The organism is Blautia sp. HCP3S3_D9 (assembly GCF_052063845.1).
Taxonomy (GTDB): Bacteria; Bacillota; Clostridia; order Lachnospirales; family Lachnospiraceae; genus Blautia_A.
Genome location: NZ_JBQHWS010000002.1, coordinates 56,890 through 105,179, shown reverse-complemented (window position 1 = coordinate 105,179; position 48,290 = coordinate 56,890). Strand labels below are relative to the sequence as shown.

Genomic DNA, 48,290 nt, shown 5'->3' with positions numbered 1-48,290 from the left:
ACATTATGAGTTTCAGACGCTTGCTTATCTGGCACAACATCCGGGATGGGTATTCTCCAAAGAACAAATTTACGAAGCAGTTTGGAAGGAGAATCCAAAGCACTGTGGCAGTGCAGTAGTAAATGTGATCAGCCAGCTTAGACGTAAGATTGGAGAGGGCTATATAGAAACTGTAATAAATAGTGGGTATAAGTTCGTAGGATAAAATTAAAATGCCAATCCCAGAGGACAATCTTCTGGGATATTTCTTTTCCAGCAAGTTGCGTTTTGCTTATCTTCTGCATACAGAGTAAGTAGAGCATATTTCAAAAAGTGTACAATTTGGAATATGGAAAAAGAGACGTGAATTATGTACCGAAATGTATGGATAAATCCTTTTGGAATATTCCAGAAGAAATGCCTACATTTTGGAACATTCGCAGAAGGGAGAGCGCAAAATGGCTATATATGGTTATCACAGGACCAGCACCAGGGAGCAGCATCTTGACAGGGGAATTCAGGAGATACGGCAATACTGCAAGGAACACAAAATGGAGTTGAAAAATATCTATACGGATCAGCAGACAGGGAAGAATTTCAACAGACCAAGATACACTGTTCTGGTAGAAGATGTTCTGCGTTCAGGAGATATTTTGATTATTACGGAATTGGATCGATTGGGCAGGAATAAGAAAGATACCATGGAGCAGATCCGACGACTGCAGGGAATGGGCGTGCGGCTGATGGTTCTGGAACTGCCGACTACATTGATGGACATATCAAAAATGGATAACACCATGGCTTGTCTTATGATGGAAACCATCAATAATATGATGCTGGAACTTTATGCTTCTATGGCACAGGCAGAAATTGAGAAAAAAGAAAAGCGCCAGAGAGAAGGCATAGAAATGAAGAAGCTCCGTGGGGAATGGGATGATTATGGAAGACCTGCAGCAATCGGGGAAGATGCGTTTGATGCAGCATTTTCAAAAGTAATTGCCGGAGAGATTACACCGACAGAGCTTCGGAAAGAATTGGGATTATCCCACACGACGTTTTATCGCTACCGAAAAAAATATTTAGAAAAACATCCTGAGATTTTGCAATCACCAGATTAACGTCACTATTACTAAGTATAAAAGATAATTTTTCAGGAGGAATAATAGAATGAGCGAAAAACGAGAAGGTAATCTTTTTTATGACAAGGAAAGTGGACGTTATGATATCCGATTTGGAATGGAATCATATTATGGCGGTCTGCATTGTGGAGAGTGTTTTGAAGTGAAAATTAATGATGTCTGGGTGCCGGTCCGGATTGAAATGGATGAAGACTGGTATCTGGTGGGACTGCCGCTGAAAAGGCTTGATGGATTAACCGTCCGGATGTGAAAGGAGTTTCAGATGGCAGCCGTGCAGAAAAGGAAGTATGAAAAACCAATGATAAAGTTTGTGACAGATATGAATATTATATTGGAATGTCTATATGAGGTGTACGAACAGGAAGAACATCATGTACTTGAAGGGAAGGATATTCAAAAAACGATGATTTTTCCATTCCTGAAGATGTTAGAGAATCAGTGCAATGGAATTACTGTAAGAGAGATACATAAACAATTATGGGAAATCTATATAACGGAACGAACAAAGGAACCGTTTATCAGTAATGCAGAGTCTCTTTTAAAACCGTTGAAACGACCAGAGGAAAATGTGAATGTACTACAATAATAACAGAAAATCATGTGGAAACAGGCCAATGAATAAGCGAATACCGCTAGCGGTTCAAGAGGTCCAGGAACTGGCTGCCCTGTAATGGGTGGCCTTTTTGAATGTGTGGTATGAGAGCAGACGATTTATTGTGATGGTTTATGGCGTTAAAATAAGATTGATAATGAAATATAAATCGGATAAAATAGAGGATATAATAATATGAAGGTGATAAGAAAAATGAGTCTGGTAAATATCGGTCCGGAAACTGAGACAATAGAATACAAGAAAAGTACTGGCGAGATGAAAGAAGCAATGATATCTATAGCTGCAATTCTCAACAAGCATAAAAAAGGTGTTCTGTACTTTGGCGTGAAAAATGATGGTACTGTAATTGGACAGGTAATAACGGATGAGTCGCTGAGAAAGGTAAGCCAGGCAATTGGAAATCACATTACGCCTGCTATTTATCCGGAGATTAAGGCTGTTCGCATCGGAGAAAGGGAATGTATTCAAGTTGATTTTGAGGGAAATCGTCAGCCATATCTTGCGTATAGTATTCCACGTATCCGAGTTGCAGATGAAGATCTGATTATGGAACAGGATATTTATGATGAAATGATACGCAAACGGGATAATGTAAAATATTCGTGGGAAAGACAGGTTTCTGAATATACTCTTCAGGATATAGATAAAAATGCTTTTGATACTTATCTGCAAAAAGCAAAAGATGCAGGAAGAATCAGTTTTGAGGAGACAGATGTAAAAACAGTATTGAATAAATTAGAACTGATTCAGGGTGATCACTTATTAAATGCAGGAGCAGCATTATTTTGTAATTGTGGTATTAATGAACTTCAGATGGCAAAATTTGCAACAAATGAGAGGTTGACATTTACGGATATCCGCAGGTTTACAGGTTCCATTATGGAACTTTCAAAAAAGGCAGAGCAGTATATCATTGATGCAATGGATTGGCGTGTTGAAATCGGAAGTGGATTGTCAAGAAAGGAAATTCCTGAAATACCATTGGATGCGATTCGTGAGGCAATTATTAATTCTTTTGGACATAAAATATTTGATTCTGGGCAGAGTAATGAGGTGGCAATATTTAAAGATCGAATTGAGATTTATAATCCAGGTGCATTTCCGACTGGAGTTTCACCAGAGAAATTTATTGAAGGAAATGAAAGACCAGTCAGAAGAAATCCACTGATTACAAGAACGTTATATTACTCAAAAGATATGGAAAGTTTTGCAACAGGATTGAAGCGTATTTATACTGCTTGCAAAGCGGCAGGATGTAGAGTGGAATTTGGACAGCAGGCATATGGATTTGCGGTGATTTTCTATAGAAGAAATACAAGCACTCAAGATAGCCCCCAGGATAGCACCCAGGATAAACACCAGGATAACACCCAAGATAGTCTGCAGAACAGGATTTTAGAATATTGTAAAGTACCGAGAAGTAAAAAAGAAATTACAGTATACATGGGATATAAGGATGTCAAAAGCTTTGCGAAAAGATACTTGAAGCCGTTATGTGAAGCAGGAGAACTTCAAATGACAATTCCGGATCGTCCATCAAGTAGAAATCAAAAATATGTAACAGTTGAAAAAAAGGAAGAAAAGTAATGTGTGGACGATATTATGTGGATGATGATACAGCCAGAGAAATAGAAAAAGTGGTCCGGGAGGTGGATGAGAAACTGAGAAGAGAGCGCAGGGGTGATATTTATCCCTCTCAGTCTGCAACTGTGATTACCGGAAGGAAACCACATCTTTTGGCAGAAGAAATGTCATGGGGCTTTCCGCAATATCAGAAAAAAGGGCTGCTGATCAATGCAAGAGCAGAAACTGCTCTGGAAAGAAAGTCGTTCCGGGATAGTGTGATGCACAGACGCTGTATCATTCCAGCAAAGCAGTTTTATGAATGGGATCCGGATAAGAATAAAGTTACTTTCCTGAGAGAAAATCAGCCGGTCTTATTCATGGCAGGATTTTACAATCGTTTTCAAGATGAAGATCATTTCATTATCTTAACTACCCAGGCAAATGAATCGGTCAGTCCCGTACATCATCGGATGCCGTTGATTCTGGAAAGATCCGAATTGGAAGATTGGGTATATGAAGATACGTTTTTGGAATTTGCACTGCATAAGACGCCACCACAGCTGGTACGAAGGCAGGACTATGAACAACAGAGTTTATTTTTAACGTAAAAGGAGCCGTCTGAATTTAATCAGGCGGCTCGGTGTTATTTTATGGCATTTTTGGTTAAGCACACAGGAGTTCCTTACGATCCCGAGAATAAAAGTATGCATGATCTGAAAGAATTTCTTCTGGGATGACCGTTGTTTCATTGACTTCCCGAATGATTTCGTTTAATTCCATGCAGTCAGTATCAGAAGCTTTTAATAACAGAACTTCATGTACGCTGCTGGGAATGACAAAAAAATCATCCTGTAATGTTTTCCCGATTTGATTCATGATATCATCATACAATGTACAGATAGCACCGTGTTGTCTTATAGTATTAGAGAGTATGAACAATTCTGATTTCATGACACAATCTCTGTCTGGATCTATAAACTCATTTGAGTTAGGAAAAGCATTTTGCAAAAAATCAGACATAGGTGTGAGTTCAGCCGGAAAGACACGAGGAGTGTTTTTTCTTGCATCTGAGAAGATGGTATTTAGATCTTTTCCCCAGGTCTTCAGATGTTCATTTCGAATCAGAACCGTTGCCATTCTACTATCCTTACAGTCCAAAAGTACATAGAAGACAATTGCCAGATCCAAATATGGAATATGCGGTATGTCTTTTAGCAGGGATTGATTTGCCTTGAAATTGACTAATTTGTAGAGAATCTTTTCCTGAAGTTTTTCATAATCGAGCAGCATTTCTGTGTTCGTAAAGGAAACATCTGCAGCCTGGTGATACAGCTCAACAATATCTTCTGCAATATGAGAAATAGATTTTCCGGCTAGGTAGAATTCATACCATTCGTCCAGATACAAAACAGGGCTTATATTGGATGTATCATTGGAAAATTCAATTCCATGCTTCAAGGTGTTATTGTTCTTAGTCGTTGTGATAGGATTCAGGCTGATATGGGAATCAAGCCTGCTTTCCAGTTCTTTGAGTAATGTTTCTTGAAATTCGTTGTAATTCATAAAAATCTCCCTTCTGGTAAATTATTGGGCAATCATTTTTGTGAATAATTCGTTTGTCCTTCCCTCCTTCCTGCATTTAGGCAAAAAAAGAGAATGGACACAAATGCGTTCATTCTCTAACATGCTGCAGATTCCTGCAAAATAAAAAAGCCAGAAGGCTCTGCACTGTGATGGCAGAGTAATCCTCCTGACTTATATACAAACCTAAACTGCGTGTGAATATCCATTACGGATGACACAAATAATGATTACAGTATTATTTTAACACTATATATAGAAGATGTCAAATAATCAAAAACTATATATTGTGTATACAGGACTTTTATTATATCAATGATAGTAGAAAATATCAGATGATGTGTAGATTCCATATTTTCACTCTTGTAAAAAGAACACCAGTTCGATATAATAATCTAAAAGGAGGCGAACATAAGTTTGAATAAAGTGATTTTTCATATTGATGTGAATTCAGCCTTCCTTTCCTGGGAGGCTGTTTACCGCCTCTACCATTTAGGCGGAAAAGTAGATCTGCGGGATGAAGTAGCAGCTGTCGGTGGAGATATGGCCATGAGGCATGGAATTATCCTGGCGAAATCAATCCCGGCAAAGAAATATAATATCAAAACCGGCGAGAGTATTGTGGAGGCACTTCAAAAGTGTCCGCAGCTTAAATTGGTTCCTCCGAATTATTGTTTGTATGAAAGATGTTCCGCTGCTTTTATGGAGATCCTTCGGCGGTACTCTCCGGATGTTGAGCAATACAGCGTGGATGAGGCATTTGTTGATATGACCGGTACCGAAAGTTTATGGGGAGAACCGGTCACTGCAGCCAACCGCATTTGGAATCAAATCAGGGAAGAATTAGGGTTTACGGTGAATGTAGGGGTATCGGAGAATAAATTGCTGGCGAAAATGGCAAGTGATTTTCAAAAGCCTGATCGGATTCATACCTTATGGAAACATGAGATTGAGATGAAAATGTGGCCACTTCCGGTAACGGACTTGTTCTTTGTCGGGCGAGCTACTGCAAAGAAATTGTTTCATATGGGAATCCATACGATTGGTGAGTTGGCGCAGTCTGATCCGATTATGCTGAAAAGCCATTTGAAAAAGCATGGGGAGGTGATCTGGGCATTTGCGAACGGGATGGATGTTTCTGTGGTTCAGTCAGAAGCTCCGGCAAATAAAGGATATGGGAACAGTACAACGATAGCTTTTGATGTTACAGACGCATCTACAGCAAAGCTGGTTCTCCTTGCTTTGGCAGAGACAGTTGGAACCAGATTGCGGGCGGCAGGCGTCCGTGCAGAGGTAATCGCCGTCGGAATCAAAACATTTGATCTTCAGTATGCAAGCCATCAGATGACCTTGAATAATGCGACCAATATAACGATAGAAATTCATCGTTGTGCATGTCAGCTTTTCGATTCTCTTTGGAATGGGAAAGCGATCCGGCATCTGGGCATTCATACCAGCAGGATTAAGGATCATATGGATATGCGGCAGCTTGATATGTTTGATACAACGGATTATGAAAAGCTGGAGCATATGGATGCAACTGTAGATAAGATTCGGATGCGTTATGGCAGGGATTCCTTAAAACGGGCAGTCTTTGTAGGAAGCAGGATCGATCACATGTCAGGTGGTATCAGTCGGGAAAAACGTACAGTAGATTATAAGAAAGTAAAGGTAGAATAGGAGGTGTCCTTTGATGGGATTTGCAATCGGTATGGAAGAGGAAAAACTTCAGGAGCAAGCAATTCGGGGAGTGCCACATAAGGTTGCGGCAGACTGCTGGTTTACCAGCACCGGTAAAATGATCCCCAGAATGATAAAATATGAGGATACTGAGGGAGCCAGGCATTTACTGAAAGATATTGAAGTGCTAAAATCTGATAAGAAGCATTATGCTGGTATTCTGATGTATCGATATGACTGCAGAGCAGTTGTGAATAATCGGATGCAGAACTTTATCCTGTGTTACCATCCGGACAATAATACGTGGGATATGATATTCCCGGAATAGAAAGAAGGTACAAAAGATGAATCCATTTTTAGATTGCCCTGTGTATGAAACAGAGCATTTTATTATAAGAAAACTGAAGCGAGAAGATGCAGAGGCGTTGTTTTCCTGCTATTCGGATCCGGATGCAGCAAGATTTTTCAATGGAGATTGCTGTGAGGATGATTTTTATTATACAGATTTGGAAAAATTCAAAGAATGTGTAGAATTCTGGCTGGAGCGGTATGAAGTACAGGACTTTGTACGCTGGAGCATTTTTGAAAAGGCAACTGATTATTTGATTGGAACAATAGAAATCTGTCCTTCTTTAAAATATGCAGCAGATGGAAAACGTATGGGGATTTTGAGAATCGATTTAAAATCTGAGTACGAAAGACAGGAAGTGTTAAATGAACTTATGAGTGTCCTAATTGAATATGCTTACGATGTTTTTCAGGTCTCATCGTTGCTCATGAAAATTCAAAAGGATGCCGTAGAAAGGCAGAAATTGATTAAAAGATATCAGTTTGTTACAGCGAAAGATGAATGTAATATTTCTTTTGAGGATTACTATATCAGGTACAAATAGAAAGAGCCGTCCAGATAGGGCGGCTCGTAGTAATTTGATACAAAATATTACAATTCTAAGTTTGCTTTATTTTTCGGATATCATATTGGGGTGGCAGTGTAAGTTCAAGCTCGGTAATGGACCACTCCAACCAGTCACCGTGAATAACAGCACGGGCACTGTATCCTGATATATAAGTATACTCTTTTTCTTCCTCGGTTTGATAAACGTCTTCAAGAACCATCTTATAACTTTTTTCCATTTTCTCATATATTTCCTGATAGTCAGTGGATATGGATGGATCATTGAGCGAATCCCCATAACTGCATAATACATAAACTTTCATAAGGCTTTCCTTTCTTCTGTTTTGGTGTAAATCAGGAGCTTCCCGTCAAGGTCCAACTCCCGGTCTATCCAGTGGTCATTTTCATATACTTGTTTCGTGAGTGTATTGTAGATAATTGGTTCCTTTTCGATATCGTCAAGATCTGCCACCAGACAGTTTTTCCTGGCAATATAGGGATATAAGGCTGCCTCTACTTTTTTCCGTAGTTCTAAAGCCATCAGATGTATAAGAGTGACATCATAGGTCTGTGACATACAGTGGTTAATCTGTTTGATCATTCCCGAATCCTGAATTGTCTGGTTAACTACATCTGCTTGCTCGTCCATTGACACGTCAGGATTGATCAGTAACTGACCGGCTACAATTGATTTGACAAAGGCAGTGGCTGTCTGATTCACCTGTGCAATTAATTCTTCGTAAGGAGCTTTATAATAGGTCTTCAGGATATCCAAAGGGACACTCTCACGGTTCTGCTTTAGTTTGGAAAGCAGCTTTTCCAGGCTGCTTCCCAGTTCATAAGTAGTCAAGCACACATCACCTCAGTTTCATTCGGTACGATTTCATATTTTAGGGTGTACCGGGTGTTACGGGTTTCGAAAACAATGCAGTTTCCGGATACTTCCAGAATACGTTCCACAGCAGTCGTCATGAAAGTATGTGTGTGAGTAGAAATCCATGCACGTTCCCCGATTCGAAGAGGCAGGAATAGGGTTCCAGTTACGGTAATTGCCTTTTTTTCAATGTTGCTTATTGGTCTGATATTCGTTCTTTTCATGGTGATCACACTCCTTTTTAACAAAATTCTTTCTCTAATGTTTTTGCCACTAACCTTGCACATCCCATTTCCATCTCAGTAAGAGGAGTTTTGGATAAAACTGCCAGAGTAAGAGGCATTTCCTTGTCATTGCGGATTGGAAACAGAGCTGCTACGGGTTCCCGATGATGGGAAAGCATATAAAGAGGCTGACTGATATCCAAAACTGACTCATTTCCGGAGGCGATATAAGGCTCCAGTTTTTCCGGAAGGGAAGTGCCTTCTGGGAGATATATCCCTGTTGCTGCAATGACATACTGGTCTGTGCAGATAAAGGCTCCGTGCTTGATTGAGCTGTATAGAATGGAAAGAATGCTCTGGAGTTGTATAGTATCCTGCTGAGGCTCCCGACATTTCCGAATCCGGATTTCCTGATTGGATAATTCAACTTCAAGGGGATTTCCATTCTCTAATTTTAAAAGTCTGCGCAGTTTCGCAGGAATAACGATGCGTCCCTGCGAATCTATGGTGCAGATGTCTGAGTATTTCATAAAATCACCTTTCTTTCTAAAAGAAAAGAAGCAGCAAATGCCGCTTCCATTCCATAAACTTTATGCGGCATAAGGCGATGCCTGTGCCGGGCTTTGATATTGTCCGTTTTGTTGGATTCTTTGAGACTGTTGTTCTGCATAAGCACGCTTTCCATTTGAAATAAGGGAAGGTGCCATACAGGATTCCCAGTTGGTAATGTAAGAATCCGTGCGTTTTAGTAACGTATACAGGTCCATATCCGTTAGCTGGATAAAGGCGTTCTTTTCTAAAATAAAACTCCCGGATTTCATATAAGATCCGCCATTTTGATTTTTGACCTTGATGCCTTTGCCATTTACGATCTGAATCCGCCAGGGGCTTTTCATTATCCGCCCGTTCTGGTCATTTACATGCCGGGAAATAGAAAATTGCTGTGCAATGGAGTAGCCTTGTGCATCAGGGTTTCCGTATATTTTGCTCAGCGACCATTCATATTCTTGAAAGCCTGCGGTGATCCTGGTTAAGAAAAACTGGATCTGTTCCGGTGCCAGATTGAATTGGACGATGATATTTTTGTTTCCCGTGCCATTAGAATAATCCTGGATAGTGATCCCAATCAGGGAGTTGACATTATGACCGTTTTCCTGATACTCGCCTTTGGCATGTATCTGAGCATAACTGGTCAGTGGTACATACCTAAGCCTGTCATAAACAGCAATGAGTTTTCGATCCGTTTGTAGTTTATAGATCTGCTCGGAGATCCGTGATGGTTGATTCTGATTCATAGCTTTTCCCTTCTTTCTACTTCAGGTATTGTTTCACTAACAGCGTCATGTTTTTTGGTAAGTCTTCCAGCTTTGTAATATCCAGAAAGCCATCCTGATAGATCCGCTTGATATTTTCCTTATCATCTCCGATCGCTGCAGCAAAGAGCTTGATCCCTTTTTTGGAATACTCCTTTTTAATGCCACGCAGGTCGGCTTCTGCTTCAGTGCCGTAATAGCCGGTATCTGCAGGCTGTCCGTCAGAAATGATGATCAGAAGTTTCTGCTTTTCCGGACGTTTTGCCAGATGCTCTGCCACAAAGCGGAGAGCAGCACCATCACGATTTCCGCCTCTTGCTGACATATCCATGAGCCGGTAGCGGTCTGATGTGTCGATCGAATCAAATTCTGCATAGGAATAAAGTTCTACGCCGCTGCCACCAGTTGAATGGCCATATATAGTAATGGGCACCTGAAGGCTCTGGCAGAAATCATAAAGTACAATGGCCGTCTTTTTCGCATGTGTTATCCGATCTCCCCAGCTCATTGATCCACTCTCGTCTACCAAAAGTCCTACTGCAAGTTTCTGCTCTTCAGAAGGAAGCCTGGTCCTGGTGAAAAAGGTTCCATCTTCGTGGTGCATTGCACGTGTATCCAGACGTTTTCCAAATTGCAGGTTCTTTAATTTACCGCCCTCACTTTCTTCTTTTAAAAGCGGTGCGATAGACTTCTGCAGGCGTTTGGATGCCCGGATAAGCATTGGTGCTACAGCCTGATATGACTGTTTTAAAGAATCCGGTACATATGTCATTCGGTTGATCGTAACATGAACTCCGGTATGAGCATTCCCATAATGGATATCGTTTGCTGCCTTCTGTAGTTCTTCGGTCATTTCCTGTTGATATTGTGTTTCTGCTTTCTCAGTAGCGATGCCACTCAGGATCCGGAACAGGTCGTTGGCAGACTTTTCATAACCGGTGCCAAGGTACTGGTGATTATAAGTAATTCCTGGATTATTTTGGTCAAGGATGGTATTCGTTTTCGCAAGTGCGATCCGGTTTCCTTCTTCGGCTACAACATCCTGGGCAGCCTGCGTACTTTCCTGACGCATGGCAGGAGGAGTACACGGTAAGGGATTTGCTTTCTGTTCTTTTTTCCCTTCTTCTGCCTGCTTTGGCATAGTACCGCCTTTGCCGGAAGGCAATGGGGTGGCACCATGGATCTGCTTACCCAGAAGTTCCTCTAGCATCTGGCTTGCATCCGATGCAGAATGCTGCTCCATTCTTTCTTTTGTCTCTTCAATCAGAGGCTTGATGTATTCCCATAGAATAGCCACAATATGATTAGAAGCGTGAAAACGGTCCTTTGCTTCATCTGAATAAATGGCATCATCTACATATGGCATGCAGTCTTCCAGATAATCCAGATAAGGACCTTTATAACCGGACAGGTTATTGATGGTTCCCGCCCTGCAGTATTGAAGCAGAAGATTTGCCATAATTGCAAAATCAGAATACTTCTTTTCAATCTGACTCTGGATTGAAGGCATCTGTTCACACATCCGCAGGTTATTCAGTTCAATGCCCCGGCGGAAAGTGCCCGGATGAGAAGTGCACATTCGTGCCTCTATATAGATGTCTTCCAGAATATTATTGATATGAGAGGCACAGGATGCCAGAGTCAGGCAGGTCGCCTTATCCTTGCTATCCATAGCCTCCAGTATTTCTTCACAATTTGTCTGATAGGATAATTCCGTAAAGGAAGGATTGGATGGGTAGAAAGCTCCTTTTTCCATGCTGCCAAGATATAGTCCCAAGGCTGTAAAATCTGAGAACAGCAGGTGGGCAGTCTCATGCCCATTGAATCCGACAAGGCTTTCGGAACGGAGATACCGGGAAGGAAAACTCTGGGTGATTTCATTGGCAGCATTGATATGGATTTTATAGTTATCCGTATGTGCAATGCCTGCATCTGCCTGGGCATCCCATTCCATCAGAGTCTGAAGCCCCTGACGATAGCGGCCGGTAGCCGCTTTCGCCATAGAGGTCAGGTATTTTTGGTAAGCAGATGAAGTGAACAGTTCCTCGTCACTAATTGTAAGTTCCTGATCACGTATCATCTGTTTTAATTTTTTCTGGTTGCTATTCAATTCTTATTCATCCTTTCTTTTTAAAATAATTTTTCAGTCAAAAGCTCTTCCATGGTGTATCCGAAATAGACTGCCAGATGGTAGACCACAAATACGGGTGGAAAGCCTCCTCCTAATTCATACTTACGGTAAGATTTTGTTGGAATATGCAGAATCCTTGCCAGGGTTTTCTGGGAAAGATTCCAGCGTGGTAGTTTCCGCAGATAATGGATATTTGCGGAGAAAATATCCAGCATATCTTCTTCTGTAATTTTTAAATTGTTATAAGGTTTTCTCTGTGTCAATGTACCAACCCTCCTATGCTGCAAGAATAGAATCCAGACAGCCGGTTTCCACTTCCGAACGGCTTTCTGCATCTGCAGATACCGAAGAGAGGATCGTGTAATGTGCCGCTTCCCGGACATCACCACAGACCATATAGGACTGCACCCAGGAAATCAGTTCACGTACACCGCAGCATCCGTCTGTGATTAGATTCTCACTGCAATATTCAGAAACTGCCTTGATAATCTGTGCCATAGTGCGAACCGTTTTTTTATCTGTGCATCCGGTAATCCCAAGAACACGCTGTACCAGTGTTTCTTCATCCGGCTCCTCAAGATCGATCACAAGATTCATTCTGGAAATGACAGACTGGTTCATCTGTTTACAGCCAGCATAATCATTGTTGGTTGTAACAACGATGGTCGTATCCGGATGACGTTTGATCACTTCCCCGTTTGGCAAAAAAACACTGTTGCACCTGTCAAGAAGGGAATTAAGTCCTACCAAAACACCGGGGTTTGCAATGACTGTCGGCTCCTGAATTTCGACCAAATAGCCGTGACGTATTGCTTCCACAAGAGGGGTGTCCACATATTTGAACTTCTGATGGGAAGATTGGTTCTTATAATTCTCATGCATCTCATCAATGATTGTGTCGATGAGCTGTTTGTATACCACATCCTCAGTTACTTCTTCATCATAAATGCCGGTCAGCTTCTGATAAGCGGTTGCCGGGTCTAGCATGATATCCTGGAAAGATGGATATTCATTCTGAAGACTGGATAATTTTCCATCCACATCCGGAAGGATCTGACCGAGCAGATCAAAGATCTCTGTATTGGCAGAGCAGGTAATGCACCGGTAGGGCAGATGTAAGCCAGCAGCAATCGCCTTGGCACCTTCTGTTTTTCCGGTTCCTGCAGGACCCCGCAGAAGAAAATTCCTCATAGGTGAAACAGTATTCGTTGTCAATTTTGCATGTTCACAGATCCGCTTGATCTCTGGCGGTATGATATACCATGGTTCCAGCGTTGGAACAGTAAGTTCTTCCTGGGGAGTGAGTATCCGTGATTCAGATAAGACGTATTTACTGATAAAGTCTTCTTTGGCAATGGATTCCGTGTTCCTTTTTGTGGTGGAACCGGGAATCAGCACTTGAAAAGTACCAAAGAGCGTATTTGTAGGAGCGTAAGTACCCTGCTGTACTGCGAATGGTTTTAGCTTTGGAATAGCACCATTGGCAGGAGTATCATTGGGAATCCCGCCGGTAGAAAGAGAAGTTCCGTATCGTAATCTGCGATAGATATTATCACAAAGGACGGCTGCAGTTTTCACGGCTTCTTCCATATCCGTATAACCATTGTCACGGTGCTTTTTCAACTCCTGATAATATTCGTTAAACTCATCATCCTGCATAATGGTAGGGAGAAGTGCAAACAAAAGTGCAGCTCCGCTGTTCTTATCTTCCTTCAAAAGATATTGGTCGGCTGTTGTTTCGGAATCTATTGGTTTGGGATAAATACCTGCAATGAATTTTCCGTTTGTCCGATTATAGATCACTACATGCAGATCTCCGGTCTTGCTTGGATATTCTGCTATTGTATAATTATTTCCTTGGCTTCCAATTGCCCCAAGTTCTTCAGAAGCGGTTCCGCCGGGTGGAGTTTCCAGTTCCATGTATGCAAGAATAGCCCGGAGCGTGGACGCATGAAGTGTCGAACGTTTTTGAGGCTGTGTGCAGTATTTGGAATAGACATCCTTCCTGATGGGATCATCCGTATAATCTTCAAAAGGTTCTGGGAGTTTTCGCTTGAAAGACCAGTTACTGATCAGGTTTCCATTTGGCATAGTAGTTCTCCTCCTTTTTACATCCAGGATAATTCCAGGGTGCCTTCGTTTTCTTTTGCATTCAGCTCATCACGAATAAAAATATCTGTGAGAGCTGCCCAGTAGTTTTGGGGCGGAAAATGCTCGAAAGTACCTTTGATTTCCATGGAATCTCCATTTTTGATAAATATTTCTCCATTTTCGCTGATAAATAATTGTTGATGTCCTCTTGCCTGCAGATCGCCAATCAGATTGGAGAGTAATGGCTTGCCAATTAGGGTATACCAAGACTGGGGATCCACCTGACCGATGGAATCAGTGCCTGTTGGTTCTGCCTTTGGCTTTAATGATTCTATCGTCATCATAGAAAGTACCAGTTCTCCATACCGGTCCAGCCGGACTTCAGCAAAATTATATTCTTTCGTATGGAAGGAACGAATACGCAGGGCGTTTCCATTCAGAAGATTGTCTACATTTGGTTCTTTAGTAAATTCCCATGTGGCATCCGGATAAGCGGACTTCAGTTTCCCTGTAATCTGGTAACTGATCTGTCTCCAGAGCAGAGTTTCCATATCGGTGATACTGTCTGGATTCCCAGAGGAATATGCTGACTTTCGTTTGAGTGCCGGAGATGGGATGCGGGGAAGATGCGGGACAATCAGGAAGAGGAGACTTCCTAAAATACCTGCAAGTGCAATGCCCGCAATCACTGAGCGGTTTATATTATCCGGTACAAACAGTAATGACAGAAACAAAACGAGAACAACAGATTTTAATATTTTTAAACTTTTACTTTTTTTCCTTCGTACTTTCATTGTATGATTCCTTTCCTGTAAACAAAAAAAGAGGAACCGCCATGCCCGATGGGTAAGCAATTCCTCAACCTGTTATTTCTTTTGAGTTATCCGTTAAACGGAAGTTGGTCAGCCATGCCTTCTGGGATTCCCCGAAAACCGTCTCCGGTAAATCCACCTTGCTGTCCATATGCCATGTTCTGTTGTGGATAATAGCTCTGCTGGTACATGTTGTTTCCAATCGGTCCAGAAGGTGGAACTGCATAAGAGTTGCCCTGTGTTCTGGCGCCTGCGGTGTTTGGTATACCTGCATTTTGATTTCCAGCACCATTCATGTAGCCGCCTCCCTGAGCAGCGCGATTTTGATAACTGCCACTTCCTGGGGTAGCCGCACCTCCGTTGTTGTTATTAGGCATGCTATTGCCATTTTGATGATTTCCAGAATTTCCGTTATTCTCATTTTCCGGTTTGTTGGAAAGACAAAACTGCCAGTCCTTGACATTAATTTTGGCTCCAACTCCTGGCTGCCCAGCCTTCTGTCCCTGCTGATAGAGAAATGGATGGATTTCCAGATCTCCATAGACATAGATACAGGTTCCGGATTTTACACCGGCTTTGATCAGACGCTCTGCCAGGAACTTGTTAAAATAGCATTGATAGAACATGGACTCGTATCCATTCTGACCATTTTGTGTGTTCTGGCTCCTCTGAGAGGAAGCAAGATCCAGACTGATATACTCAGATCCGTTGTTCTTTCCTTGCTGCATGGCGGGATCCTTTGTTACCCTTCCCATAACATGAATAATTGCTGACATAAAAATTCTCCTTTCTGCCTCTTTGGGCTTTAAAATAATAAAAATGAATAAAAGAATAGGAAACCTGTGTCTCAGATTTCCCATAAATAAAAAAAGAGCCATTAAGTGACCGCATAATACGGCTATCCTAATGACTCTAATTTCCAACATAAACTTACGTGTGCTCTGGAAGAATGGTCCAGACTCCCTGTGGAGGATAACACAAAAATTCAAGTACAGTATTATAGTAGCACTATATTTAGATAATGTCAATGTGAACAATGCTATATATAGATGAATTGCGAGAAGCAGATATAGAATATTGAACTATGAAAAAGTGAAAAAATATAGTAAAATAAAACATAAAGATTGGTTATAGAAGGAGAATTCTTTGATGGTTGATGTATTGGAATTCTTTGAATAATAAGCTGAGAAAAAGTATGTATAATTATATTGCATCTAAAGTGAAAAGGAATTTTGAATGCAAAAACATATTGTTTGAATTGCGATGAGCATGTGATATACTGTTCTTAACTTTTGGTTTTAATTTTAAGGAAAAGAGAAGTTGTAATAGAAATTATGATTAAGGAAGCTAAAAATTATGGCGAGTAACTGTCAAATTCCAACTCCACAGGTATATGTGCGACAAATGTTGGATTATATTGATTATTCCGAGGATCTTTATGGTAAAAGAGTTTTGGAGAATTCATGTGGAGAGGGGAATATTTTACTAGAAGTTGTAACTCGATACATTGAAAATGCCAAAAAAGAAAAGCGTTCTCTTGATGATATCAAATTAGGATTAAGCAGAGATATTGTTGCATATGAAATAGATAAAGATTGTATAACGAAATGTAAAAAGCGGTTGAACAAACTGGTTCATTCATATGGATTAAAAGGAATACGTTGGAATATTAAAAGTAAAGACTTTTTGCAGGAGTCCATTACGAATACATATGATTATGTAATTGGAAATCCTCCATATATTACATATCATGATATGGATGATGAACAAAGAGACTTGGTAAAGAAAAATTTTAAGACATGTAAGCATGGAAGAAGTGATTATTGCTACGCATTTATTGAGGCAAGTATAAAAGCATTGACTCCAAATGGGAAGATGGTTTACTTGGTTCCATATAGTATTATGACAAATAAGTTTGCTGGAGAATTAAGAAAATTTATACTGCCATATACAACAAAAATTTATGATTATAGGACAATTAAAATATTCCCAGAGGCTTTGACTTCATCAGTCATTATGGTATGTGAGAAGTCGAAAAGACAAGCTTGTTTTACATATTATTTAGTAGCCGAAAAACGTGTGTTAGAGATACCAAAGAATAGACTTGGTAATAAATGGATTATACTAGGAAATCAGAATATTAACGGAACAAAATTTGGTGAATATTTTGAGGTGAGAAATAGTGTGGCTACACTATTAAATGAAGCATTTGTATTGAAAGAGTATGAGTATAGGGATCATTATTATGTTGTAGGGAACCATAAAATTGAAGAAGTACTGGTGAAAGATGCAGCAAGTACAAAGAGTTTAAATAAAAAGAATAAGAAGGATAAAATTATTTTTCCTTATCGAATAGTTAATGGTAAAAGAAATGATTATACAATAGAAGAATTTAGAAAAAAGTTTCCAGGTGCAACTGCTTATTTACAACAATTTATAAAGAAGCTGAATGATAGAAAAGCTGATAAAAATGCACTTTGGTTCCAATATGGGCGAAGTCAGGCTATTACAAAGGTATGGGGAGAAAAATTGATTATCCCTATGGTAATTACTCGGAAAATTCATGTATATGAGGCAGGAGAATATGCAATTCCATATGCGGGATATTTTATAAAGTGTAAAGAAAACGGTGTACTAAAATTACAAGATGCAAAAAAAATTCTTGAAAGCCAGGCATTTTATGACTATGTAAAGATATGTGGGACGCCTACAACCCCAACCTCTTACAGAATTTCGGTAGATGATATCAAAGATTATATGATAGAGAGGGGATAATACAAGGAGGAGTAGATATGGTAAAAATTCCTTTTAATGTAGATGCATATACTGCACGATTGATTGGACGTGAAAATGTTTCTAAATTAGAGGGTGCGGTAATTGAATTAGTAAAGAATACATATGATGCAGATGCATCCTGTTGTGTATTGTATTTTGACGAAAAAGAGAATGTATTATATCTGGCCGATAATGGGTGTGGAATGACAACATCGATTATTCAGGAACACTGGATGACTATTGGGCGATCGTCGAAAAAGAATACATTTATTTCGAAGAGAGGACGTATACAGACAGGAGAAAAAGGAATTGGTCGATTTGCTTTGGATCGAATAGCCGATAAATGTCAAATGCTTACTGGCACAGAGGAAAATCATAAAAAGTTATTATGGACAGTTGATTGGACCTCATTTTCGTCTGGAAAGAATATCACAGAAATTGGTGCGGAATTAGACGAAACAACATTGTCTTTTGAACAGTTTTTAGAAGGGTGTAGCAATTATCGGGTTGTAAATCTTATAAAAAAAGAATGGAAACAAAATGGTACGATATTTAAGCTTACAAATCTTAGAGATAGTTGGAATGATGAGTTGTTGCATACAATACGTGAAAATTTAGCGTCGTTAATTCCATATGAATTGTCTTCTGTTTACAAAATATATTGTTTTGGCAATACAGATACAGAGGAAGACGCAGAAGTATTTAGTGATTTAGAGTCTTTTTCTTACGATTATAAGATAGAGTTTTCAGTATCAGATTGTCAAGCTGTTAATGTGAAACTTTGGCGCAACGAGTATAGTTTTGGCAATGATGAGGATACTATATTAAAGAAAGTGGGATTATTTGAGGAAAAGGAATATTTTCATAACACACCGATAGAAAAAGAATATACATTTAGTCAGATTGTTCCAGGTGCGTCTGAAAAATTAAAAAATGGATTAGGTACATTTAGCGGGGTCTTATATTTTGCAAAAAGAACTCAAAATAAAAGAGATCAAGAACGATTTTATCAAAAAGATATTACAGGGAGAATTGATGTAAGGGATACTTTTGGAGGCATAAAGCTTTATAGAGATAATTTTCGTGTTCGTCCGTATGGAGATCCTAAAACATCAGCATATGATTGGCTGCAGTTAGCAAGGCGGAAAACAGGATCTCCTGCTGGTGTTGCAAGTGATGGGCTTTGGAGAGTTAATGCTGATCAGATGCTTGGATCAATCTTTATATCTAGGGTTAACGTGGCACTACCAGATCAATCAAATAGAGAAGGAATTGTGGAAACACCAGAATTTCGATTATTACAGGAATTTTTGAAAGGCATTTTGTGTATTCTCGAAAAAGATCGTCAGTATGTTTGTCGTATATTGGCGGCTGATTATGAGAAAGATCATCCTGTAAAGCAAATTCAAGATGATATTAATCGAAAAGCAGAGCAGCAAAAAAAGGAGAAAAAGAAAAAAGACACTGATGGCACAAAGCATACGGAAAGCAAATCAAATAAAGAACAATTCAGTAATAAGTCGGTAGATCCTGAAGATGCAAAGATTGCATTAGATGCAAAAGATGAACAAATCGAAGAATTAGAGAATGAAAATAAAATGCTTCGAGTACTGGCAACGACAGGAATAGTAACAAACACATATATTCATGAGTTTAAGACTTTATCTCATAGACTCAGTATGAAAATTGTAATGGCAAAAGAGGCAATTGAAAAAGATCAAGATATGGAAGAGGCTTGTAATTATATTAATCAGGCAAATGAGATACGTGAGGATTTCAATTCTTGGTTTCAAGTGACGATTGAGGCTGTGAAAAAAGATAAACGGAGAAGGAAAAAAACAGATATTGTTCCCGTTATTTTAGAGGCAGTTGATTCATGGAATAAAACGTTACATTCAAAACATATAGAAGTAATTTTTAAGGGAGATCATCAAAAGGAAATTTATTTGCGTTGTTTCCCATATGAAATAGATACAATTATTTCTAATTTAATAACGAACAGTACTGCCTCTTTTGATAAAATACGGACAAAAGAAAGGAATATCTATATAGAAGTTAAGGAAGAAAAAGAATATATTCGAATTGATTATTCCGATACTGGTGCTGGATTGGCACCAATGTATAAAAAAAATCCTGAAAAAACATTGGATGTATTCGAAACAGATAAGAGAGATTCTACTGGTCAAAGAATTGGAACGGGTATGGGTCTATGGATTGTAAATAATACGGTAAAAGACTATGAAGGAAAAATTGATTTGTCGAAAAATATAATAACGGAAACAGGATACTTTATCACATTGTTTCTAAAGAAGACAGGAGAAATGAGAGATGTATAGAATCGGTATTATAGATGATACAGATGAGCTTTTAGATGATTACATTAAGCGTCTGAAAAGAGAAAATATTGAACTTTTAATTGCTCCGGAAGGAAGTATGGAAGATATTAAGGCATGGGTTGTGAAAAATCAAATAAAATGTTTATTGATTGATTATCAGTTATCATCAAAATACGATTATAATGGGACACAATTGGCGTTTTATCTTGAAGATGCGTTACAAGGGCTGCCATATTTGATACTTACAAGCTATCCAGAAGACTCTGTGGATGAAAAATTGGTCGTAAAAAATGCCATATGTGATCGAAATGTGATGGATAAGAATGAAGAAGAATTTAGTGGCTTTTGTGATCAATTAAAGCAGATGACAGAGGTATACGACAACACCATAAAAAAATATAAGGAAAAATACGAGAGCATGATAAAGAAAAAACAAGAAAATGTCTTGTCAATAGAAGATGAAGAAGAATTAATGGATGTGTTTCGTATTTTGAAATCCTATGGAGAAGTAGATGAAATTCCAGCGGAGATGTTAAAATCAAGTTTGAGCGAACAGATAGATTCGGTATTGGGTAAATTAGATGATTTATTAAAAAAGTAATATGAGGTGTAGTATTGAGAATACATGGAGACAAAGTTATAAAACGACGCTCGGGATTAGAACAGCGATCGGATTACCATGAATATCTACCAGAGTTGCGGGAAGATTTTAAATGTATGTGTGGATATTGTGGTAAGACGGAAAGAGTGACCAAAAATGCATTTGAAATAGACCATTTTGTACCAAAAAAATATGCTAAGTTTCGAGAAAATGATTATAGCAATTTGGTATATTCGTGTTATGTATGTAATCGAAAAAAGTCTTCTAAATGGCCATCTGAAGATGCAAAAATTCAATTCATTGAAGAGAGAGGTTTTATTGATCCGGCAACAGATGAATATGATGAACATATAGAAAGAAAACCAGATGGTATGATCTGCGGAAAAACAAAAACGGGGAAATATATGGCAGAGGAGGCATTTCAGTTTCATTTAAGACCTATGAAAGAGGTTTGGCAGCTTATGCAATTGATAGAGAAGAAAGAAAAGCTCCGAGAAAAGATGAAAGTACTCATGCCAGATGAAATACAAGATTACATAGAGATGGATGAATTGTTAGAAGTGTTGCAAGGTATATTATTTCAAAGCAAAGAATAGTTTAAGTTATACTAGATGAAAGTAGTAGAATATTGTGTATAGAAGATGCCGTAAACAGAGAAAAAACTTGTCACGGCATCTTTTTTGCGTTGTTAACCGTATGATAACAGAATTAATCTTTTAGGGAAGAAAACGATGAGATTTCTTCGAAACCTAATAAGCTGCCAGTGTGTCCGATGATTTGCTCATCGGTTGATGGAGAAGTACGAAAATATATTCGGTAATAGTGCCCCTGAAGCAGTTTTACACTTTTATCTGTCGTGAACTGATATTCTCGGTCATCGGCTCCGATAAGATGAATTTGCTGTGTTTTCTTCAAGGGTGAAACATCTCGTTTGCTACAGTATCCTTCCACTATGAGGTAGGAACCGGAATGGATGAGATGATGCAGGCTGATGCATCGAATCAGGCAGCATGCACCGATCGCGAGGCTCATAATGAGAAGGATTTTATCTTTTGTCTGCAGCCCGATGATGCATCCCAACAGTACACAAAAAAAGCCGATTGCCGCCTGGGCAACCAGCTTGGATAATAATGGTTTTGGCATAATACTCCTTTCAAAATCGTTGGAATGAAATTTGTTTATTAAGATACAGATTGCCCACAGCCTGCAGGACAGGATACTGGATATGCAGAATCTGTGCCTGGTCAGCCAGTGTCAGGTAGGTATCTTCCGTTCCATCATAGAGTTGTGTGAGGATATCCTCTTCCCGCTTTGGTACTTTCTTTTGATCTACACAGGTCACCAGTTCCGCAGTGGTTAGTGGAACGGCTTTCGTAAGCTTTAAGACGGTTTCCTCAATAGGCGTGTTTTTTTCTTTCCGCAGATATTTTCCAAAATCTCCGGGCTTGATTTTCCCTTCTACATAGAGCTGGATATAGGTAAATAGCCGGGTGGAGAAAGTTTCGTGAACCGGAAGGATGTGAAGTTTTCCTAAAAGCTGATAGAGTGCATCTACGCCGGTCACTCCTTCTCCTTTTGCAATCAGACCGCGCAAAAGCAGTCGATTCAGATAGTGGGAAAATGTCAGTCCGTCCGGTCTGCCGCTGTTTTTAAGCCGCACATTGTAAGCAGATTCCAGTTCGTGTATCTGCAGAATCTGGAAGGCAAGGCAGCTCCAGAGAATCAGTTCATGATCGCATAGTCCGAATTCCTGATGATTATTCAGAACCATAGGAGTGGATTTTTCATTTGTATTTTTGACAAATTTTAATGTGCCGATGGCGGTATAAAGTGTCAGCATAGAACTGCCTCCTTCTTGTTATGATGCTAATAGCTCATATAATATCTCATTTTCTTTCAGCCATTTTCTCGCCTTGCTCTGCCATGCCCTTACCCTGTTGGAAGGAACCTGATATAGTTTTGCAAGCTCCCGATCGGTGTAACCGTCTTGTTGCAGACGGAGAGTGGCAATTCCTTTTTGTATCATATTGCTACCTGTCGCTTCCAGTTCCTTCAGAAATGCAGTGGACAGGTTTTGTATCGCTTCCTGCTCCGTGGAAAGGGAAGTACGATTTTGGTGAAACTCACCTTCATAAGAGTGACCGTCCTCGGATTCCAGCAATGCATCTAAGGAACAGAATCGTTTATTATATTGGTAAACGGTACGCCAGTATCCGTAGATCGCATTACGAACAGCAGCTCTGGCATATGGTCGGAAGGGACGGTGTCCATCGTATTTAGAAGCTGCATTGCACAGTGCCAGGTAACTGGTTTGCGTAAGCTCTTCATATTCCTCCAGAGAAAGATTCGAGTAATTCCGTGTCAGTACATTTACCATTTGCGGCACCAAATCCATATTTTCTTCAATGAGCTGGCTGTAGGGGATAGGATTATTTTTCATGTCATCCACCCTCCTTACCCTGCAAGGCACAGCGGTACATGGTTGTAGCGAAGGACTTTCTCTGATTCTTCTATAAGTCGTTCGCACATGTACTCACTGAAATTGCCGATATGTGCCTGTGTGGTGTCGAGGCAAAATTTGTCTGACATCCACCGGTAGGCATCTTTCTTGGACATAATTCCCTGTTTCCAGATCTGATCAAAGATCCGGTGTGCACGGATCCGTTTCTCACGAAGAGATTTATTTGCCAGAGTTCCTTTAGGGCGAGTGGTGCCGGGATGGACGCTGACGTAGGAATTGCAGACCGGATAGCGGCTGCATACATAAAGTTTGCCTTCCCATGCATTTTTTCCATGGACATAAGATGTATCTCTTAAAATGGCCGGGCTGCCACAGTAAGGGCAGCGTATGATTTGTTTCTTCATCATGATTCACCTCGCATTACGTTTTTTATACGTATATTTATCCTTTATTAGTAAGATTATTACGTTTTCTATACGTATATTGTAAGTAAAAGTGTGATGAATTCCCATATATCAGGGACGGAAACAGGTACCCAAATGTTCCCTTATTACCACTTTCTGCCATTTTTTATGAATGTTCTGGATAGAAAATGGTTTTGATTAATGGAAAAAGGCCACTGTCTGTAAAACGTTGGTAATTAACTGCCGTGAAGATAAACTTATTACAAAAGTATCGGAGCAGGAACAATGCAATTAGTATCAAGCAGATCCGGTAGATGGTGAGCGCCTGCCTTTTCTTTTTGTGAAAAGAAGTAAATCTGCAGTACAGGATATAAACCATAGGGATAAAAATCAGGGTAGTAAAGCCTTTGTCAATCGTTTGGATGATCAGTGTAAGCATGTTGTACACCTCCTTGTCTTTATTCATTCTGTACGCAGAAACGAACGAAAACGCAACTTACCAGTCATAGTTTTTCTCTTCCTGCATTTTTAGAAGTTCCATACAGGGACAGTCGGACTTGGTTGCAGTTCTGATATTCAGGTAAGAGCGATATAAGGATAAAAAGGCAGATACAGATATGTTGCTTATACATTCTTCCGGTTCCGGATAACAGGAAAATAAAATCCGGGCATCGGAAAGAGGGAGGATTAGCGGTTCTGCTGTGGCATCCGGATGAAATAGGAATCCGGATTCTCTGCATATACCGGAAGTTTTACAGGAAGGGCAGGTCACATGGATGCAGTGATGCCAGTTCCCATCACAGGCATCTAAGAATCTACGAACATGTTTGATATCTGTCTGGATATAGGTTGTTTCCATATTCATCACCAAAAAGCAGGCAGTCTCTATGGACCGCCTGCACTGAAATTAAAGATTATTTTTGTTTCTTTTTCCGGAAATAGATTACTGTAGCAATACCTGCAAGCAGAAGGGCACCTGCAGCAATACCTGCGTAAAGAAGAATAGGGGTATTATCGCCGGTCTTGACTGGTGTGGAGATATCCGGAGTATTTTTTGGTACATCGGTAATTTTCACTGTCTGGCCGTCATCATTCAAATCTTCGTGATTGGTCAGTTCCACTTCTTTTTTGTTGTCTTTATCACCGGTAGATACATAGAGCTTTTCAAAAACAACTACATCGTGTCCGGAAAGGGCAGTGGCATCAAAGGTAAAGGTTACTTCTACAGTGCCTTCAGATTTGTCTGCCTTAAAAGTAGTTTCCGCAGTCACTGGCTTTCCATCAATAATAACTTCTTTTCCGGTTTCCTTGTCCATCAGAGTACCTACGACCCGGTAGGTAAGGCCAGTTACCAGATCCTTGTAAGAAACGGTATCAATAATAGAGGTTTCTTTTTCTGCAAGGACTTCCTGGTCGCCGTCTTTTCCATCTTTAGCGGTAGTCTTAATTTCCGGGAAATAGATGGTCTGTGGAGCATCATCAATCTGGGTATGGAAAGCGACTTCTTTGTCCTGATAAGATACAGACTCAAAGGCTACTATCGTTTTGCCTGCGAGAGCAGTGGCGTCCAGTGTGAAAGAAAGCTCTACAGTGCCTTCCGCATCTTCTGGTGTGAAGGTCAGTTCGGACGTAACTTCTTTTCCATCGATTTGCAGAGACTTACCAGATTCCTTATCCATCAAAGTTCCGGTTAACTTATACTCTTTATTTGGAATGAGATGGTAGGAAACGGTATCCGTAATGGTCAGTTCTTTCTTTGGAACTGCCATCTGGGTATTGGTATCCGGGCAGTTTGCCTGAGTTGCAATTTCCGGGAAAAAGATCTGCTGACCTTCATCTTCGAGATCTGCATGAACAGCAATCTCTTTTTTATCCTGTGTTACAGATTCAAAAACAACGGTTGTCTTACCGGCCAGTGAACTGCCATCAAATTCAAAGACTACATCTACGGTGCCTGAGCTAGTTTCCGGTGTGAATGTTGTTTTGGCAGTTACCTGTTTGTCATTAATTAAAACAGGTTCTCCAGTTTTCGCATCCATGAGTGTACCCGTTGCAGTATACTTAAGGTTTGGAACCAGCCCTTTATACTGGATCGTGTCAATGAGTTTCACTTTCTCATCAGCATTTGCCATATGCTCACCGGTTTCAGAGTCTATGGCCTGTGTGCCGATCTCAGAGAAAGAAATCTGCTGGTCTTCATCAGAAAGGTCCGCATGGACAGCCAGCTGTTTATCTTCCTGATACAGTTCCTCGAATACAACAGTTGTTTTTCCGGAAAGTGAGGAAGCATCAAAGGTAAAAGAAACTTCTACTGTACCGGAGGATTTTTTCGCTGTGAATGTCATTTCAGAAGTTACAGGTTTGCCGTCAATCTGAATTGCTTCACCGGTCTCGGCGTCCATTAGTGTTCCAACCAGCTTATAGGACTGACCTTTCTTTAGTCCGGAATATTCGACAGTATCTACAAGAGTGACTTCTTTTTCCGGTTTGCTCATATGGGTACCTGTTTCTTTATCCAGAGCTGTTGTGCCGATTTCAATCAGGTCATCGGTCAGGGTTCCAAGGTCAATGGTAACGGAATCTTTATATACAGTCACTTCGAATTTTAAAAGATTCATGCCTTTATTGGATTCACATCTCTGTTCCTCAATGACATATTGATCATAGATAAGGGCACCTTTGGAATCGTCTGGCGTGGAAGATCCGAACCAGACCCCATCTTCCGATGTTTCTCCACGGTTGGTGTTCTGGGTGTGTTTGTTCCATTTGGAAGTTGTACTGGCATATCCATTTTTGTCCGTCACGATGGTATGGCTTTCGCCGGTTGTAACAGAGGTGATGGTAAATGGAATATCAGAAAGACGTGTTTGTTCTCCATCGGATACCTTTACCAGTTCCAGATCGCCACGGTAGATCTGTTCTTCGACAGATGAAGCATTGTAGCACTGTACGGTTTCCTTGGCACCATCGGCTGTGATCTTCTGTACGAATACAGTATCATTGGTAAAATATCCCGTAGGAGCTTTTGTTTCCTGAATAGTCACCGTACCGAGCGGGAGACAAAAGGTTTTTCCATCGGTCTGAGTATAGAAAGCATCTCCGGATACCAGATAATCTTTGGTAAAATGAGATTTTCCTTCGGCATCGGTCTTAAATACCCAGGTACGTGCTGGTTTGGCTCCATTTGCAGCAGGGTCCTGATCGGACTGTTCGGTATAGAATTTAACAGTAAACTGTGCATCCGCAAGAGATGCAGATCCCTGTGGTCGCGCTTCCATTAATTCTTTATCCAGTTTCTGAAGGAGCAGATCCATCGGATTGCTCTGTGGGATTTCCGTCACATTTACAGGCGTGGTTGCTTCTGATTTGACAGTGACGTTATGGGCTTTGGTGTCCAGGATGAATCCTTTGGAAGCTTTGGTTTCTTTTACCGTGTAATTACCTTCCTCCAGTTCTCCGGATTTTGCATAGCCGTTTTTATCTGTTGTCAATGTCTGTACCAGTTTGTCTCCTTTGTAGATGCCATATTCAGCCCCCTGTAAGCTATAGTTACTGTTCCCATCGGAAACAGAGGCGTTGGCTGAAGATTTACGGATTTCCAGATAACCGTAGGGAACCTGATACCAGCTTCCAACAACAGTCTGGCTTCCGCTTCCGGGAATGATAAAGGCTCGGAAGTTTTCCGGGGGAGCAGGAAGGCTTTTGATTGCTTCAGTAACTTCTTTTGCTTTGTCAATGAAATTCTGGGGTGCGCCATGGAAGGCTCCGGTATCAGAAGAATACCCTGCATAAATATAGGCGACGACAAGATGCCCGATTACATAGGAATTGTCATCAGACCAGCCGCTGAAATATTTGTCTTTTACAGTCTTTTCATAGCCATAACCGCCATTTAAGTAATACAGTGCTTTCCGAAGCGGGGAATCCTTTGCCAGAAGGTCATAGGAATAACTGCCGGAAGCAGGGGTTTTCTTGAGTGGTTCCACACAGTAAGCGGTATTGTTCCCATCAAATGTCATGCGTGAAGTAAAATAATCTCCATACGGAATGTTCGCTCCTGCGTGAAAACTGACGGTACCGTCTGCCGCATGAACAGTCATGCCGCCGGAAGATACGGTCCCGACAGTAACCAGTACTGCAAGCAAAAACGCGAGCAGCCGGTGGATGAATTGATTTGTTCTTTCTAACATAAGTCTCCTCCTTACTTTGAAGATATGAAAAAGGCAGCAATTTCGCTGCCCCGGGTGTTAACCGGCTTTTGCTTCTTTGTGTTTCTGGCGTTCAATGATTTCCAGAAGTTCCTGCCGGTCGGTGGTAATCAGCTCCTTTTCCAGCGTGGATGCTTTGAATTCCACCGTAATGTTATTGTTGTTTGTTGAGATCAGGCCATTCCCCCTTTGAAAATGTGTGATATTCATGACTTCGGTTTCAGACAGGTGCAGGATATTTTTTACCCGCTGTGCCTCTTCATCCTCCATGTTCAGGATGATCTTGGTCTTACAGTTGTTGATGATACCTTTTCCATATTTACCATCATCCAGTGCAAAGAAATCATTTAAATCTTGTGTGGCAAAAATGCCGGCTCCTGAGTAGGCACGGATGATTTTGGCAATTTCCAGAACAAATTCTGCAGCCAGGCGGTTACTGGAAGCACCGATGAGCTGCCATACTTCATCTACGAAGATCGCTTTTTCCTCTGTCCTGTTTTCTTTCGCTTTATCCCAGACGTAATCCAGGGCAACGAACATACCGACCGTGAGAAGGTCAGAGGAACCTGTCAGTTCCGAAATGTCGAGTACTGTATATTTGTTCGTCAGGTCTACGTTAGTTTTCTGGTTGAAAGAAGAAGCAGAGCCATGGACCAGACGGTTTAGGATATGTGCCAGACGTTTGGTATCCGGACTTTCCATCAGGATATTATAGACATCCTCAAGGATCGGCATTTCCTTATACTGGTTTGGATGATCCGGGTCAATCAGGGATTCGTTTTTATGCGTAATCCCTTTTCTGGCATAGGTTTTAATAAGTGCCTCATCCAGAAGCTGTTTCTCCTCATGATTCATGTCAGGAATCAGGAGAGAGAAGAAGATATGGAGCCTCTGGATTTTGGAAGCCAGAGCGGAAGCATCCAGTGTCGGTCCATCCAGCAGTTCATTGACAGAATTATCAACTTTGCGGATCTCCATGACGTTAATACAATTTTGGCTGGCAGGAGAGATCTGGATGAATTCTCCACCTACGTTTTTACAGGCCCGGTAAAATTCATGCCCCTTCAAAGGAGCAATGATGAAGACCTGGATTCCCTTCCGCCGCATCCGAAGTGCCATAGTCTGCATGGTGAAGGTTTTGCCAGCACCAGAACATCCCAGAATACAGATGTTGGAATTTTTATACTGTTTGGAATCAAAAATGTCCGCAATGACCAGTGAATTGTTATGCTTATTTACTCCGAATAAGATGCCATTGTCGTCACAGATGGAGTAGCTGGTGAACGGGTAGCAGCTTGCAGCTCCCGTAGTCAGGACATTTCGTTTTGACAGTTCATAGAGTTTTTTATCCAGGTTTGCAAGCGGCAGGGAGGATAGGAAACCCTGTTCCTGTAAGAAGTAGCAGGAGTGCAGATCCATATCCTGGGAAATCAATAGTTTCTTCATCTCCTGAATACGCCACTGCAGTTCCTCAAGATCAGAAGCAGTAATCGTGATCAGGAGATTGATATAGTAAAAGTCTTCGTTATTTGCCAGACCAGCCTTCAGAAAGTATCCGGAGCGGATCGCAGAATCCAGATCATCAAAGTCTGCGTTTGTATCGGATGCATCCTTGATCTTTGACCGGTTGATACGGATCTGTTGTCCGAGTCGCTGCTGAATCTTATCCTTTGGCTGTTTATGCAGATAAAAATCAATGTCTATGCCTTCCCCGGCGTTGATCAGTAAGGACAGCCAACCGGGTGCGACTTTCTGTTTATAGCCGTCGCTTGGAACCAACAGGTATGCATGATAAATTCCATTGATTCGTACATAATTGGAGTGCCGGAAATCCACGGACTCCGGTGCAATGAACTCGTTGATTCGGATATGATCCAGTTCTTCCTGGCGACCTTCCTTCATATAGCGTGCAAGGACATCTGCAATCCGATCCTGAAGAGGCTTTTCTGTACAAAGGGTGCGGTTTAATAACGTGTATAGGACATCGGTTGTAAATTCATCTTCATTATCATGGGTAATCACCTGATTCCCGCATTGATATAAGAACGTTTTAGCTGTCTGGGCAGCTGTCTCCAGTGCAGCAAGAATTTCTTTTTCTTCTACTTTCCGGTTTACATTGAATGGTTCATACTCAAAAATCAGAAAGAACCGTCTTGAAACGGCCTCTCTGGAACTTAATTTCTTTACGAACTGGATGTAATCCTTTTGCAGTTCCCGACAGTGCGGATTGGTCTCACGGGACAGTTCCAGTGCTGCCTGTTCCAGATGTTTATTGATATCTGCCTTTTTGGAGATCATCTTAATCTGTAATTTGACCGGGCTGATTTTTAAGTAGGAGATAAAGCTGTAAATGATGCCTTGCTGTTCCCTTGCGCTTCGCAAAAGGAAGTTGATAGGTTCAATCTCCAGAATCTTTACATATTGGTGGTCAGTGGTATAGATGATCCCGTTGGCAATTTTATCAATCGGAAGATAATCCTCCAGTGTCATGTCCTTTCGCTTTTTCTTTTTCGAGGAAACGGAAGGTGAAGGATCAGGTTGTTTCTTATTGGAGCGTGCATCTTTTTTCGCAGCTTTCTCCAAACGTTTTGCCTCCTTTTGTGCAAGCTTATCCTGATGCAGTTTTTCTTTATGCCGTTGTTTTTCGGTTTTTAAACGCTGTTTCTTTTCACGTTTCGCAACCTTGAGAGCTTTCGCCTGTTCCTTTTTCCTTTGTTTCTTTTCCAATTTCAGAATTCGGATATCTTCCCTGGCCTGCTTCTTGATGCCGCGTTTTGTAGATATATCATAGAGGCGACGCTCTTTTTTTTTAGAGGCTGGTGTGGGAGAAACTTTTGAATCGGGTAGAATCTCTTCCTCTGAAGAAGATGGCATATTACAGGGAACCTCCTCATCATGTGTAGCTATCTCCATTGGTTGAGGTGATGGCTTCTCTTTTTTCTCCCGGTTCTTTTTCGTCTTTGGTTCTTTTTGACGAGGATTTTTACGCTGTTTTCCTTTTGGCTCCGGTTTGGTATCCAGCCGGTATAGGATTCTACGATTAAACAAAAAACGGACAGCATTCATCAGAAAAGCCGTCAGACTTTCCCCTCCGATGCCGATCAGGGCGACCATGGCTGCTGGAAGAGATGTCATACATAAAATGATGATCCGTATGGTCAGGGACAGGGGAAGATGCACAACAGGTATTGCAATCCCGATGGCAAGAATGGCTCCTTCAATAGCATTTCGGATCTTGAACATTCCTCCCATGAATGTACCCCGCTCAATAAAATTACGGGGGATTAAGGCAATTTGTTGTTCTTCAGGGTTGTTCACGGCTGCGCCTCCTTTGCATTCGTTTTCTTTTCCGGTTCTGTTGCTTCGATATCGTTTGGGGTATCAGCAAAACCGCCTTCCTGCATGGATTCTATTTCTTCTGTAGTAACAGCTGGAAGTTTTTGATCCGTCTTACGTTCATAGGTAATTATGTTTTCACTGACTTGCAGTTTTTCTTCCCCAAATAAAAAAGCACCGGTACTGGTGCTGCAGGTAACTGGAAGGGTAGTATTATCAGAGAAAGCAAAAGTAAGCATGATGTCGTTTCCTTCCGGATAGGTGGTCTGTTCTGGAAGAAAGGTCACAGAGGTAATGTCTGTTTTCCCAGTTTCTTTGAGATACAGAGAAAATTGTTGCTTTAGTTCATTGATCTGGGTGTCTGCAAAAAATGCCTGTAATTCTTCAAAGGCTACGTATTTCAATGTGGGAAGTGAGGCAGTATCCTCTCCTTCCGTTTGGATTTCTTTTGCGGGCTGATTTGGGTCAGCCGTATGGTTTTTCTGTTTTTCTGCTTTCCATAAGGCAGGCAGTACAATGCCTGCTACGATCATGCCGATCATCAGCAGGATGGAAAGAATCAATTTTTTTCTGCTCATAAGCTCTCCTTTATTTCTTGTCAAAGATCCAATATGCACTTGCTGTTGCATGAATTTCTGACATCATATCAAATTCCCGGTTGATATAGTTTTTGGATGCACTGTCATTCGGATCGTTAACCAGTACCTTTCCGGAAGCCGTTACACCACGAAGGACAATGAAATGTCCGCCTCTGGTAAATAAGCCTGCACTTTGGGAACTGATGACAGGATGGCCTTCTGACAATGCTTTTAGGACTCTATTGGGATCGGTGGTCTGGGTGACCGATCCGCATCCAAAATGACTGGCTGCCGCTGCAAAGTAGGACCAGTAAGTGCCGACACCCGGTTTGTAGTAAGAATTTCCACACCAGGAAACTGCATCTACCGGAGTGATGGTTTTGCCCGTTAAATAACTTGCGACCATGGCAAAACTGGTCGGGCCACATCCGCTGGTTGCAATGGAACCTCCGCCATATGGAATATTTCCGTAATCTGTCTGCAGGTAATGAGGTATCTGCATTCCATTTGCAGGATAGGTGCCGCCTGTAGAAGTAATGATGTAGTACCGGAGTACATGGTCTACGTATTCTTTATCGCCATATCTGGAATAAGGCCAGTTAGGGCGGGCACACATCATATCAGAATAAGCGATGGCGTTTGCTTTGGTATAACCACCGTCCCGTTCCATGGCCCAGTCAATATAACCGGAACCGTAATTGTATCCCTGCAAAGCAAGCTTAATCCGGTCAAGATCTGTTGGACCGGTGCATCCGGCTTTATCCAGGGCATATTTGAGTTCCTGAATTCCGCATTCGATGCTGTACTCTGGGTCCGTAATACCGTTAGGCACATGGGGATATTTCTTATTAAATCCACCTTCTGCCGCCTGCATGACATCAAGACCACGTCCTCCGGATTCCTGCATCATCACAGCAAGGATCAGTTCCACATAGGGAGTCATTCCGTATTTTGCAGCAATCCGTTCTACTGTTGCCCGGTAGCGAAGCACCTCATCGGATACATTGGCGGTTGCAACTCCGGAAGCAGAGGAACCAAAAAAGAGGGTCAGATTTTCTGCATAAGCGTCTGCCAATTTTTTCTGTTTGTCGCTCAGATGAAAGACATGGTCTGCAAAATAAGCATCACCGGCATAGTTGATCACAAAGTTATGCCGGGTAAAGTTAACCGTCTTAGTATGAGAATCTGTTCCTTCACCGGCGTCCCCTTCTGCGCCGGCATCCACCGTAACTTCCATGGTAACTCTCTCTGTTGATACGTCATAAGTAAAAAGTCCATCCTTATTCGCCCGGATGACCCGCTTCAGTTCCGTAAGGTTGATATCCCGATAGTTGTCTTTACTTGCACAGAACTGGGCAATGAGCTGATTGGCATTTACAGAGATATAGTAAGCATAGGGATCCGTAATAGATACGGCATCATTTTCCGGTACACGAGAAGCCGCGGCATTCACCTCAGCAAGTACCTCATCGTGACATTCCTGTAAGACTTCTACAATGGCTTCATTGGCAGCATGTATATTTTCATTGATCCTGCTGTTACTGGTAAGTGCTCCGGTATTTTCGGAGAGATTTCCGAAGACAAGTCCTGGAAGCATGACAATGAATAATACTGGAATTAGAAGCACAGAAATAATTACGGCGACTGCCTTTTTAAAGGTTTCCCGGTTCTGAATTGCAGCACCAATGACGGCTCCAAAGGGACCGGCTGTGGCACCTTTTACAGCACCTGAAATAGAAGCTGCAGCTCTGCCTACCCGAACTGCTTCATTCAGACCGGTCTGGTGATCTGCCAATTAAATGCGATCCTTTCTTGGAGGAGTCGGGGGCAGTTTCTGGTCGATGGATTCATGGTAGGCAACTTCTCCACCGCCTGCATCATAAGGGGTTTTAGTTACTGCATCCTGTGCATACTGCTTGTACCATGTAGCACCGTCTACAGACTGCACAGTTTCATATGTACCCTGTGAGGGTGCCATATATTGGTCTGCATGATAGAGAGCAAACTCTCTGGAACCTGATTCGGTAGATTCCGTTCCGGTGATCCGTCCACCTCCGATTTCCATATTGGAATAATTGGGTACAGGGTGTGTGGAATCTACTTTCATGCCCATATAAGAAATATAAGCCTTTTCTGCATCTGCTCCTTTAATGGAACCGACCTGATTGTAGTTACCCTGTGCAATGCGGCTGATCACATTGTTGGCAAAGTCTCCACCTTTATTTAAGGAAGAATGATACATGACACTGCCGATGCTGGAATGCTCTGTATAGCCAGGTGCCGTATTGACTGCGCTACGTTCCACCTGCCTTCCGACAGCTCCGGACAGTCCACCTGACAGGAAGCTTCCACCGACAGCAGCATCACCAGGAGAAGAGGGGGCTCGGTAACCGCCGCTACCGCCGCCACGTAAATGCATGGAACTTGCCAGACTCCTTCCGGCGATTAAAAGCTCTGCCATCATGTTCCCGCCAGTGTTTCCTACATTGATGCCGAGGCTTGCCATGAAGGAATCGATCTTTTGGCTGACTTTTAAAAAAGCGATGGCGCAGAGAAACCAGATGAATATATTACCGGTAACGGCTTCCTTTCCCTGGTTTGCCACTGCCTGTTCCACTTCTGCTTCCGTAAGTTCTGCCGCGAAGACCGGGAAGGAACAGAGTATGACCATGCAGGCAGTAAGTGTCAGCAATAAAATAATATTTCTCTTATGTTTCATGTGTTCCTCCTGAAAAAGTAAGGTTACCATTGGGACGATAAATGGGGATTCGTTGCTTAATGGATTGCATTACAGGATATTGCTGCTTTTTCAGACCATAAACTGTAGACGCTGCCATTATCTTTAACTGCACGAACTGCCACGGTTGCAGATTCCCAGTTCGTTCCTACCTTCTGTTTTAAGCAGCCTGTTACAAACTCATCTTCCCCTTGATTTACAGTCAGATAATTATTTGTTGTAGTGTATACGTGTTCCGTTCCATCTGCTTTTGTAATCTTAATCTCATATGATGTTGCATCATCTACAGCATTCCACTGGATATTCAATCTACTTTTTGAATAGAACACATTGCTGTGTATATATGTAGCTCTGGTGATTGTCGGGGTATTCAGAAGCTTAATATCTAAGTCTTTCACAGCATCTTCTACTGCGTTAGATATTCCAGTTTGGTAACTGTCAGGCAGCTTCACAGTAATATTTGGGACACCGGTATATCCGTATTCTGATAACGGTTTATATTGTGGTGTTGCTGCATGTGCCGTAAGGGTTGAACCAAGCAGCATGGTTGTTGCTAAGGACATTACGATTATTTTTTTGGCTTTTTTCATATTTGAATTTCCTTTCTTTGTTTTGTATCAGTGTTGAATTTCAAGTTATTGTGTATCTCACATTAGAGAGATAATGGGTTGGCAAGGAAGGTTCCGACCATTGAAGTAAAGAGCCGTAGACACCAGGCGTTCATCAGCAGCAGGAAAAATTGTCCCCCAAGCATCCGACACCAACTCTTGAAAATATTACCGGTTGCCTGAGAAGAGCCCGTTGCGAAAGCGACTGGGGCTGTATAGACGAGAACGCCGAGAAGAATGTAACGCTCTGCCGCTTCAAACAGCAGTTTGATGTAATTCCATGCCAGAATCAGTACCAGGATCAGTGCAGTAATCGCAACAGCTCCATTGGCACAGACACCGAGGATAACTGTGATAACGGAGTTAAAGTCTGCGAATTTTAGCGGAGGCAGATCTTCTGTCAGTATCCAGCTATATGGTGTTCCTGCAATGTCAAGTAAAAGATCTACGATATCTTTTGCATAGAAAGTAAGGAACAGGAAGATGAAAGAGCGCATGGATAATTTCAGTGGATCTTCAGCCTCAATTCCGGCACCAGCAAAGTAATTCTTAAATAACTGCCAGACCCAGTTCAGTAGGATCAGACCGATGGCCAGAGCCAGAAATACCTGATACATGCTCTCGGCTGCGGGGAAATATCTTAAAAAGGTATCCATAGAGCAACCCAGAGCACCTAAGACTGAAGTGGTAATAAGATTCAGAATGTTCATGACTTGCTCTGCAATCCATTCTACAATTCCATCTAAGATTCCCATTTAGGCACCCCCTTTCCTGGCTTAGCCATTCCATTTGCCTCCGGCAAAGAACGGTGTAATGTAAGCCATGATGAAGCCAAGACCGTTTAAGATTGCCCAGGTGATGACGATACGCTTGAGCCATGCACGGGATTCGTCCACGGTCTTTCCAGATTTGGAAAAGTTCATCATTAAAAGAGCAACAGATGCCGTTACAACAGCAGCAATGGTAGAAATCAGGATGATCTGGTTGTAGACATCTTTCATGATCTCATTTGCTTTGTCCCACATGTTAGCTGCCAAGACCGGCTGAATATTGCATGCCAGAAGCGTGAGCAGCAGGGATGCTGTGTAAATAATCCGCATGTAGTCAGGACGACGCTTTTCATTCGGCGGGTTTTCTTTGACTGTATGTTTTCTCACGTAAGTTAAACCTCCTTCATATGAAAAGGGCAGTATGGAATATCCACCCTGCCCCGATGCTTATAGTTTCTTAGTGCCTCATGCCAGTATATCCGGCAGCAAAAAAGCAGCCCGGTCAATACAGGCTGCCTGATGCAAATACAGTATAAAATTGTAAAGCCGATTCACCTCCTGCAAGAAAAAACGCAGCCAGTACCAAAAGGGAGAGGCAATGACTCCGGTACCGCTGCGCAATTCCTGCATATAATTTTGACAATACCAATTTTAGCATGTGTATATTTACATGTAAATCGCAGAACCGTGCCAGTTTAGGTCGTGGAAGAGCCATAACTGTGCCATGACATCAAAAGTGCATTAATTCAACACCATTAGAGTTGGGGCAACTCTACCAGATACTGTATAGAAAAATCCTTGGCAAATATACTAAAAGTACGATTGTAACGCCGTAAGAATTAGTGTGATTAGGAGAAGATAATATGCAAGGGATAGGGAAAAGGATTCAAAAGAGTAGAGAAGCTGCTGGATTGAAGCAGGAACAGCTGGCAGAGATGGTTGATTTGAGTTGTAATTATTTAAGTGCCATAGAGCGAGATGTTAAGACACCAAAGTTGGATACTTTTGTAAGAATTATTAATGCGTTGAATGCATCAGCAGATGAAATTCTGATGGATGTGCTGGAAGTAGGAACAAAAACGAGATGTACGCAATTGGAAGAAAAGATGAAACATTTGCCGGCAAAGGAGCGAAACAAGATTCTTCGTGTTTTGGAAGTGATGATTGAAGAAGCGGGAAAATAGTCTGCTTATGGAGTGGACTTTTTAAAATCTGAAGATGCAATATAGTGTGTGAATATTTTGAATTCATGTGTTATATGATGAAATACATTTTCATATCTGCTATACTAACGCTAATAGAGTTAATTGACTGATTCTAAAGTGTGGAGGCAGTATGAAGAAAATTGGAATAATTATCACAGTATGCGTAGTAAGTCTGATGGCAGGTATTGGAATTGGAAAAGAAGTAGAAGGTCATAGGCAAAGCAGTGAGACTGAGCTTCAGGAAGAATATGTGCCGTGGGATCGGAAGACACCGAAGCCAGTAAAGAGTAAACTTAAGAATCTGGATTATTGCTACTTGTGTGGTAATGATAATCGCAGTCTGATGGGGCTGTTTCGTAAATACGACGATCTTGGGATCATCTGTGTGAATAACTGGTATGTATTGGATATGAAGATACGGAATCATGATGATGCAGGAAATTTGACAGGTCCACAAGGACACATTAATTCGACATATACAGGTACCGGAGAGGGAGAATGTTTCTTTCGTGCAAGCCCGAATTCTGATAGGGGAATTTCAAAGGTAACCGTAAGTTACGGTGAGAACAGTACACTGGATGTGAAGTATATCCAGAAACATCTTTGTCAGGACTGCTTGGATAAATTGATGGAAGTAATGGAGACTTACGGACCAGAGGATGAACCGTGGAAACCAAGAGATTTGTGTCTTGTGGATTTTAATACACTAGAGTTGTATTCCCTACAGGGCGATTATACCTCATATTATGTAGGAGATTATTATGTAGAGGTCGATGATAGCAGGGAAGAGGAACTGAAGGTTACAGCAGTTTATGCTCCGGTTTTGGAAGAGAATGGTGGAAAAGCAGGGGAGTGATTGTTGAATATGCAAAGGGGAGGTATAATAGAAAAAAGAGTTGGACAATTCGAAATTTAGTTATCGCTGATGGAAAAGAATGTAATTATTTTGAAGCATTTAAAAGCGCCAGAAAACCAAAAAGAATTAAAAAATGTTTGATAAAATTAACAATCTTGACGGAGAAAGATATTGCTATAGGTTAATATACGAATTGTAAAAGGAAGGATCAATATTAATGGAGGAATGGAAACAGATACAGAAAACATATAAAACAAGAGAATTAATAGGCATAATTGCTATGATTATGTCTTTTATAATAGGAGCAATTTGTGATTGGAATGTTCTTGTTGAAAGAAATATTTTAATTTCAATTGATGACATAGAATCATTTTCATTAACTATTTTACAGATACAGGCAACAGTCGGAACTCTGATATTTACAATTATTGCGTTGATTACAGGAAATATTTCTGATTCTTATATGGGAGTATCTATAAGTGATTTCTATTTAAACATAAAACCATGGAAATTAACGCAAAAAGTACTTATTGTTATTTCATTGGGATTGTGTTTGTCAGGCGTGATATTCCATTCTCTAGGCCTATACAATATTGTTTTATATCTGTTTATAGCGACATTAATTGCAATATTAATATCAATACTAGAGATATACTCTGCTTTCAAAGGTAGAAATACGCAGCATCAAGAAATAGAAGCATATGTCAATTATATGTTAGAAAGCGATATAGAATATGAGAAGAAATTAAACATATATCAAAATTTTGTTTTGGACTGGGAAAATGTGATTAATTCACAAGATAAACAAAGCTATGAAAAGTTCCTTGTAATCTTTGAAAAGTGTATGTCGGCATTATGGGATTATAAAACTGACGAAGCCTTATCGTCTATAGAACAACAATGCTATAGTATATCATATTGTCTTTTAGGATCGGAGAAAAAAGCGTTAAAGGAAAAAGGGCTTGAATTTGTGCAGGAAACATACGACAGATTATGGAGTGTTATTTATAATTGTATTGCAGAAAAAAGACCTCTACTAAATCAATATAAAAGTGAGTTTCCTCTTTTTACAGAAATTTGTAGTGAACTAGTACGAAGTATTGATGAAATGAATGTTGAAGATGTAGAAAAGAGAATTAAGTTTGATAACTTAGCTGATTCAGTACTAAGGGTTTCGATATGGCTTAGATACGACAAAGAGAAAGTGGTTGATAATAAAGAGGAGAAAATAAAATTTAAAAGATATAGATATAATTACCAAAGTGAAATCGGTGAATTGAATTCGTTTGCTAAATACATAGGATATTATTTGGGAAAACAGAATAATAAAAATAATATAATTAATCAGCATGTTTGGGCAAACGTATTAAACAGATGGAGTCTTTTTTCGACCTATAACATTCCAGAAGAAAGGGCAGAAGACTTTTTAGAGGCTAAAGTCAATACCTACTTTTGCTATTGTTATGGAATGTTGGTAAATGGACAAGAAAACATTGTAAAGGTGGGTCTATATCTTACAGGAATGAGGAACACTGTTAGATTAGACAATAAATATCAGGCTTTATTATATCTAGTCGTTCATTGTTACGTCTATTATTTAGCAGTGAGAGAAAGTGATGATTGTGTTCCAGCGGATATTAGGCAATCGGCATTAAATATATGGGATGACAAAGCTGTGAAGGGGGCTTTTTTGGACTTTCTTAATATGTTGTCAGAAAACTCAGGATGGTTGGATTTAGACATTCTTGACCAAATGTATGGGATAGTAAATAGATTTGAGTTGTTTCCTCAATATGAAGCCGCAAAATCTATGATTATCGAGCCTGTAACATCAGATTTTTATTTGTTTCTTATTCTATTTATATCTCGCGAATTTTTCTTGCCGGAGTTACTGGAAAGGAATATTGATGACATGCGAGCATTTAGATATGTTTCGAATGGAAATGAAGATAAAACAAAAGAAATGCTTGGTAAATTATTCAGAATGACATTTATAGGTAACAAATCTGAGGAACAAATTGATAGAGAAGTTGGTTTGATGTATGATGACCTTGAAAAAATGGTTAAGAAAAAACAAAAGGAAAGATATATCAGATTGGCAAAAGAAGCACAAGAAAACTATGAATCCAAAATAAATGAAGAGGAGATATGTGAAAAAATTAAAAATGATACCATTAAGAATATAAAAGAAAAATTTGCTCCAATCCTAGTTGAGAGTGATGAAAAGAATGGAATCATAGATGTTAATTTATTGAACTTAATTGATTATACTAGCTCAATGGGAACCAAAAACAGTACGAATGGATATTATTCGCACATGGATGGAATGTTTTTGTTTGGTATTGCAAGTTTTTTATATCAAAGGGGAGTTGTTGAATTTAAAAAGAGATTTGATGATTTTGCTGATGATAAAGAATTTATGGAATACTTAGCAGCGAATAATTTACATTTACTTCTTGGTTCACAGTATATTTTGAAAAATAGAGATTATAGAATTAGTGCTGAGTACAAAAGATTTTTGGAAGATTATGAGACAATATACACAACTGTTTTACAAGATGGTATTGCGTTGAGAAGGAATTCTATACAGGTGTGCTTGCATAATATTAATGTTTCAATCCATTCTCCAAGTATAAAAGAAGAAAATGTAGAATATGACAGGGAAACAAGAAAATATTATTATCCTATTTTGAATGGACTTCCGATAGATTTTGATGAAGATGAACTTAGAGAATTCCTCTATAATAATCGCAAAGTAATAAATGTAACTGCAAAAATATCTATACAAGTAAATGAAAAGCCATGTGGAACTATTTTCACTGGTAGACAAAGGGGGTAATATGTTTTTAAGGTGAATCAGTAAATAAATTGCTTCTCTGGTAACAGGATTAAGTGCAAAGATACAGTTTGCAGAATTGCAGATTGAAAGAGGGGGACTTGATTTCTCTCATCCCCCAGTGTATAATCTAATTAAGAAAGGTAATCAGATGCAAGATCTGATGCCCTCAGTAAAATTTAATTTATTTCTATGTTAAGACATAGCATCCATCAAACTTTCCTAGGGTTATCGTGGATGCTATTTCTTATTATGTCGGTTATCTATGTAGGTCAAAGCCGCAAAAACTACTAATAGTAAAGTAAGTACTTCCATTGTGTTCATGGGCATCATCCTCTTTCTAAAAACTAGAGGGCTTATCGAAATTGCATCCGCATTCTTCCTTGTTCAATTATACTTGCTAAGTATAACACAGTCAGATACCAGTGACAATAAGGTGAAAATTTTCGCATACCCTAGATGCTGTAGGGCAATCATGTGCTGATTTTATAAGTTTTGCTTAATGATTCTGGTAATGATTCCTACTGCCACATTCCGTTCTTCATCTATATGCGTTACGACAAAAGAGACGTTATCTTTCTTTCCAACGGTACGGCTGTCATAGCAGGAGTGGGCAATGGCATTGACTCCAATAGAGAGACGGACAAATACGGTACCTTTGTGAATGTCTTCTACAGTGCCGGCATATTTGCCCTGGACCTTACATTTCTTCATGTTTTCTTTACTGGTATTGCCTTCCACACTTTTTACATCTGCCCGGACATTGATGTGTTCTGAATCATCTGCGTTTACTTCCAGTATACGTACCAAGATATGATCACCTACATGGAAGCGCTCCCTGGCATCGCCGAGCCAATCGAAAGAAAGGTCACGGGCTAGGATGGATGTTTCCACTCCAAATATTTCAGCACGTACAACTTTTTCTGCGACTGCAACGACTCTTGCCTGCACGACACGGTCTTCGTGTACCTTTGGGGTACCGTTTGCATCTTTCTCCAGATAGAAAATCTGTCGTTTCTTTAGCATGGCTTCTTTACGGCTTGCTACAATGCTGCGCGTCTTTGCATCCAGTCCTTTTACAATAAAATCAATCTCACAGCCGAGCATATTGTTGAGAATCTTATTCTGGCGTAGGGACAGTTCTCCATAATCATGGGCATCATCCTGTACCAGATTGATCATCATTTCTGTGACTGGAATAACAGTCCGGAAATCTTTGTAGTAAATAATTGCGATTAGACTGCCGGTTTCCGTTTTTTCAATCCCCCCGAGCATACCAGTCAGTATCTTTCTGGTACGGTATGCGTTCTGGATCTCATGCCAGATTAGATCTGCCTTTGATTGGGCAGTTTCCAATATGGTATCGGAATCAAGAGTTAATACAGTAGCGTTGGTAATCATTTCGTTTGGCATAAATGTTCTCCTTTCGTTTATGACATAATGGAATTTTTATCTAAAGGAACCATTTCAGACGAATCTGACCAGTCATCTTTTAACAAATCTTTTGGAAGGTCATCATAATCTGGTTCCTGATAGACGGGGTCCTGAATTGGGAGGACCGGTTCTTTTGTCTTTTTTGATGTTGTATAAGTACGCTGTTTCTGAGATTTTGCTTGTGGCTTTGGGAGGTAGTCATATTCTTCTGTCTGTCCATTTTCTTGCCATTTTGGAATATGTTCCGATGCTTTCGTTGTGACAAGCTTTTTGGCATCTGGATGCAAGGTATAATCATATTTTTCTACTTTCAAAACCTTTTGCCCGCGTAGAATGACCAGAGCGGTATCCAGTGGAAGACGGAGAATTTCATCTGGGGTTAAAAGTTTACGTTTTCCAATGGATTGGGTTTTTCTGTATTCCGGAGAATAGTCAGATACCCGCCAGGTATTGAGTTGCTTTGCTTCAGAACTGACACCTACGGTAATATCGCCGGATCGGGAACTTATGAATTCTGCAGTGACCTCATCTGTACACCCTAAAAATAATTGGGTATCACAATTCCCGATGATTTCCTGCCACTGGTTATATGGATAACGGTTCTGCATCTGGGGCAGGTTCTGAAAGATACAGGAAATGCTTAGTCCCCTTGATCGGCAGACGCTGATCTTTTTGTTCAGTTCCAGAATGGCACCTGTATTGGCAAGCTCGTCTGCCAGGATATGAACTGGGACTGGCAAACGCCCATTTGTGCCATGTTTATCTGCAAAGCGTACCAGTTTGATGAACACGAAAGTCATGAACAGGGATGACAGGAAGTCAAAGGCACTGTCTTGATCGGAAGTGATGCAGAAATATGCACATTTTTCTTTTCCCGGAAGTGTCAGGTCGATCTCATCATAAGATGTGATCTGTCGAATCAGTTTATTTTGAAAAACCTGCAGCCTGGCACCCAGACCGATGATCACACCGGATCTTACCGTATCACTTGCCTGCTTATAGATGCAGTAAGGGACTTTTGCCGGATGGGATACGGGTAACAGGTCAAAAAGACTATTTAGTTCCTTTTCGGAACTCAGCGTCAACAATTTATAAACCTGACCGATATTCTTGGACTCTGGGGGGAATCCCTGTTCCACGTAAAGAACCAGTGCTTTTAAAAGATTTAATTCTGCATTGTCCCAGAAATGATCCCCTTTGGCAGAACCGGTATTTTGAATGATGACATCCGAAAATACCTGGGCTATAGTTTCCTGACCGTCTATTTCCATCAGACAGTTCCAGGCATCTGAGTTTTCTGGGTTGACCAGATTGAAACACCGCACAGTATATCCTTCGTTCTCCAGATATCCTGCCATACTTTCATATAATTCTGATTTTGGATCGGTTATAATCAGGCTTTCTCCACGAGTAACGCATTGAAAAATCATATTTCTTGCATAAGCTCTGGATTTCATGGAACCACTAGCACCGTAAACTGCAACATTTCGATTCATGCGTGTTTCATAAGGAAGGCAAACCGCTTTTCCGTTTAGCTTGCCAAGAATTGTTCCCTTATTTTTCTTCACATGATCAGTTAGCTCCAGGACTTTGTGCATCTCATCCGGAGTCATGAATCCGGAAGTTCCATAGGTACCCTTGGTAGAGTAGTTTAGATTTCGCTCTTTATCAAAAATTTCGCCATTTCTGTCATATCCCATCCGCATCACTAAGAAAGTTAGTAGACCAAAGGCAAGAAGGCATAAAAAAATCCCATACAGGTTATATGGAAATCGTGTCAATGCCATAAGGCAGGCTTTTGGATGTAGGGAGGCTGTCTGTGGGTAAGTACCATTGCCAGCAAAGTTTCCGGCAGCACTCCAGGTTTGGTAGTTATTAATAAATTGTGCCACATAGCCGCCAGCATAGAGCGTGCAGAGGCAGATTGGAAGCAGATAGATGAGCTTCCACCATTTACGGTTCATGTAAAAACCCCCTTCTGAATTTGTTAAGGTCAATACTGGAGAATTGAATGTCTGCTGTGAGGTATTCTTTGAGAACTGCTATCTGGAAATCAAAACAGATCAGGTTTCCGTGTAGGCCGTAAACATTCAGTCCGGTATTGAATCGATTGATTCGCTGCATGTCAAAATCATAAGCAAGAAGTGCAGGGTTTCCATCTTTGGTTACTGCATCATGCTCCAGTGGTATTTCTTCCTGGCGAGCGTTCATATCCGATAGTAATAATTCGTTAAGCTGTTTTGTCATTGCCGGGTTTGCTAATAGCTGCATCAATGTTTCCCCCTGAAAATCGTTGGGGAGATAATGGAAATGTTCAAACGAGGTGTCCAGCATAAAGAGGCTTCGCTTGTAGCCACCAGTGCTGGTCAGCAGTTTGAAAGCAGTTTCCATATTGTCACCAAGCATAATTGCACGAATTTTCGGATGTCCGGAGTAAGGATATCCCTGCAGATAATGTTGCAGGAAAGCATTGAGGCGCACTTCAGTTTTATACTCCCACTTGAGGACTCCACTTCCGGTATTGTAGATGACGTAGATGCAATGGGGTGCCATCAGGATTCCCATACTCCGCGAATTTTTGATTTTTGTTGTTGCCGCCCCAAGTTCTTTAATCTCTCTGGAAGAATAAAATAAAGGAAGGCTTCGCATATGGATGGAATCAGCTTCGCGTTCCTCAGAAAAAATATGTGGTTTTCCATCCGGATAAAATGGGATTCCAGCATGGAGTAACGTCAGGTATGTTTGTGCCTTCTGATGAAGACGGATGCGGCGTGACGGTTCGCTTCGGATAACATTAGTCTCAGTATTTCCACTTAGATAGCGGTGGAAGCGGGCAGGATAGTAGGCGAGGAGCAGTTCCTTGGAACGTTTGGTCAGTCGATATCCTCTGAGTTTATCCTTATAGTGGGTGCGGATGAGCTTATCAGCCTTCAGTTCAGTGATGATTTTTTCAGCATAAGAAGGACTTGTAAAAAGCCGATTCAATTGATTCGCAGGAAATTCCCCACAGATTCCGATAAGTTCCAGCAGCCTGAATTTCTGAGTGTCTGGTCTTAGCAAATAAGTATCACCTCAATTCATTTTTTACCGATGTTAGCCTGTACTTGGGTAAAATGGCTTTTGTCAGTGGTAGAAAAAGCATAGAAATATAATGCTTCAATCCTCTTTTTACCTATGTCGGAAAAATAGGTAAGAAAATCAGGAAATTTCCGATATGGTTTCCAATAGTTCTTTATGTGATTTCATCCAATCAGGAAAGGCAGATTTTTCCATGATGTAGACAACTGTCGAATCTGCATTACCAAATTCTGTTGTATGATAGGAATCACAGTACAATCCGCTATCGTCCAATAAAACGTAAGTTGCTATCGTATCCAGAATCTGCTTGAATTCCAGATTGTCATAGTCACGAACCCTTTGGTTGAAAAGAGTACGATCATAAATCTGGCTGAAGCAGACCACACAGTCTTTATACAGAGCTAGGTCGTGGCTTTTTACATATTCCTGCAGAGCATAATTCAGTGGCTCATGAAGAAATGACATATTAGTGCGGACTTTTCTTTTTGGGAGAAGCCCTGGAAGGGTAATAGACAAAATCTCCTGTTCCTGTGAAATGGTGATTCCCTGTGCGTCTGCAGCAAGCTTTAGATAACTGTTCTTGCCAGAGAAATCATTGATATAGACCAGATTCCTGAGCTGGCAGGTGATACGTTCTGATCGTAAGGCAGCATCAGTGCTTAGTGCTTCATAATTTGCACCATATTTTTCAATGTCTGTAGTTTTCAAAGCAAAAAGGGTGTTTCTGAGCTTTTCTATTTCGCTTTCCACACCCTGTAATCTCTGAAATATGATTCTTGTATTTGTGTTCATGAAACCTCTTTCTTTTTGTAGTAGCTGACAGAACCGTCAGGGGTGACCATGCAGTAGGCAATCACACCATCAATTGTAAGTTTCCCCGCTTGTTTTTCCGATTCAATGATGATGATTCGTAATGCTTCCCTTGGAGGAATACTTTCAAACACATGGTTCATCAGTGCTTCCTGTCCATTAGCAACATATATGATTTCATAGGTTTCATCATGGGAAAAGAAATGTAATTTAACGGGAAAATCACCACTGGTATGGTAGATGAGTGCCTTTTTAAAATCCAGAAGAACCCAGAAGGCAGCAATAGTCCCCATATCAGGTGAATTAGCAGACTCTTCAGTGTCGCATAGTAAATGCTGTTCTTTATCATGGTAAATCCGCCCCTGTTTGGTCAAACTGGTGATGAGAGATTTGATAGAGTCTCTGTTTTTATCAAAAAGTTGCAGCACCTGTTCATAATGCAAGGCGTGATATGTAGTGAGAATCCGAAGAAGGGTTGCCCCTTCTCCTTTGTATAGTTGTTCTCGTGTTTTCATAGATGGTCTCCCTTCGTATTTGTAATTGTACGTATAGATATACGTACAGCCTGCGTATAGATTTCTGTGCGTATGGTGTACGTACAGATAGTGGACTGCTGTGAGTACGGTTTTGGGGTACAAAAAAAGCACCGGTCAGGGTGCTGATGAATAAGAAAACTATAAGCAATACTCATTTTAACATGGGTAAATTTGCGTTACAATCGCAGAAGTGTGCCAATGATGAGATTATTATGTGCCAATTGTTTAAAAACTTATATGGAGGATGCTTTACAGAATGTCGAAAATAGTGGTAAAATACAATAAAAGGAAAAAAGAATTAACAAAATTTTTATCGCTTTTTTTCCTTAAAATCAATATAATAGTGGGGGAAGCATATGAGTCGGGCATTAAAAATATTACATTTGTCTGATTTACATATTCCAAAAGAATTTATTAACGATAGAGATTTTAAAACCGTTAAAGTAAATTTGTTAAAAGACATTGAACAACAGAAAAAAAAATATGGAAAAATGGATGTTGCCGTTTTCACTGGGGATTTTGTTGATAAAGGGAATGTTGAATTGTTCAAAGAGGATATGTATACATTTATTAGTGAGGTATTAGATACAGCGGGTATACCTAAAGAAAATGTGGTCTTTGTTCCTGGAAATCATGATGCCAAACGACCAGAAGGTATGGTGTATGAGGAAATACAAAAAGTCAGAGAAAATTGTGAGGTAACAAATAATAAGGATGATGTAGGATATATGTGCAAACGTTTTCAACCGTTTGTAGATTTTTGTATGCAATTTTCGGAAAGTACAATAGAATGTGATAAATCTTATGGAATTACGGATATATCTTTAGACGATAATGAAGTATATCGTTTTATTCGAATAAATTCAGCGTTAGCAACCTATGACAAGAATGATTATAATAATCTTTTCGTTACAAAAGTGCAATTGGATGATATTTTAAGGCAGATGGATGATAGGATTAAACCTCGAATAACTTTTTTGGTCATGCATCATCCTATGGATTGGTTTACATATGAAGAAAGAGTCCTTCTAGAAGAATACATTGCAGATGAAACAAAATTTAATGTAGATATAATACTGAATGGGCATATTCATAATGGGCAAGTCAGTTTAAAATCGGATTTAGATACCAATATAATCACGCTTGTAAGTGGAGTTGGATATAGTAGAATAAAAAGAAAAACTTCAATATACCCAGATTCGTATCGTTATGCCGTTTATTGTGTCGAACCAGATGAGAACAAACTAATAGGTGCATTACGGATATCAAATCAGAAAAAGGGATTTGGACCTGATACAACACTTTATAAAAAAATTAATAATGATGGAGTCTTAACTATTCCGCTAAAGGTTGATTATGGATTATCGACAAGACAATTAAGCATACCTATGTCAACAAAAGTGATTGTCAGTGATGAATTATTAAAAACACTTGATAGTGTCATTGTTCAACTATGGAAATTTGAACAGCAAATTAAAAAAGACATAGATAATATAGCACGAAAAAAAGGTAAAAAAGAACAAAAAGTAACACAAGAAGATAAAATAAATGTATTTCTTTTTAATTTGTGTTGTGCCTTTAGAACTGTTTTTTTTCCAGATGTTTCTAGCAGAGATGTTCGTGTACACGTCAGACATTATATCCCTAGTATAGATACGCATCGAGTAGTAATGTCACTATATGGGGATAAAACAAAGAGTGGTCCTGTAACTGATATGAAATGGGGCGATAAAAATAATTTAATATACTATTCATATATTGAAAAAAGAACATTGTTAGCTTCAATAAATCCAGATAAAACATTTCACACAACGGATAGCAGG

At 40.4% G+C, this 48,290-nt stretch carries 46 protein-coding genes and 1 pseudogene (1 of these 47 running past the window's edge); 18 read left to right on the top strand and 29 right to left on the bottom strand.

All coding sequences use genetic code 11. The features are described 5' to 3' along the window. The 7 genes and pseudogenes from ACTNES_RS01345 to ACTNES_RS01315 all read left to right on the top strand — a co-directional run. Positions 1-205, top strand: a 205-nt coding sequence (locus tag ACTNES_RS01345; RefSeq protein ID WP_441038351.1) for a winged helix-turn-helix domain-containing protein, incomplete at its 5' end; no start/stop codon positions are given. A 232-nt stretch (positions 206-437) separates the two neighbouring features. After that, positions 438-1,097, top strand: a complete 660-nt coding sequence (locus tag ACTNES_RS01340) for a recombinase family protein (protein WP_427761414.1) — start codon at positions 438-440, stop codon at positions 1,095-1,097. Positions 1,098-1,146: 49 nt separating this feature from the next. After that, the gene (locus ACTNES_RS01335; protein WP_154322120.1) at positions 1,147-1,368 is read left to right on the top strand and encodes a DUF5348 domain-containing protein; all 222 of its coding nucleotides are present in this window, start codon (positions 1,147-1,149) and stop codon (positions 1,366-1,368) included. A gap of 12 nt (positions 1,369-1,380) precedes the next feature. Further along, the gene (locus ACTNES_RS01330) at positions 1,381-1,704 is read left to right on the top strand and encodes a hypothetical protein (RefSeq protein WP_441038349.1); all 324 of its coding nucleotides are present in this window, start codon (positions 1,381-1,383) and stop codon (positions 1,702-1,704) included. Positions 1,705-1,905: 201 nt separating this feature from the next. Beyond that, positions 1,906-2,214, top strand: a pseudogene (locus tag ACTNES_RS01325) (AlbA family DNA-binding domain-containing protein); the annotation flags it as partial. 63 nt (positions 2,215-2,277) lie between these two features. Continuing rightward, the gene (locus ACTNES_RS01320) at positions 2,278-3,318 is read left to right on the top strand and encodes an ATP-binding protein (RefSeq protein ID WP_441038356.1); all 1,041 of its coding nucleotides are present in this window, start codon (positions 2,278-2,280) and stop codon (positions 3,316-3,318) included. Continuing rightward, positions 3,318-3,905 carry an SOS response-associated peptidase gene (locus ACTNES_RS01315; protein ID WP_427761410.1) on the top strand — a complete coding sequence of 196 codons (588 nt, stop codon included), beginning with the start codon at positions 3,318-3,320 and terminating at the stop codon, positions 3,903-3,905. Before ACTNES_RS01320 ends, ACTNES_RS01315 begins: the two co-directional genes overlap by 1 nt. 55 nt (positions 3,906-3,960) lie before the next feature. Here ACTNES_RS01315 and ACTNES_RS01310 read toward each other — a convergent pair whose 3' ends face one another. Next, positions 3,961-4,860 (bottom strand): DUF5688 family protein, encoded by a 900-nt coding sequence (locus ACTNES_RS01310; RefSeq protein ID WP_427761409.1) that lies wholly within the window; start codon positions 4,858-4,860, stop codon positions 3,961-3,963. Between the two features lie 429 nt (positions 4,861-5,289). Here ACTNES_RS01310 and ACTNES_RS01305 point away from each other — a divergent pair, with 429 nt between their 5' ends. Genes ACTNES_RS01305 through ACTNES_RS01295 form a run of 3 tightly spaced genes read left to right on the top strand, consistent with a single transcriptional unit; the run spans position 5,290 to position 7,451 of the window. Beyond that, a complete protein-coding gene (locus ACTNES_RS01305; RefSeq protein ID WP_441038355.1) occupies positions 5,290-6,558 on the top strand; it encodes a DNA polymerase Y family protein in 1,269 nt (422 codons plus the stop codon). A gap of 13 nt (positions 6,559-6,571) precedes the next feature. Beyond that, the gene (locus tag ACTNES_RS01300) at positions 6,572-6,886 is read left to right on the top strand and encodes a hypothetical protein (protein WP_235251124.1); all 315 of its coding nucleotides are present in this window, start codon (positions 6,572-6,574) and stop codon (positions 6,884-6,886) included. Positions 6,887-6,902: 16 nt separating this feature from the next. Continuing rightward, positions 6,903-7,451, top strand: a complete 549-nt coding sequence (locus ACTNES_RS01295) for a GNAT family N-acetyltransferase (protein ID WP_441038346.1) — start codon at positions 6,903-6,905, stop codon at positions 7,449-7,451. A gap of 55 nt (positions 7,452-7,506) precedes the next feature. On the opposite strand, the gene ACTNES_RS01290 is transcribed toward ACTNES_RS01295, so the two are convergent. The 10 genes from ACTNES_RS01290 to ACTNES_RS01245 all read right to left on the bottom strand — a co-directional run bounded on the left by ACTNES_RS01290 (position 7,507) and on the right by ACTNES_RS01245 (position 15,674). After that, positions 7,507-7,776, bottom strand: coding sequence for a hypothetical protein (locus ACTNES_RS01290; protein ID WP_441038345.1), 270 nt, complete (start codon positions 7,774-7,776; stop codon positions 7,507-7,509). Continuing rightward, the gene (locus ACTNES_RS01285; RefSeq protein WP_441038344.1) at positions 7,773-8,309 is read right to left on the bottom strand and encodes a hypothetical protein; all 537 of its coding nucleotides are present in this window, start codon (positions 8,307-8,309) and stop codon (positions 7,773-7,775) included. Before ACTNES_RS01285 ends, ACTNES_RS01290 begins: the two co-directional genes overlap by 4 nt. Then, positions 8,300-8,551 (bottom strand): hypothetical protein, encoded by a 252-nt coding sequence (locus tag ACTNES_RS01280; protein ID WP_441038342.1) that lies wholly within the window; start codon positions 8,549-8,551, stop codon positions 8,300-8,302. The genes ACTNES_RS01285 and ACTNES_RS01280 overlap by 10 nt, the downstream gene beginning before the upstream one ends. Positions 8,552-8,568: 17 nt before the next feature. Then, a complete protein-coding gene (locus ACTNES_RS01275; protein ID WP_441038341.1) occupies positions 8,569-9,081 on the bottom strand; it encodes an AbrB/MazE/SpoVT family DNA-binding domain-containing protein in 513 nt (170 codons plus the stop codon). A 60-nt stretch (positions 9,082-9,141) separates the two neighbouring features. Next, entirely contained in the window at positions 9,142-9,846 is a 705-nt protein-coding gene (locus tag ACTNES_RS01270) for a hypothetical protein (RefSeq protein ID WP_427819358.1), read from the bottom strand. Between the two features lie 16 nt (positions 9,847-9,862). Then, a complete protein-coding gene (locus tag ACTNES_RS01265) occupies positions 9,863-11,974 on the bottom strand; it encodes a vWA domain-containing protein (RefSeq protein ID WP_427761399.1) in 2,112 nt (703 codons plus the stop codon). 20 nt (positions 11,975-11,994) lie between these two features. Continuing rightward, the gene (locus tag ACTNES_RS01260) at positions 11,995-12,258 is read right to left on the bottom strand and encodes a helix-turn-helix domain-containing protein (protein WP_235251101.1); all 264 of its coding nucleotides are present in this window, start codon (positions 12,256-12,258) and stop codon (positions 11,995-11,997) included. A gap of 13 nt (positions 12,259-12,271) precedes the next feature. Continuing rightward, on the bottom strand, positions 12,272-14,086 hold the full coding sequence (locus ACTNES_RS01255; protein WP_427761398.1) for an AAA family ATPase: 1,815 nt from the start codon (positions 14,084-14,086) through the stop codon (positions 12,272-12,274). 17 nt (positions 14,087-14,103) lie between these two features. Beyond that, entirely contained in the window at positions 14,104-14,880 is a 777-nt protein-coding gene (locus tag ACTNES_RS01250; RefSeq protein ID WP_427819361.1) for a hypothetical protein, read from the bottom strand. A gap of 86 nt (positions 14,881-14,966) precedes the next feature. Beyond that, entirely contained in the window at positions 14,967-15,674 is a 708-nt protein-coding gene (locus tag ACTNES_RS01245) for a single-stranded DNA-binding protein (RefSeq protein WP_441038338.1), read from the bottom strand. 580 nt (positions 15,675-16,254) lie between these two features. On the opposite strand from ACTNES_RS01245, the gene ACTNES_RS01240 reads away from it, so the two are divergent. The 4 genes from ACTNES_RS01240 to ACTNES_RS01225 are packed head-to-tail and all read left to right on the top strand — an operon-like array spanning position 16,255 to position 21,206. Further along, positions 16,255-17,673 carry an Eco57I restriction-modification methylase domain-containing protein gene (locus tag ACTNES_RS01240; RefSeq protein WP_427761396.1) on the top strand — a complete coding sequence of 473 codons (1,419 nt, stop codon included), beginning with the start codon at positions 16,255-16,257 and terminating at the stop codon, positions 17,671-17,673. A gap of 17 nt (positions 17,674-17,690) precedes the next feature. Further along, positions 17,691-20,009 carry a sensor histidine kinase gene (locus ACTNES_RS01235; RefSeq protein ID WP_427761395.1) on the top strand — a complete coding sequence of 773 codons (2,319 nt, stop codon included), beginning with the start codon at positions 17,691-17,693 and terminating at the stop codon, positions 20,007-20,009. Beyond that, entirely contained in the window at positions 20,002-20,610 is a 609-nt protein-coding gene (locus tag ACTNES_RS01230; RefSeq protein WP_427761394.1) for a hypothetical protein, read from the top strand. Before ACTNES_RS01235 ends, ACTNES_RS01230 begins: the two co-directional genes overlap by 8 nt. A gap of 14 nt (positions 20,611-20,624) precedes the next feature. Beyond that, entirely contained in the window at positions 20,625-21,206 is a 582-nt protein-coding gene (locus tag ACTNES_RS01225; RefSeq protein ID WP_427761393.1) for an HNH endonuclease, read from the top strand. Between the two features lie 112 nt (positions 21,207-21,318). On the opposite strand, the gene ACTNES_RS01220 is transcribed toward ACTNES_RS01225, so the two are convergent. From ACTNES_RS01220 to ACTNES_RS01160, 13 genes are all read right to left on the bottom strand, one after another. Continuing rightward, positions 21,319-21,753 carry a hypothetical protein gene (locus ACTNES_RS01220; RefSeq protein WP_441038336.1) on the bottom strand — a complete coding sequence of 145 codons (435 nt, stop codon included), beginning with the start codon at positions 21,751-21,753 and terminating at the stop codon, positions 21,319-21,321. A 10-nt stretch (positions 21,754-21,763) separates the two neighbouring features. Further along, a complete protein-coding gene (locus ACTNES_RS01215) occupies positions 21,764-22,450 on the bottom strand; it encodes a cell division protein (RefSeq protein WP_441038335.1) in 687 nt (228 codons plus the stop codon). 18 nt (positions 22,451-22,468) lie between these two features. Further along, positions 22,469-23,050 (bottom strand): sigma-70 family RNA polymerase sigma factor, encoded by a 582-nt coding sequence (locus ACTNES_RS01210; protein WP_441038334.1) that lies wholly within the window; start codon positions 23,048-23,050, stop codon positions 22,469-22,471. Positions 23,051-23,064: 14 nt separating this feature from the next. Then, positions 23,065-23,478 carry a zinc-finger-containing protein gene (locus tag ACTNES_RS01205; protein WP_441038332.1) on the bottom strand — a complete coding sequence of 138 codons (414 nt, stop codon included), beginning with the start codon at positions 23,476-23,478 and terminating at the stop codon, positions 23,065-23,067. Between the two features lie 493 nt (positions 23,479-23,971). After that, positions 23,972-24,334, bottom strand: coding sequence for a hypothetical protein (locus ACTNES_RS01200; protein ID WP_154322148.1), 363 nt, complete (start codon positions 24,332-24,334; stop codon positions 23,972-23,974). 55 nt (positions 24,335-24,389) lie between these two features. Beyond that, entirely contained in the window at positions 24,390-27,665 is a 3,276-nt protein-coding gene (locus ACTNES_RS01195; RefSeq protein ID WP_441038330.1) for a VaFE repeat-containing surface-anchored protein, read from the bottom strand. 57 nt (positions 27,666-27,722) lie between these two features. Further along, positions 27,723-31,001 carry a TraG/VirB4 family ATPase gene (locus ACTNES_RS01190; protein WP_441038328.1) on the bottom strand — a complete coding sequence of 1,093 codons (3,279 nt, stop codon included), beginning with the start codon at positions 30,999-31,001 and terminating at the stop codon, positions 27,723-27,725. Further along, positions 30,998-31,597, bottom strand: a complete 600-nt coding sequence (locus ACTNES_RS01185; protein ID WP_235250099.1) for a DUF5038 domain-containing protein — start codon at positions 31,595-31,597, stop codon at positions 30,998-31,000. The genes ACTNES_RS01190 and ACTNES_RS01185 overlap by 4 nt, the downstream gene beginning before the upstream one ends. Before the next feature lie 10 nt (positions 31,598-31,607). Further along, positions 31,608-33,392 (bottom strand): lysozyme family protein, encoded by a 1,785-nt coding sequence (locus ACTNES_RS01180; RefSeq protein ID WP_441038327.1) that lies wholly within the window; start codon positions 33,390-33,392, stop codon positions 31,608-31,610. Continuing rightward, positions 33,393-34,316 carry a hypothetical protein gene (locus tag ACTNES_RS01175; RefSeq protein WP_441038326.1) on the bottom strand — a complete coding sequence of 308 codons (924 nt, stop codon included), beginning with the start codon at positions 34,314-34,316 and terminating at the stop codon, positions 33,393-33,395. Positions 34,317-34,372: 56 nt separating this feature from the next. After that, on the bottom strand, positions 34,373-34,924 hold the full coding sequence (locus ACTNES_RS01170; protein WP_441038325.1) for a hypothetical protein: 552 nt from the start codon (positions 34,922-34,924) through the stop codon (positions 34,373-34,375). A gap of 62 nt (positions 34,925-34,986) precedes the next feature. Further along, entirely contained in the window at positions 34,987-35,697 is a 711-nt protein-coding gene (locus tag ACTNES_RS01165; protein WP_441038324.1) for a hypothetical protein, read from the bottom strand. 21 nt (positions 35,698-35,718) lie between these two features. Further along, positions 35,719-36,099, bottom strand: a complete 381-nt coding sequence (locus tag ACTNES_RS01160; protein WP_330578517.1) for a fimbrial protein — start codon at positions 36,097-36,099, stop codon at positions 35,719-35,721. A gap of 476 nt (positions 36,100-36,575) precedes the next feature. Between ACTNES_RS01160 and ACTNES_RS01155 the strand changes: the two genes are divergently transcribed. The 3 genes from ACTNES_RS01155 to ACTNES_RS01145 all read left to right on the top strand — a co-directional run bounded on the left by ACTNES_RS01155 (position 36,576) and on the right by ACTNES_RS01145 (position 40,612). Then, entirely contained in the window at positions 36,576-36,896 is a 321-nt protein-coding gene (locus tag ACTNES_RS01155) for a helix-turn-helix domain-containing protein (protein WP_441038322.1), read from the top strand. A 151-nt stretch (positions 36,897-37,047) separates the two neighbouring features. Further along, on the top strand, positions 37,048-37,773 hold the full coding sequence (locus ACTNES_RS01150) for a hypothetical protein (RefSeq protein ID WP_441038321.1): 726 nt from the start codon (positions 37,048-37,050) through the stop codon (positions 37,771-37,773). 217 nt (positions 37,774-37,990) lie between these two features. Next, positions 37,991-40,612: a hypothetical protein gene (locus ACTNES_RS01145; RefSeq protein ID WP_441038320.1), complete on the top strand. Its 2,622-nt coding sequence runs from the start codon at positions 37,991-37,993 to the stop codon at positions 40,610-40,612. Positions 40,613-41,095: 483 nt separating this feature from the next. On the opposite strand, the gene ACTNES_RS01140 is transcribed toward ACTNES_RS01145, so the two are convergent. From ACTNES_RS01140 to ACTNES_RS01120, 5 genes are all read right to left on the bottom strand, one after another. Next, positions 41,096-42,022, bottom strand: coding sequence for a S1 RNA-binding domain-containing protein (locus ACTNES_RS01140; RefSeq protein ID WP_441038319.1), 927 nt, complete (start codon positions 42,020-42,022; stop codon positions 41,096-41,098). Between the two features lie 17 nt (positions 42,023-42,039). Further along, positions 42,040-44,007 carry a VirD4-like conjugal transfer protein, CD1115 family gene (locus tag ACTNES_RS01135; RefSeq protein ID WP_441038318.1) on the bottom strand — a complete coding sequence of 656 codons (1,968 nt, stop codon included), beginning with the start codon at positions 44,005-44,007 and terminating at the stop codon, positions 42,040-42,042. After that, positions 43,997-45,103 (bottom strand): hypothetical protein, encoded by a 1,107-nt coding sequence (locus ACTNES_RS01130; protein ID WP_441038317.1) that lies wholly within the window; start codon positions 45,101-45,103, stop codon positions 43,997-43,999. The genes ACTNES_RS01135 and ACTNES_RS01130 overlap by 11 nt, the downstream gene beginning before the upstream one ends. A 138-nt stretch (positions 45,104-45,241) precedes the next feature. Then, the gene (locus ACTNES_RS01125) at positions 45,242-45,913 is read right to left on the bottom strand and encodes a DUF6100 family protein (RefSeq protein ID WP_441038315.1); all 672 of its coding nucleotides are present in this window, start codon (positions 45,911-45,913) and stop codon (positions 45,242-45,244) included. Continuing rightward, entirely contained in the window at positions 45,910-46,446 is a 537-nt protein-coding gene (locus tag ACTNES_RS01120) for a DUF5697 family protein (RefSeq protein ID WP_441038313.1), read from the bottom strand. The genes ACTNES_RS01125 and ACTNES_RS01120 overlap by 4 nt, the downstream gene beginning before the upstream one ends. A gap of 377 nt (positions 46,447-46,823) precedes the next feature. Between ACTNES_RS01120 and ACTNES_RS01115 the strand changes: the two genes are divergently transcribed. Further along, positions 46,824-48,290, top strand: the 5' portion of a protein-coding gene (locus ACTNES_RS01115) for a metallophosphoesterase family protein (protein ID WP_441038311.1). Its footprint extends 282 nt past the window's final position; 1,467 of the gene's 1,749 nt are visible here — the first part of the coding sequence; its start codon is at positions 46,824-46,826; its stop codon lies beyond the right edge, outside the window.

Coding starts and splice junctions, on each gene's coding strand:
- ACTNES_RS01340 (WP_427761414.1), top strand. CDS start 438: ATGGCTATATATGGTTATCACAGGACCAGCACCAGGGAGCAGCATCTT.
- ACTNES_RS01335 (WP_154322120.1), top strand. CDS start 1,147: ATGAGCGAAAAACGAGAAGGTAATCTTTTTTATGACAAGGAAAGTGGA.
- ACTNES_RS01330 (WP_441038349.1), top strand. CDS start 1,381: ATGGCAGCCGTGCAGAAAAGGAAGTATGAAAAACCAATGATAAAGTTT.
- ACTNES_RS01320 (WP_441038356.1), top strand. CDS start 2,278: ATGGAACAGGATATTTATGATGAAATGATACGCAAACGGGATAATGTA.
- ACTNES_RS01315 (WP_427761410.1), top strand. CDS start 3,318: ATGTGTGGACGATATTATGTGGATGATGATACAGCCAGAGAAATAGAA.
- ACTNES_RS01310 (WP_427761409.1), bottom strand. CDS start 4,860: ATGAATTACAACGAATTTCAAGAAACATTACTCAAAGAACTGGAAAGC.
- ACTNES_RS01300 (WP_235251124.1), top strand. CDS start 6,572: ATGGGATTTGCAATCGGTATGGAAGAGGAAAAACTTCAGGAGCAAGCA.
- ACTNES_RS01295 (WP_441038346.1), top strand. CDS start 6,903: ATGAATCCATTTTTAGATTGCCCTGTGTATGAAACAGAGCATTTTATT.
- ACTNES_RS01290 (WP_441038345.1), bottom strand. CDS start 7,776: ATGAAAGTTTATGTATTATGCAGTTATGGGGATTCGCTCAATGATCCA.
- ACTNES_RS01280 (WP_441038342.1), bottom strand. CDS start 8,551: ATGAAAAGAACGAATATCAGACCAATAAGCAACATTGAAAAAAAGGCA.
- ACTNES_RS01275 (WP_441038341.1), bottom strand. CDS start 9,081: ATGAAATACTCAGACATCTGCACCATAGATTCGCAGGGACGCATCGTT.
- ACTNES_RS01270 (WP_427819358.1), bottom strand. CDS start 9,846: ATGAATCAGAATCAACCATCACGGATCTCCGAGCAGATCTATAAACTA.
- ACTNES_RS01255 (WP_427761398.1), bottom strand. CDS start 14,086: ATGCCAAATGGAAACCTGATCAGTAACTGGTCTTTCAAGCGAAAACTC.
- ACTNES_RS01250 (WP_427819361.1), bottom strand. CDS start 14,880: ATGAAAGTACGAAGGAAAAAAAGTAAAAGTTTAAAAATATTAAAATCT.
- ACTNES_RS01245 (WP_441038338.1), bottom strand. CDS start 15,674: ATGTCAGCAATTATTCATGTTATGGGAAGGGTAACAAAGGATCCCGCC.
- ACTNES_RS01240 (WP_427761396.1), top strand. CDS start 16,255: ATGGCGAGTAACTGTCAAATTCCAACTCCACAGGTATATGTGCGACAA.
- ACTNES_RS01235 (WP_427761395.1), top strand. CDS start 17,691: ATGGTAAAAATTCCTTTTAATGTAGATGCATATACTGCACGATTGATT.
- ACTNES_RS01230 (WP_427761394.1), top strand. CDS start 20,002: ATGTATAGAATCGGTATTATAGATGATACAGATGAGCTTTTAGATGAT.
- ACTNES_RS01220 (WP_441038336.1), bottom strand. CDS start 21,753: ATGCCAAAACCATTATTATCCAAGCTGGTTGCCCAGGCGGCAATCGGC.
- ACTNES_RS01215 (WP_441038335.1), bottom strand. CDS start 22,450: ATGCTGACACTTTATACCGCCATCGGCACATTAAAATTTGTCAAAAAT.
- ACTNES_RS01210 (WP_441038334.1), bottom strand. CDS start 23,050: ATGAAAAATAATCCTATCCCCTACAGCCAGCTCATTGAAGAAAATATG.
- ACTNES_RS01205 (WP_441038332.1), bottom strand. CDS start 23,478: ATGATGAAGAAACAAATCATACGCTGCCCTTACTGTGGCAGCCCGGCC.
- ACTNES_RS01200 (WP_154322148.1), bottom strand. CDS start 24,334: ATGGAAACAACCTATATCCAGACAGATATCAAACATGTTCGTAGATTC.
- ACTNES_RS01195 (WP_441038330.1), bottom strand. CDS start 27,665: ATGTTAGAAAGAACAAATCAATTCATCCACCGGCTGCTCGCGTTTTTG.
- ACTNES_RS01185 (WP_235250099.1), bottom strand. CDS start 31,597: ATGAGCAGAAAAAAATTGATTCTTTCCATCCTGCTGATGATCGGCATG.
- ACTNES_RS01175 (WP_441038326.1), bottom strand. CDS start 34,316: ATGAAACATAAGAGAAATATTATTTTATTGCTGACACTTACTGCCTGC.
- ACTNES_RS01170 (WP_441038325.1), bottom strand. CDS start 34,924: ATGAAAAAAGCCAAAAAAATAATCGTAATGTCCTTAGCAACAACCATG.
- ACTNES_RS01165 (WP_441038324.1), bottom strand. CDS start 35,697: ATGGGAATCTTAGATGGAATTGTAGAATGGATTGCAGAGCAAGTCATG.
- ACTNES_RS01155 (WP_441038322.1), top strand. CDS start 36,576: ATGCAAGGGATAGGGAAAAGGATTCAAAAGAGTAGAGAAGCTGCTGGA.
- ACTNES_RS01150 (WP_441038321.1), top strand. CDS start 37,048: ATGAAGAAAATTGGAATAATTATCACAGTATGCGTAGTAAGTCTGATG.
- ACTNES_RS01145 (WP_441038320.1), top strand. CDS start 37,991: ATGGAGGAATGGAAACAGATACAGAAAACATATAAAACAAGAGAATTA.
- ACTNES_RS01140 (WP_441038319.1), bottom strand. CDS start 42,022: ATGCCAAACGAAATGATTACCAACGCTACTGTATTAACTCTTGATTCC.
- ACTNES_RS01135 (WP_441038318.1), bottom strand. CDS start 44,007: ATGAACCGTAAATGGTGGAAGCTCATCTATCTGCTTCCAATCTGCCTC.
- ACTNES_RS01125 (WP_441038315.1), bottom strand. CDS start 45,913: ATGAACACAAATACAAGAATCATATTTCAGAGATTACAGGGTGTGGAA.
- ACTNES_RS01120 (WP_441038313.1), bottom strand. CDS start 46,446: ATGAAAACACGAGAACAACTATACAAAGGAGAAGGGGCAACCCTTCTT.